This is a genomic window from Caulobacter sp. CCNWLW153 (assembly GCF_036889365.1).
Taxonomy (GTDB): Bacteria; Pseudomonadota; Alphaproteobacteria; order Caulobacterales; family Caulobacteraceae; genus Caulobacter; species Caulobacter radicis.
Genome location: NZ_JBAKFV010000017.1, coordinates 1 through 57,671, shown reverse-complemented (window position 1 = coordinate 57,671; position 57,671 = coordinate 1). Strand labels below are relative to the sequence as shown.

Here is a 57,671-nt window from a genome sequence, read left to right as displayed (position 1 = left end):
AATCTCCCGAAATCTCCCCCCATCCCCCGTGACGACTCAAGGTTGATCGGTCACCATCCTCACCGGCCGCCGCAATCGCCTTCCCGGCGGTCTCCAGGATCCTCATGACCGCCCTCCTCGGACCCTCGCGCCCGGCCGTCCACGGGCGCGCCTACGGCCCCGACCTGCTGCGCGCCGCCGCCATCCTGCTGGTCATGGCCTGGCACATGCCGGGGCCCGCCCGGCCCGAGACCCTGGCGGCGATCCGGCCGTTCGGCTGGCTGGGAGTCGACGTCTTCTTCGTGCTCAGCGGCTACCTGATCGGCGCCCAGCTCCTGAAGGGGATCGCCGCGGGAAACGGCGTCGCGTTCAAGCGCTTCTGGATCAGCCGCGCCTTTCGCATCCTGCCCGCCTTCCTGGTGGTGCTGGCGCTCTATTTCGCCCTGCCCGGCTTCTCGGACGGCAAGGCGATCCAGCCGCTGTGGCGGTTCCTGACCTTCACCATGAACTTCGGCCTCGACTACCGGGTCACCGGGGCCTTCACCTCGGCCTGGTCGCTGTGCGTGGAGGAGCATTTCTACTGGCTTCTCCCCCCGCTGGTCCTCGTCCTGGCGCGGGCGCGCGGAGCGGGACCGGCGATGGCGCTGGGCGCGGCCGTGATCCTGGGCGGCATGGCCCTGCGCTGGGGGATCTGGCACGGCCCCGCCGCCGACCCGGCCACGCGGCTCGCCGACTTCCTGCGGCTCATCTACTATCCCACCTGGACCCGCCTGGACGGCCTGGCCATGGGGGTGCTGCTGGCCGCCGCCCGGGTGTTCCGCCCCGCCGCCGTCGCCCGTTTCGCCCCGCCCTGGCTGACCGGACCGCTGGGCCTTCTGGCCGCCGCCGGCACGGTCGCCTTGTGCATCCGCCACGCCGACGGGGTCAGCCTGGACCTGGCCGGCGCGGTCGTCGTCTATCCGCTGGCCTGCCTGGCCACGACCCTGCTGCTGTGCGCCCTGCTCGACCTTGAGCCCGCCCTCCAGCGCCTGCCGCTGGCCCCGGTGACGCTGGTCGCCACGCTGGCCTACAGCCTCTACCTCGTCCACAAGCCGGTGCAGCACATGCTGCGCGAGCGGCTGGGCGACGGGGTGCTGCACGGCTGGACCGGCCTTGGCCTCTATCTCGCCGCCGACTTCGCGGCCGCGCTCCTGCTGTGGCTGCTGGTCGAACGCCCGTTCCTGCGCCTGCGCGAGCGGGTCCTGCGGCGGCCGGCCCCGGCGGTCGTGGAGGAGGAGATGAGGCGGGCGGCGTGAGACAAAGATCCTCCCCCTGAAGGGGGAGGTGTCGCGAAGCGACGGAGGGGGAAGTGGCTCGATAGCCTGCCACCCCCTCGAAAGCTGAAAACGTCCCCCCTCCGGCCCTCCGGGCCACCTCCCCCAGCGGGGGAGGATCTAGAACGCCAAGATGCTCCCCCTCTGGGGGAGCTGTCGGCAAAGCCGGCTGAGGGGGCTCTCCCCACAAACTTTCCGCCTTCCCCCTCCCCGCGCCCTGCTATAGGCCCCATCTCCTCGCCTCGCCCCCTACCAGACGTAAAGACCGCTTCATGGCCGCCCCCGCCCGCGCCCCCGTTCTCGCCCTCAAGGACGTCCGTCTCGCCGACGGCGCCAAGCCGCTGTTCGACGGCGTGGACCTGGCCCTGGAGCCGCGCGTGCGCGCCTGCCTCGTCGGCCGCAACGGCGCGGGCAAGTCGACCCTGCTCAAGGTGCTGGCCGCCCAGGGCGCCGAGCCCGACAGCGGCGAGCGCGCCGTGCAGCCGGGCGCCAAGGTGGTGTTCGTCAGCCAGGAGCCGGAGATCACCGGCGAGACCCTGCTCGACTACTGCACGGCCGGCGGCGCCCAGGACTACGAGGCCCACGCCACCCTGGCCGACTTCGGCCTGGACTTCGCCCAGAGCACGCAAGGCCTGTCGGGCGGCGAGCGTCGCCGCGCCGCTCTGGCCCGGGCCTTCGCCGAGCAGCCCGACGTGCTGCTGCTGGACGAGCCGACCAACCACCTCGACATCTTCGCCATCCAGACGCTGGAAGAGGAGCTGGCCAACTCCAAGTGCGCGGCGCTGATCGTCAGCCACGACCGCGCCTTCCTCAACCGCGTCACCCAGCGCACCTTCTGGCTGGAGCACCGCAAGGTGCGCCGCCTCGACAAGGGCTTCGCCGAGTTCGAGCCCTGGAGCGAGCAGGTGCTGGCCGCCGAGGCCGAGGAAGAGCGCCGCCTCAACAAGAAGCTGGAAGTCGAGAACGCCTGGCTGGCCCGCGGCGTCCAGGGCCGCCGGGCCCGCAACGAGGGCCGCCGCCGCGCTCTCCTGGACCTGCGCGCCCAGAAGAAGGACATCCAGTCCGACAAGCGCGGCTCGATGTCGATGGCCGTCGAAAGCTCGGGCACGTCGGGCAAGCGGGTGGTCGAGGCCAAGGGCCTGACCAAGAAGTTCGGCGAGCGGGTCATCGTCGAGAACTTCTCGACCCGCATCCTGCGCGGCGACCGCGTGGCCCTGGTCGGTCCCAACGGCGCGGGCAAGACCACCCTGGTGCGCATGCTGCTGGGCGAGATCGCGGCCGACGCCGGGACCGTGCAGATGGGCACCAATCTCGAGATCGCCTATGTCGACCAGAACCGCCTGGCGCTGTCGGAAAAGATCACCGTCTGGGACTTCCTGACCCCGTCGGGCGGCGACTCCATCCTGGTGCGGGGCGTGTCCAAGCACGTGGCCGGCTACGCCAAGGAGTTCCTGTTCACCGAGGCCCAGCTGCGCCAGCCGGTCACCAGCCTGTCGGGCGGCGAACGCAACCGCCTGCTGCTGGCCCGGGCGCTGGCCTCGCCGATGAACCTGATGGTGCTCGACGAACCGACCAACGACCTCGACATGGACACGCTGGACCTGCTGGAAGAGCTGCTGGCTGATTTCGAGGGAACCCTCATTCTGGTCAGCCACGACCGCGACTTCATCGACCGCCTGGCCACCTCGACCATCGCCATGAACGGCCATGGCGACGTGCTGGAGACCCCCGGCGGCTGGACCGACCTGATCGACCAGTCCCCTAACTTCTTCAAGGGCGCGCGCGGCGCGGCCGGCGACTTCGCCACCGGCACCGGCTCGCACAAGGCCGTCGTCACGCCCGCCGCCGCCCCGCCCAAGAAGGCCACCAAGCTGTCCTACAAGGACCAGCGACGCCTGGAGGAGTGCGAGGCCCTGATCGCGGGTTCGCCCAAGATCCTGGCCGACCTGGAGAAGAAGCTGGACGACCCCAACCTCTACGCCCGCGACCCGGCCGGCTTCGACAAGATCATGAAGGCCCTCGACAAGGCCCGCGCCGATCTCGCCCAGGCCGAGGAAGACTGGCTGATGCTCGAGGAAAAGCGCGAGGCCATGGCCGGCTGAGAGGGCAGGGAGCGGCCGGCTCGAATTCACGCGGCGCGCCAGGCCGACTGTATTGGCGTTGGCGCATGCTGATCGCATAGCCGCCCCAATATTATATTCGGCTGACGGAGAAACATCGTGAAAACGATCATGTTCTCCACAATCATGCCGGCTTGAAAACTGCATTTTTGCGGAGACTATATTTGAGCTGACGAGCCGGGCCGAGGGGAACGCCCTTGCGTAAACCAATCTTCGGGCTGCTTGTCGGCCTGACCGCGCTGGCGATCGTCGCTGCCGGCAAGGCGCAATCAAGCCGGCGCGCCGACACCCGAAACGGCGTTTCAGGTCACCCAGGAACGATCGGCGGCCCTTCGGGCCTCGAGACCGGCGCCGAGCCGCAAACACCACGATCAGGACAGGCGACGGTCCCGTCGCGCCTGAAGTCCTGGTCTCTCTTCGGCCTCGCCGTCCTGGCCGCGGCGCTGGGCGCGGCCCTGATCGTCATGCTGACGGAGATTCCCTTCACGCAGGGGGCGGCGATCATCGACGAGGCGCCCGCGGCGACTTCCGTCAAGGAACTCATCCAGCCGGCCGTCGACATGCGCCTGGCCTTGTCGCAGCACTATTTCGAGTGGGCCGTACTCACGATCGGCATTTGCGGCGGCTGCGCCCTATCCAGGCCCGTCATCGACGCCAGATTCATGATCAGGCCGACGATCGTTATCGCATTTATCCTTTCGTCGACAAGCATCGTCATGGGATCCACCCATCTCGAGCTTACAGCCCAATCCATATCCCACGGAATACCGGCTCTCAACATGGAGTCATTCCTGGATTTGTATCCAGTAGCTCAATTCTACCTCGTAACACTCTCATTCATACTCGCGATATACGCCGCCTCGGTCTCCATTATCTTTCCGAGAAGCACAGAAGCTGGTGACGAACGCCCATGATCCGAGCCTCCCTCCTGATCTGGTGCCTGATGCTGTCGCCCGCCCTCGCGACCGAGCCGGGGGAAGCGCGCTATCTTGGCCCCGCGGAAGCCAACCTCAATCGCCTCCGAGAACTGGAGCCGGACGGTTCGAACCTCTTCGCGTCGCCTCGTACGGCCTATGTGATCGTCACGCGGCGTTCAGCCGAAACCACGGCGAAGGTCATCTATGCCGGGGGATCTCGAACACTGAAGTTCTCATCGACCAAGGCTCAATTCAGAATATTGGTTCAGAGAGGCCGAGATTTCAAAATAGAAGCCGTCAATTCCACGAGGATTTGCTTTCAAAAATCATACACTCTGCACGAAAGCGGAGTATGGGAGGTGCCCCTGCCATGCTGAGCATGAAGTCGACGAAGCGCCGCGCCGCCAGCCTGGCGGCGCTGCTCACGCTCTGCCTTGCTCCGCACGGCCAGAGCATGGCGCAGGACCTGCTGACGCCTTCGAACTCCACCTTCACCCGGGATCGGCAGCGAGGCGTTCAGGCCTACATGCGCTCGCCGCTCAGCCAGACAACGGCGTCGGAAGCGCTCAACCTGGTTCTCGGACACGAGCTCGGCCATGAATTCTGGCGGCAGCATGGACCGATGCCGGGCGTCCCCGCCGAAGAATTCGCCGATCGCTTCGCCGTAAATCTTCTGATGTCGATGCGCCAGTTCAGGCCGGAGGGCGTCGCCTCCATGTCCGAGCAGGTGGCTGCGACGCAGACGTTCTTCGGACACGCCCCCGCCCAGACCCACGCCCAGACGGCCACGAGCGTTGCGCGACGCCAACGGGAGCTGGAATGCGCACTGGTCGGCCAGGCCGGAACGTTCTCCGGCAACGGGGTCTACGCCGAGGCCGCCGACAGCGGTGGCTGGGGAAACGACGTGGCGACCTGGCTTTCGAGGCAGAGCGCGGTTGGATACACGCCCCAGTCCGTGTGGAAGGCCACGGCCAGCCGTGAACGGGCGGCCTCGGCAAGGCTCGTCGCGCGATACACGGCCCGCTGGTCGGCCAACGAGGTCACGAGTTGCCGCAACAAACACGCCGCGCTGCGCAGCTACGTCCGAAAATCCCTTGCGCGACCCGGGCGCTTTGAAAGCGTCCGCGGAAACTACTCGCGATTTGCCAGCTATTCCGCGCTGAACGCCAGAATGGGACAGACCCAGTTCGAATATGCGAGGCCGGAAACGGAAGGCGGCTGGCTGCTGCTGGGATTGATCGCTCCGTCGCAGGACCAGTCGGCGTCCGGCGTCGCCTACCTTCTGACCTACGCCCAACTGGAGGCCTGGCTTTCCGGCGATCCGAACAAAACGGTCGTCAGGCTCAACTACTGCGGCATAGGACTGGCCAACGCCAAGATATTCACCCAGGGCGGCCGAACCTATATTCATATATGCTACGAAATCGGCGAGGAGATGCTCGCGAACTACAGACGATACGCCAAGCTGGATCCCGTGGTTCAGGACGCCGCCCGACGCAACGCCTACGCCGTCGATCCGAAGACGGCGAAGGCCACCGAGGATTACGTGAACTCGGTCAGATAGACCGCTCTTGCGCGACCTGGCGCCCGCCCCCTACCCCATCCGCGCGGTCATCAGGAAGCGCTGGCGGCTCTCGGCGGCCTTGCGTTCCAGCTCCAGGCGCTCCTGCTGCTCGGTGGCGTCGAGCATCGACTCCAGCAGGCGCGAGAAGTGCAGGCGCATGGCCTGGCGGGCGGCCTTGGGGTCGCGGCGGCGCAGGGCCTCGACCACGGCCACGTGCTCGGCCTGGCGGGCGTCGCCGTCGTGGTGGCAGATGGCCTGGTGGGTGCGGCGCACCTCCGGATCCTCCATGCGGAACTTCCAGAGGGTCTTGATGGTGTGGATGATCACCCGGTTGCCCGAGGCGGCCGCGATGGTCATGTGGAACTCGCGGTCGACGGCCGTGGAGCGGGCGTCGTCGTCGCCGGCCTCGACCATCTGGGCCAGCAGGTCGTCGAGCTTGGCGAGGTCGGCGTCGGAGATGGTCGGGGCGGCCAGGGCGGCGGCCTCGCTCTCGAACAGCGAGCGGGCCTCGGTCAGTTCGAAGGCGCTGACCGTGGGCAGGGCGCCCTCGCCGCCGGCGGCGTCGGCCCCGGCCGGGGCGCAGACATAGACGCCCGAGCCGGCGCGGATGCGCAACGTGCCCCGGGCCTGCAGGGCGATCTCGGCCTCGCGGACGGTGACGCGGCTGACCCCCAGCCGCTCGGACATCTCGCGCTCGCCCGGCAGCCGCGAGCCCGGCGGAAACTCGCCCGCGCGAACCATGTCCGCGATCTTGTCGGCGATTTCCTCGAACAGGCGGCGATCGGCCATGGCGCCCCTCTATGGTGGTGTTGCACCCCAAGCCTTGCCCGAACCGGACTGGAATTGGAATAGCAAACTGGTAGGCGCCGGGGCGGCGTCCACGCCCGCAACTACAGACACCCGGATTTCGAGCCTCTTCAACCACTTAAATCCATCGCCTTACCGGGCGAAGGGGCGCGCAGCGGACCGCAGACCCGGGACCCAGGGGCGACCGCACTGCTCCGGCCCCTGGGTCCTGGCTCTCCGCTTCGCTACGACCGGGATGACGAATGAAGGCAAGCCTGCAACTACAGCCGCGCCCGGATCGAGATGAAGAACTGCTGGCCGAAGTACTGGTAGTTGCGGGTGCTGCCCGGCACCGGCATCGAGTCGATCTTGACCTCGTTGAACAGGTTCAGGCCCTGCAGGCGGATGTCGACCTTCTTGTTCAGCTTGTACTGGACGTTGAAGTCGAAGGCGTCGCCGCCCGAGATGTAGCGCAGCTGGGCGTTGCCGCCGACGAAGTCCTGGTAGTAGCGCGAGCGGTAGCGGTAGATGCCCTGGACGCTCAGCGGGCCGTGCTCGTAATAGAGCTGGGCCGACAGCACGTGCTTGGAATAGCCGTTCAGGCCCGCGGCCGGGATCATGCCGTCGGTGATCGTCCCGGTGTCCGGGTCGATGACGTCGCCCAGACGGATGTCGTGGTTCTTGAAGTTGGTGACGGCGTAGTTGTAGCTCAGCTTGCCGCCGAACCCGTCCAGCGGCTTGGGCAGCCAGCTGAACTTGTTGGAGAGCGTGAACTCCGCGCCGTAGACGTGGCTCTTGTCGTCGCTGTTCTGGGTCTGGGTGACCGGGACGCTGACGGTCTGGCCGTCGATGACGAAGTCCTCGTCGATGGTCACCGGGATGAAGCCGCCGGTGAACTGCTTGTAGTAGAGGGTGGTGGCCAGGATGGTGTCGCGGTTGGCGTAGTATTCCAGCGCCACGTCGGCGTTCCACGACATGATCGGCTTCAGGCGCGGGCTGCCGCTGGCGACGATCTCGCCGATGGCGTCCTGGATCGAGGTGAAGTCGGTCCCGTCCTGAAGGGTGATGGTGCGGCCCGCCGCCAGGCTGCTGGGGGCCGGGCGCGACATGGCGCGATAGAGGGCGATGCGGCCCACCGTCTTGGACGTCAGGTCGAAATTGGCGTTGACGCTGGGCAGCACGCGGAAGCTCGAGGCCTTGATCCGGGTCTCGTCGAAGGCGCCGGTCTCGACCAGACGGATCGAGCCGTCGCTGTTGTTGACCACGTCCAGCTCGGCCCGCAGGCCCTTGGAGACTACGCTGGTGTCGACGACGCGGACGCCGAAGTTGCCGCGCACCGGCATGCCGGCCGCCTCGCCCTTGTAGGAGGCCATGACGTAGCCCGACCAGACGGTCTCGGCGACGTCGGCATTGGCCACCGAGCGGGTGTCGCCGCTGCCGCCCGGATCCTCGGCGCCCAGATAGTTGCGGAACTGGCAGAGGGTGTCGAAGGTCGCCCAGCTGCGCACCGAGTGGGTGGGCGCGTCGCCCAGATAGTCCGACTGCGGGAAGTTGGTGCGGCAGGCCAGGTTGACGGCCCGGTCGACCGCCAGGCTGGCCTGGTCGATGGTCACCAGGTCGTCATAGGTGGTGTAGCGGCGGCGCGAATAGCGGGCGCCGGCGTCGATCCGGCTGATGAAGCCGTCCAGATCGTAATGGGCGTCGAAGCGGGTCGCGAAGATGCGGTCCTTCTTCTGCTCCTCCTCGCGGGTCAGGCGGGCGTCGTCGCTGTAGAGCGACCAGTCGTTCAGGTTGAAGCGGCTGTCGACGGTGAGGATCGGCGCGAAGCCGCTCCGGGCGTCATAGGTGAACGGGATGCGCTGGTTGTTGATCGCCGTGCGGGCGCCGTAGATGTCCAGCGGGTCGGTGCGCAGGCGGGTCGAGCGCGTCAGGTCGGTGCGCGTCGTCTGGCTGTAGGAGATGTCGGCGTTCAGGGTCAGGCGATCGGTGGCCCGGAACTCGAAGTCGCCGCCGCCGCCGATGTATTCCTCCTGCCGCTGGAACAGGGTCGAGACCGACTGCAGGGTGCTGTTCCCCGTTGCGTAGAGCAGCCGGTGCTGGTCGTCGTACTGCACGTTGCGCAGGGCGTAGCGGGTCTCGGCGAAGCCCAGGTCGTGGCGGTCTTCCTCGTAGTTCCGCTTGGAGTATTCGACGTCGAGATTGACGTCCCAGCGGTCGTTCGGCTGCCACTGGAGGGCGCCGAAGATCGCGTCGCGCTTTTCCTTGGCGGTCAGCTGGCGGAAGGTGATCGAGTTGGGCGCCAGGTAGAACGGCGTGCCGGCCGCGGCCTGGGCGCGGGTCACCTCGGTGCAGTTGCCGGTGGCGTTGACGTTGGCGTTGCAGGCTAGCCAGGTGTTGGAAGCGACGTAGCTTTCGGCCGGGTCGTCGACCTGGTTGCGCTGGACGCCCAGCGACACCCCGACCTCGCCCAGCTTGCCCAGCTCGTACTGGTCGACATAGCTGGCCGTGCCGCGCCAGCCCCAGGGATCAGAGCCGGTGATCCGCTTCTGGTAGGGATTGTAGTTGCCCTTCAGCTCCACCTGGGCCAGCCGCTTGCCGTAGTCGAGCGGCTTCTTGGTCTCCATCTCGATGGTGCCGGCGACGCCGCCCTCGATCAGGTCGGCCTGCTGGGACTTGTAGATCTTGATGCCGTTGAACAGCTCGGACGGGAACTGGCCGAAGTTGACGGCGCGGTCGCCGCTGCCGTTCGAGGCCTCGCGGCCGTTGAAGGTGGTGGCCGACAGGAACGAGCCCAGGCCCCGCAGCGACACTTCCGTCGGGCCATAGTTGCCGCGGTCGGCGGTGGCGCCGGTGATGGTCATGATCGCTTCGCCGATCGACTGGCCCGGCAGGTCGCCGATCTCGTTGGCCGAGAGGGCGTCGACGATGGCCGTGGTGTCGCGCTTGACGGCGATCGAGTTCTGCATGGTCTGGCGGATGGCGCTGACCACCACCTCGTCGACCGCGTTGTCGGTGATCGGCTGGTCGGCCGGGGCTTGAGCAGCCTCCTGGGCCGAAGCTGCGGCGGCCATGGCGACGATCGAGGCGGCCGCGCCGCAGCTCAGGATCGTCCGCAACCGGACGCGAATGGTGTTCGTCGGGCGCATAACGGCTCCCTCCCCCTGGTTCTTTTCTTATGCCGGGACCCTGGGACCTGGCCCGCGCCACGTCAAGGCGGATTCTTATACCAATTGCGAGATTTATCAGGCCAATTATCTTGCGGAATTGCCGGACCAGTTAATAGACCAATTTAGACCGGTTGCGCAGAGGCGGCCACGGCCAGGGCCGTGACGTGCGGCCGCCTCCGCGCGCTTCCCCCTTTGGGCGTGGGGAAGAAGGGAGATCCCGACACTCGTCATCCCTCAAAAAATTCCCGTCATTCCCGCCCTTGTGGCGGGAAACCCTCTGTCGGCTGCGAGGGCGAATGAGGCGGACCGCCAGCGGTCCGCTTGCACTTCACTTGCGAGTGGAGCCAGGGGTTCCCGCCACAAGGGCGGGAATGACGGGAGGGGGGAGAGGACGGGAAGGCAGAGATCGTGGACCTAAGGCACCAGCTGGCTGCGCAGCCCCGGAACCGCCGCGGCCAGGTCGTCGGCGACCAGCTTGGAGAACACCCGCGCGCCGGTGTCGCCGACGTGGGTGTAGTCGAACTTGCGCACCTGCTGGCCGCGCGGGCCGGTCTCGGTGGTGGGAACGTCGGGCTGGCGGGCCTCTTCGGCGGCGCGGGGCGGCAGGGTCGTGCCGGCCCTGGCGGCCTCGACCTCGCTCTCGATCGGCTCGGCCTGGGCCAGCTTCATGGAGTCGACGGGGCCGAGCTTCTGGACGATGCGGGCGCTGGACTTGTTGAGGTCCACCAGCGGCGTCTGCGTCTGCGTCGCCACCTTGCGCACCTCGTCGGACCAGACGTCGAGGGTGTTCTTCAGTTGGCCCTTGGCGAACTCGCGGCGGGTCAGCGGGGTCAGCAGCACCGGCTGGGCGCCGGCCGCCCGCACGTCCTCGACGAAGCGCTTGAGGTTGGCCGGGAACTCGGTGGCGAGGTCGGTCCAGCGCTCGCCCTTGGAAGACTGGTCGTTGTGGGCGAACTGGATCAGCACGTAGGTCGCCGCGTAGCCGGGGGCCTTGGCCTCGCCGAGCGCGATGTCCCACGAGCCCTCGGCGCGGTAGCTGCGGGTCGAGCGCCCGCCCCGGCCGAGGTTCAGGCAGGCCACCGACGACTTGACGTGATAGTCGCAGAAGGCCGAGCCCCAGCCGCTGCCGACGGCAGTGGTGGAGTCGCCGACCAGGATCACCTTGTAGGGCTTGATCGGCGGAGCGTCGGTTCGCGGCTCGCGTTCCTTCACCGGTCCGGGCGGCTGGGCCAGGGCGGCCGGCGCGGCAGCCAGCAGGGCCAGGGTCGCGAGCACAGCGGTCGTCTTGTTGTTCATCGGATCCTCCCAGATCTCGTTTCCCGAACGAGCCGGCCGCCCCCAATCCGATCTTCCCCGCGAAGGCGGGGACCCAAGCTGACTTCCGGGAGGTGGCGCGGTCGTGGATCGCCCGCAGCCTCGGCTTGGATCCCCGCCTTCGCGGGGACGATCGGTGGAAAAGCGGCTCGCGCGCGCGGGTGAGTTCAGCCCTACGAGAAGGCCAGCCCCCCGTTGATGTCGAGGTTCACGCCGGCCAGGAACGAGGCGTCGTCCGAGGCCAGGAAGGCCACCGCGGCGGCCACCTCCTCCGGCGCGCCCTCGCGGCGCAGCGGGGTGTTTCCGGCCGTGGCCGCGCGGCCTTCCGGCTTGGAGAAGATGTCGTGGAAGCTGGTGCCGATCAGGCCCGGGCACAGGGCGTTGACGCGAATGCCGCGCGGGCCCAGCTCCTTGGCCCAGCCGCGGGTCAGGGTCATCAGCGCGCCCTTGGAGGCGGCGTAGACGCTGGCGCCCGGACCGCCGCCGTCGCGGCCGGCCTGCGAGGCGATATTGACGATGGCCGCGCCGTCCGGGATGTGCGGCAGGGCCGCCTTGGTGACCAGGAAGGCCGACTTCAGGTTCAGCGTCATGACTTGGTCGAAGAAGGCCTCGTCCATGTCGGCCAGGGTCTTGCGGGCCACCATGCCGCCAGCGAGGTTGACGAGAATGTCGATCCTGCCGGTGATCGCCGAGGCGGCGGCCACCAGGCCGGCGACCTCGTCCGCGTCGGTGACGTCGGCGCGGTGCAGCACCGCCTTGCCGCCGGCCGCCTCGATCCGCGCGGCGGTCTCCTGCGCCGAGGCCTCGTCGCCGCGATAGTTGACGACGACCGTGGCGCCCTCGGCCGCCAGGCGCAGCGAAACCTCGCGGCCGATGTCGCGGCCGCCGCCGGTGACCAGCGCGACCTTGCCGTTGAACCTCATGCGGGTCCCCTTTTACTGACTGTCTGATGAGGGCGCCGGCACGGGCGATGCGCGCCCGCCCAGCAGCCAGAGAGAGATGACGCCCAGCGGCACGATGACCGCCGCCAGGACGAAGATCGGGGCGTAGCCGTGCTGGGTCATGGCCGGCACCAGCCAGGTGGTGACCAGGGTTCCGGCCACGGCCGCCGTACCGCCGACGCCCGCGATCGTGCCGACGGCGCCGCCGCCATAGTAGTCGCTGGGCAGGGTCTGGATGTTGTTGATGGCCACCTGGAAGCCGAACAGGATCACGGCGATCAGCAGCACGGCGGCCAGCGGCGTGGCGGCCTTGGCCGTCAGAAGCAGGGCCGGCAGCATGATCGCCCCGCCCAGGGTGACGGCGAAGCGGCGGGCCGACAGGGTCTTCCAGCCGCGCCGGATCAGCGCCCCCGAAAGCCAGCCGCCGCCCAGGCTGCCCAGCATGGCGCCGACGAACGGGACCCAGGCGAACAGGCCGATCTGGCGCACGTCGAAGCCGAAGGTCTCCGACAGGTAGATCGGCAGCCACGAGACGAACAGCCACCAGACCGGGTCGAGGAAGAAGCGCGAGACGATGATCGCCCAGCTCTGCCTCTGCTTCAGCAGTTGCGAGAGGTTCGGCGACCAGCCGGCCTTGGAACCGGCCTCGCCGCGATCGGCGATGTGGGCGCGCTCGGCCTCGCTGAGCCACGGGTGGGCGCCAGGGTCGGCGCGGTAGACGAACAGCCAGGGCAGCAGCCACAGGAAGCCCAGCACGCCCACCACCAGGAAGGTCGCCCGCCAGCCGACCAGCTCGAACAGCAGGGCCACCAGGGGCGCCGAGACGATGGCCCCGATGGCCGCGCCGGAGTTGAAGATGCCCTGCGCCAGGGCCCGCTCGCGGGGCGGAAACCACAGGGCGTTGGCCTTGACCGCGCCGGGCCAGTTGCCGGCCTCGCTGATCCCCAGGGTGACGCGCAGCAGGGCCAGCAGGCCCAGCGACCGCACCAGGCTGTGGGCGGCGATCGACACCGACCACACCAGGATCGACACGGCGAAGCCCATCCGCGTGCCGATGACGTCGAACACCTTGCCAAACAGCGACTGGCCGCAGGCGTAGGCGACCATGAAGATGGTCACCAGGAGGGCGTAGTCGGCCTTGTCGGCGCCGATGTCCTTCGACACCGCCGGCCACATGACGGCGAGAGCGTTGCGGTCGATGTAGTTGATGACCGTCGCCAGACCCACCAGGCTGACGATCAGCCAGCGCAAGCCGCCCTTCATTGGCCGATGTCCTGGCCGTCGAAGCGGGCGAAGTGCCCCTTCCAGCTGAAGGGCGCGCCGTCGACATTGGCCTTGTGGGCCAGGCCCGGCTCGGCGCTGTCGGCGATGGCCAGCACGATCGAGCGGCCGCCGGCCAGCACGATGGTGACGACGTCGGCGTCGGCGGTGCGGGTGTGGCGCAGGGCCTGGATGCGGCTGGTGCTGCCCTCGGTGGTCTCGGCCGAGGGATCATAGGCGCCGTGCGGCTCGAGCACGCCGACGAAGGTGGTGTCGCCGTCGCTCCTGACCCGCTGGATCAGGGCCGGCTCGCGGCGCAGGTTGAACTTCGGGTCGTTGGCGCCGCTCTCGGCGATGATCACCTGGGTTCCGGCCGGCGGCAGCATGCGCCAGGTGTAGAACCGCTCGCCATTGATCCAGGTCAGGCGGGCGTTGGCGGCGTCCGGCGTTCCGGTCGCGTCGACCCACAGGTGCTGGTAGCCGTCGTCCTTGCCCAGCACCGGCCGGGCGGCGAGGTTCTGCTGCAGCGGGAAGCCGGCGTCGATGATGTGGCCGGAGAAGTGCAGCGGCAGGTCGTACTGGGCCGGCTTGTCGCCCTTGACCCTCAGCAGGTCGAGCACCAGCGGCGGGCCCTTGCCGGCGTCGACCTGGACGATCGAGCGGCGGAAGGTGACGCCTGGCCAGGCTCCCGCCATTTCGGCGGTGCTGATCTTGGCGCCGCCCTCGGCCGAGAAGAAGATCTGCTTCGGCGCCATGGTGTTGGCCACCTTGACCTTGCCGTCGAACTGGCTGGTCTCGTTCACCACCAGGGTGTTGTGGGCCACGGTCTGCTTGGCCCAGGTCTCGTTTTCCTTGAGGTAGCGGCCGCCGTCCTTGGCCTCGATGTTGAGGAAGCGGGCCGCGCCGTAGTCGGTGACGATCGGCCGGCCGGCGTCGTAGAGGATCCAGTTCAGCTTGTCGTAGTGGCCGTGGCCCATGCCCTGGGCGGTGTTCTTGACCGCCACCACCTCGTCGTCGTCGCCGGGACCGGCGCGCATCACGGCGATGGCGCCCTGGTCGCCGTCGGGTCCGTCGCGGAACAGCATCGAGGCGTAGGGGAAGGGCTTTTCCTTGCCGGCCGCCAGGTCGCGCGCCACGGCCAGGCCGTCGGGCGTAAGCGTGGTGCGGTCCTGCCAGCGGGCGATCGACAGCAGCGCCGGATCCTTGGTGGCCCCATAGGCGATGGCGATCGACTGGTAGAGCTCGTCGGTCTTGAGGCTCTTTTCCAGCAGGGCGTCGTTGAACGGGAAGAAGTAGCCGTCATAGGTCAGCTGCACGGCCGCCTTGACCGCCTTGGTCAGCACGCCGTCGCGGTACTGGAAGATCTTGCGGCCCGGCTCGTTCTCCTCGATCGCATGGGCGAAGACGACGAACGGCTGCAGGGCGTAGCGCTGGTAGTAGGGCCCCTCGGCATAGTAGCCGTCGGGCGAGAACAGCTGGTCGATCTGCTTGAGGAAGCCGACCTTGCCCGAGCGGTCCGTGCCCTTCAGGGCCTTTTCCACCATCACCGGATCGCGCAGCACGTAGCCGGTCATGCCGACGGCGGCGCAGGCCCAGGTGGCGTGGTTGTGGATGATGTCGAAGACCTGCGGCTGGTCGTCGGCGATGAACTTGGCCATCGGCCGGAAGACGCCGTCGTCGATGGTCTTGCGGTCGGCCTCGCTCAGGGTGTCGCGGATCGCGTCATAGCCCTGGATCGAATAGACCACCCAGACCGCGTCGTTCAGGCTCTGCCAGAACAGCTTGCCGGCCGAATTGTTCTTGGCGGCCGGGTGCAGGCCGAGCGTCGGATAGAGCCTGGCGTATTCCAGCAGCATCCGCCGGGCGTAGTCGGCATAGGCCTTGTCGCCCGTGGCGCGGTACAGCATGCCCGCGCCGTAGATGGCCATGTAGTTGCGCTTGTGCTGCTCGTGGGTGCGGCCGCCGCCGGGATCCTTGGGAACCGGCACGTCGACGCCCGCCTTCATGGCCGCGTCGACCTCCTTGCGCACCCGCTTCAACTCGGCGGCGAACATCGGATAGCGCGCGCCTTCGGTGCGCATGGCGGCCAGATCCGCCCCGCCGACCAGCACGGGCGCGAGGCCGGGCTGGACCTGGACCTGGACCTGGACCTGAGTGGGTCCGGCCTGCGCGAAGGCGGCCCCGGCCGGCAGCGCCGCCGAGACCAGCAGCACCAGGGCCAGACGCCCAACCTGTCGCCGAATGTTTCCCACGCTTCACTCCCTCGCGGCTCTCTGGCCGCTGCTCCGACTGACGCCCAGACGGCATACATCGATGCAGACCATTTGTCCTAGCAAAATTTAGGGCGGATCGGAAAAATTGGTTCTCTCTTTTTGCTATACCAATTTTCCAACTGGTCTACCTACATCCGACCTCCCCCGCGAAGGCGGGGGCCCAAGCCGACTCACAGAGTTGGGCGCGGCCGCAGGCCTCCCCCACCTCGGCTTGGATCCCCGCCTTCGCGGGGAAGATCGGCGGGAGGGGCGTTTTGCTGCCGTACTTGCCACCGCCCAGAAAACCACATAGCTATACATATAGCACGCTATGTATATGGACTGACGCCATGACCGACATCGTCTCCGATCGCGCCGCCCTGTTCCTGGGCAGCCGCCTCAAGCGCCTGGCCGAGCGGATGCAGGCGCAGGTGACGCGGCTGGTGGAAAAGGCCGACCTGCCGCTGCAGCCCAGCCACATGCCGGTGCTGGGCACGCTGGACCGCGACGGCCCCCAGACGATCGGCGCCCTGACCGAGGCCATGCAGGTGGCCCAGCCCACCGTCACCCGCGCCGTGGCCCGCCTCACCGAGCTCGGCCTCGTGGAGACCAACCGCGAGCACCGCGACCAGCGCCACAAGACCATCCGCCTGACCCCCGCCGGGCGCGAGGCCCTGGACCGCGCCAAGATGCTGGTCTGGAACCGGGCCGAGGCCGCCGTCGAGGAAGTGCTGGCGCAGCTGGATCCGTCGTTCCTCGACCAGCTGACGAGGCTGGAGGCCCTGCTCGCCGAAGAGCCGCTGGACGTCCGCGCCGCCCGTCACATCGAGGCCGGCGTCGCCGTGGTCGAGTTCAGCGACGCCCTGGCCCCGGCCTTCAAGAGCATCAACATGGAGTGGCTGGAGGACATGTACGAGGTCGAGCCTGTCGACCTGAAGGTGCTGGACCATCCGCGGCAGGCGATCCTCGACCACGGCGGCGCCATCCTGTTCGCGCTGGTCGAGGGCGTCGGCCCGGTCGGGACCTGCGCGCTGAAGCCGTCGGGCGGCGGCGCGATCGAGCTGACCAAGATGGGCGTGCTGAAATCGTCGCGCGGGGCCAAGATCGGCGAGCAGCTGCTGGCCGCGACCATCGCCCGCGCCAAGGCCATGGGCGCCGCGCCCCTCTACCTGCTCAGCAACAGGAAGTCGGCGGCCGCCGTGCACCTCTACGAGAAGCTGGGCTTCGTCCACGACGAGGCGATCATGGCCAGGTACGGCGCGGCCTACCAGCGCTGCGACGTGGCGATGGTGTATCGGGGGTAGGCGCCCCTCTTTGAACCCTCTCCCAGAGGGAGAGGGAGGGGCCCAGGCGAAGCCTGGGAGGGTGAGGGGTTACGACGTCAACCGCAAAGCCCCCTCCCCGCACCCAGGCCCGACAGGGTGAAACCTCTCACCCTCCCGCCGCTTCGCGGCGGGCCCCTCCCTCTCTCGAAGAGAGAGGGATTTTCAGGTTACTCCACCTCCGTCGCCCTTGCGGGACGCGCCTTGTCCGGCGTGGTCCCCTCGCCCGTGAAGGGCGACAGGCGGAAGCTGACCCGGGTCGTCTCCAGCTTCGTGCGATACTTGCCGTGCGGCTGGCCGACGTGGTTCCAGGTGGTGTCGCCGCCGACGCCCCATTGGGCGGCGTCGATGATCAGGGTTCCGTCGCCGTGCGGGACGATGTCGGACGACTTCCAGGTTCCGGCCGGACGGCGATAGAGGTCGGTGTAGGGGAAGGCCAGGGCCTGCATCATCAGCGGCTTGTCGGCCTCGACCCGCAGGCCAGTGCTCCCCGAACCCAGCTCCATCCAGCGGACGTCCAGCTTGTTGCCGGTGTCCTGGGGCCGCATGTAGTCGTGGTTCTGGTCGGCCAGCGCCCCGCGCCACAGGCCGATCGGAGCCGAGGTGAAGCGGTCGACGTAGGTTTCGTGCGGGCCGCGGCCCAGCCACTCGACGGTCTTGGGCTGGGCCGGCAGGGTGAACCACAGGCCCACCCGCACCGGCGGCGGCAGATCGTTCTTGAGCGGAACAAGTTCGCCGCTGACCGCCACCGAGCCGTCGCCGGCCATGGCGTAGGTGGTGGTGAAGCTCGCCGCCCCCGCGCCGAGGGCGTATTCCACCACCACCTGGGCCGTGCCGCCGTCGACCTTGCGGGCGGCAAGGCCGCGCAGCTGGCGCGCGTCGGTCATCACCCGCCAGGGCTTTTGCTGGGCGACCGTGCCGTTCAAGGTGTCGTTGTCGGTCTCGGCCCGGAAGAAGTTGGGCGCTCCGCCCTTGGCCAGCACCGTCCCGTCCTTGGCGTAGGACGACACGAGGCCCGTGGCCCGGTCGATCGTCAGCTTCGCGCCGGCGGCCTCGAGCACCACAGCGTCCTTGCCGTCGGCCAGGGTCACCGGGCCGGGACGGCTCACGGCGGCCTTGGGCGTGGCGGAAACCGAAAACTGCTCCCAGCCCACCACGTAGCCGGCCGGCGTCAGCGGCACGGCGCCGGCCTTGGCCCGGGCGCGCACGGTGACGAAATACTCGACGCCGGGCCTGGTCGCGATCGCCGGCAGCGGCAGGGCCACGGTCTCGACGCCCCGGGCCCTGGTCGCCAGGGGCGGCAGGGCGCCCGAGGCGATCTCGACGCCGTCGCCCTCCAGCACCCACTCGAAGTCGAAGCCGGAGAGATCGCGGAAATCATGGCGGTTGGTGATCGTCACCTTGCCCGTCGCCGGGTCGAAGGCGCCGAACTGGATCGGCGAGAGCACCTTGCGCACCTCGTAGAAGTGCGGATTGGGCGTGCGGTCGGGCTGGATCATGCCGTCGCCGAACTCGATGTCGCCGCCCGGGTTCTTGCCGTACTCGCCGCCGTCGCCCCAGTAGCGCCTGCCGTCCTTGGCGTAGCGGTACATCGACTGGTCGACCCAGTCCCAGATGAAGCCGCCTTGCAGCTTGTCGTAGGCGTAGATGGTGTCCCAGTAGTCCTTGAAGTTGCCGCCGCCATTGCCCTGCATGTGGGCGTATTCGCACTGGATCATCGGCTGGGTGCGGGTGGGGTCCTTGGCCCAGTCGACCATCTTCTCGATGTCGTCGTACATCGGGGCGTAGATGTCGACATAGGCGTTGGGCTGGTGCTCCCAGTCCAGCGTGCCCCAGCCGAGATAGGAGATCAGGCGCGAGGGATCGCGCTTGCGGGCGGCCGCGGCGGCCTTCTCGAAATTGGGGCCGATGCCGGCCTCGTTGCCCAGCGACCAGAAGATCACCGACGGGTGGTTCTTGTCGCGCTCGACCATGTTCAGCACCCGGTCGCGGTGAGCGGCCTCCCAGGCCGGGTCGAAGCCCAGCTGCATCTGCTCGCGCAGCGCCGGGACCTTGTTGCCGTAGTCCATGTAGGCGTGGCTCTCGATATTGGCCTCGTCCATCACATAGAGGCCGTACTCGTCGGCCAGGGCGTAGAAGCGCTCGTCGTTGGGGTAGTGCGAGGTGCGCACGGCGTTGATGTTGGCCCGCTTCATCAGCTCGATGTCGCGGCGCATGCTCTCCTCGGAGATGACGTGGAAGGTCTCCGGGTCATGCTCGTGGCGATTGACGCCGCGGATGACGATGGGACGGCCGTTGACCATCACCCGGCCGTCCTTGATCTCGACGGTGCGGAAGCCGATGCGCTGGGGCGTGGCCTGGACCACCTCGCCCTTGGCGTCCATCAGCTCGACCAGCAGGGTGTAGAGGTTGGGGGTCTCGGCGGTCCATGGCTTGACGCCCGGGACGGCGGCGGTCAGCGAAACCACGCGCGCGGCCCCGGGGGCGACCTTGGCCTCGGTCTTCAACACCTCCCTGTCGCCGTCCAGCAGGGTCATCCGCGCGGTCAGCGGGGCCTTGCGGGCGGTCAGCGACAGCTCGGTCGACAGGGTCCCGTCGCGATAGGCCTTGTCGAGGCCGGCCTTGACGAAGAGATCGCTGGCGCGGGCCTGGGGAACGGCCTTGAGATAGACAGAGCGCTCGATGCCCGAGACGCGCCAGAAGTCCTGGTCCTCCAGGTAGGAGCCGTCGGCCCAGCGGTGCACCTGGATGGCGATCAGGTTCTGGCCCGGCCTTACGTGTTTGGTGACGTCGAACTCGGCCGGCAGCTTGGAGTCCTCGTAGTAGCCGACCTCCTGCCCGTTGACCCAGACGCGGTAGGCCGCCCCGGCCGCGCCGACGTGCAGGATCACGTCCTGGCCGCTCCAGCCGGCCGGAACCTCGAAGGTGCGGCGGTAGGAGCCGACTGGGTTGGTCGCGTGTGGGATCAGCGGCCGGTTGGCCGGGAACGGATAGGTGATGTTGTTGTAGCGGGCCTGGTCATAGCCCTTCGCCTGCCACATGGCCGGCACCTTGATGTCCTTCCAGGACGAGACGTCGTAGTCCGACTTTTCGAAGCCGGCCGGAACGTCGTCCGACGACGGCGAGAAGTGGAAGGCCCACTGGCCGTCGAGGGTCAGATAGCGGGCCGACCTCGCCATGTCGCCGGCCAGGGCCAGCGCGCGGCTCTCGAACGGGAAGTGGGTGGCGACGGCCGGCAGCTTGCCGCGGGCGTTGACGGCGGGGTTTTCCCAGTCGGGGCGGGAAGGATCCACCTGCACCGGATCGACCTTGGGCTGGGCGCTGACCGCCCCCGCCAGCACCATGACCGACATGGCCGCGCCGGCCGCCAGGATCTTCCGCATGCACGCCTCCCAGAACGCTCGCCCGTTGGATCGGGCGAGGCCTGTGTAGCATGGGGCGCCCATTTGTCAGACAAAAGAGACAAATCGTCAGCCCAGCTGGAACTTCGGCGGCGGCAGGCTCAGGCGGACGTCGGACATCGCCTCGCCGCCGAAGAAGCGGACCAGCAGGGCCTGCACGTCGGGATGCGCCTCGAAGACGTTGTGGCCGGCGTTCTCGACGATCACCCTGGCCTTGCGCCGGAACTGGGCCGCCACCTCCTCCTGCTCCTCCAGGGGCGTGCGGCCGTCCAGCGTCCCCGCCAGCAGCAGGGCCGGATGGTCGATGCGGATCGGCTCGCGGAAGCCATCGCCCAGGTCGACGCCCGGGATCGCGCCCAGCACGTGCGGCATGGGAAAGTTCAGCGCGTCGCCCAGCACGGCCTGCCGCGCCTCGCGCCGCACCACGGCCAGCTTGCCCGGCGAGATCCCCGAGGCCAGGTCCATGGCCGATGACATGCCGCCAACGCCGAGCAGGCCCACGAACTCGTCGAGGAACGGCGCCAGCACGTCGGTCTTTCCCGCGTCGAGCGCCAGGTACAGCGCCGGCAGCATGACCAGGGTGCGCGGATTGGCGATCAGCCCGCCGGCCATCAGCTGGATGGCGAAGCCGCCCAGCCGCAGCTCGACCGGCGCGCCGTCCAGCCTGGCGGTCAGGCTCACCGGCGCGGCCTCCAGGCGCGCGTGCACCCGCCGCATCAGCGCTGGGAAATCGGGGATCGCCGCCCGCACGGCGGGATCGGCGTCCAGGAGCGCGTCCACCCGGGCCAGATAGGCGTCGATCCGGGCCGGGCGCTTCACCGTCTGGTCCTGGCCCTCCAGACTGGCCAGGGCAACGCGCCCCACCCTGTCGCCATGACGCTTGAGCACCGACAGCGCCAGGTGGCTGCCGTAGCTGATGCCCCACAGGTCGATCTTCTCCGCGCCCAGGTGACGGCGCAGGTCGTCGAGATCGTCGGCGCTCTGCTCGGTGTTGTAGCCGCGCATGGCCACGCCCGCCCGGGTCCAGTCCACCCAGGCCCGCTGCAAGTCGTCGCGGAAATAGCGCGTCAGTCCGTCGTGGGTGAAGGTCGGCAGCGGCGCCGTCGGAGCGGGGCCGGGCGGGATGGCGCCGAACGCGCCCGTGCCGCGCTGGTCGAAGGCGATGACGTCGGCGACCTCGCGCAGCGCCATGAAGATCGGGAAGCGCGGGCCGGCCGCCGCGCCCACGCCAGAGCCGCCCGGCCCTCCGGCCAGGTAGACGATCGGCGGGCCGGGCCTGGCCGCCGTCGAGGGAAAGCGGACATAGCTCAGCTTGATCCGTCGCGAACGGGGATCGCGGCGGTCCTCGGGAACCTCGAAGATCCCGCGCTCGGCGTCGACCTCCTGGCCGCGCCAGCCCTTGAAGCGGAAAGGACCGGCCTTGGGCAGGTCGGCCGGAGGCTCGGCGTGCGGCGCGGCGTGCGGCGCTGCGTTCTGGGCGAGGGCCGAGACGGGAAGGGCCAGGGCGGGAAGGGTCAGGGCGGCCCCGGCGAGGATGGCGCGGCGATGAAGCGATGCATGGGTCATGCCGCCAGCTGAGCCGTCCGCGACGCCGCCGCCACACGACTTCGGCCAACGGCGTCGTTTCATCGGCGAATGGCGGCGCAACTCGGCGAACGGCGCCATACGGTGGGGCCATGTGGCGAATCCTGTTTCTCATCCTGCTCGTCGCGGGCCTGCCGTCCCTGGTCCGGGCCCAGCCCCAGGCGCCCGCCTGGCAAGCCTGCCATGGCGTGGCCGGGCCGGACGGACCGGTGCTGAGCGACTGCCGGCCGATCTCGGGCGTCGTCGATCCGCAAGGCCGCGAGCTGTGGATCCGGTCGACAATCGCGGCGCCGACCGATGCTCGCCCCCGCGCCCTCTACGTGGCCGGCGTCGCGTCGTCACAGGCCTGGCTCAACGGCCGACCGCTGGGCGCCAACGGCAAGCCGGGCGGGGCGGCGCAGGCCGAGATCCCCGGCCGCTACCAGGTGATCCTGCCGATCCGCGAGACCCTTTGGCGGCCCGGCGAGAACAGCCTGGTGCTGCGCCTGTCGTCGTTCCACGGCGGCCTGCGTTTCGCCGGCCCGATTAGCGCGCTGGGCGTCTGGCCCTATCCCTATCCCGATCGCGCCGTCTTCCTGGCGGTGACCTTCGCGGCGACGGGCGCGCTGCTGGCGGCGGCCTTCGGCTTCGGCGTGATCCACGCCATGCGCCGCACCGGCTCCAGCCTGATCCTGGCGGCGATGGCCACGATCGCGGCGCTGCAGGCCGTGGTCGAGAGCCTGCGGGCGCTGCTGAACTATCCCTATCCGCTGCATGCCTGGCGGATGAGCGCCATCTGGCTGCTGGCGGCGGCCTTCGCGGTCCTGCTGGTGGCCTATGCGGCCAGCCGGTTCCTGCCCAGGGGCCGCTGGCCGATGATCGGCCTGGCGCTGGTCGTCGTCGGGGTCACCGCCCTGCTGCCTGGCTTCGACAGCAAGACGGTCTGGGCGCTGGTCCTCGGCGTGGCGCTGGCGGCGGCGCCGGTCGCCGCGGGCGTGCGCGCAAGGACGCCGGGCGCGCGCCCCGCCCTGGCCTACCTGGCGCTGTTCCTCACCCTGGCCCTGGGGTTCCCCGAATGGCTGGCCGACTTCTCCTACTTCCTGCTCGCCGCGGGCCTGCTGCTGCCGCTGCTGGTGGTCGAGGTGGTGCGGCTGGGTCGCGACGACCGGGGCCGGGAAGCCGCCCTGACCCGCGCCGCCGGCCGCCCGGACCGGCTGACCGTGGCGTCGGCCAGGGGCGTCGAGCTGGTGCCGATCGCCGAGATCCTGGCCGTGGTCGGGGCCGACGACTATGTCGAGCTGCGGCTGGTCGGCGGGCGCAGCCTGCTGCACGCCGCCCGGCTCGAGGGCCTGTCGACCCAGCTTCCGGACAGCTTCCTGCGCGTCCATCGGTCGGTGATCGCCAACCTCGCCCTGGCCCAGCGGCTCGAGCGCGACGGCGACCGCTGGCGGCTGCACCTGAGCGAAGGCGCGCCCCTGCCCGTCAGCCGCTCGCGCCAGCCCGCCCTGCGCGAAGCCCTCGACGCCGCGTCGGTCTAGGGCCCGCTCCCTACCTCAAGCCCCGCAGCGCCAGCCGCGCGGCCTGCCGCAGTTCGTCCTGCCCCGCCCCGCCGCGGGCGGCGACCTTGAGGCCCGAGCGCAGGATCAGCAGCATGCGGCCGGCGGCGTCGGGATCGAGGTCCTGATCGAAGGCGCCCGCCGCGATCCCGTCCCGCACCCGCGCGGCGAAGGCGGCGACGACCAGGGCGGCGGCGGCGTCGTTGACGGCGTTGACCTCGGGATCGCCCCGGCTGAACTCGACGATCGAGCCGACGCCCAGGCAGCCCGTCTCCAGATCGTCGGCCGAGCCGAGGCCGACCAGCAGCGCCGCCTCGATGGCTTCGGCCGGCGCCGCGTCGCGCTCCAGCGCCTCGGCCATCTGGGCCAGCGAGCCGTCGGCGTAGCGGCGCAGGGCCTCCAGGAACAGCCGGCGCTTGTCGCCGAACGCGCCGTACAGGCTCTGGCGGCCGATGCCCATGCCCTCGATCAGGTCGCTGGTCGAGGCGGCCTCGTAGCCGTGGCGGGCGAACACCCTGATCGCGCTGGCGATCGCCTCGTCGCGATCGAATTCCGAAGGTCTGGCCATGATCGCATCCTAGCGATCTTGATCGATCAGTCCAGAATTATTCTTGACCGATCGATCCGGAATGCGCAGGTTATGGACCAATCAGTCCATAACGAGGTTTCCCAGATGACGAACACCAGCTTCACCCCCGACGCCCCGGCCCTGGTGCTGGGCGGCTCGCGCGGCATGGGCGCGGCGATCGTGCGCCGCCTGGCCGCCGAGGGCCGCCCCACAGCCTTCACCTACGCCGCCTCGCCCGGCCCCGCCGCCGCCCTGGCCGCCGAGATCGAGGCGACCGGCGGAACCGCCCTGCCCCTCCAGGCCGACAGCGCCGACGCAGGAGCCGTGCGCGCCGCCATCGAGGCCGCCGTGACGCGCTTTGGCAAACTGGGCGTGCTGGTGGTCAACGCCGGGGTGCTGAAGGCCGGGACCATCGACCAGTTCGCCCTGGCCGACTTCGACCACATGCTGGCGGTCAATGTGCGCGGCGTGTTCGCGGCCATCCACTACGCCGCCCCGCACCTGACGGACGGCGGCCGCGTCGTCGTCATCGGCAGCAACACCGCCGGCCACATCGGCACGCCCGGCTCCAGCGTCTACGCCATGACCAAGGCGGCCGTCGCCCAGCTGGCGCGCGGGGCGGCCCTCGACTTCGCGCCCCGCAAGATCACCGTCAACACCGTCCAGCCCGGCCCCATCGCCACCGACATGACCGCCGACCTGATGGACTACATCACCCCTCGCCTGCCCCTGGGCCGCATCGGCGAGGCGAGCGAGGTCGCGGGCCTGGTGGCGTGGCTGGCCGGACCGGACGCGGGCTACGTGACGGGCGCCAGCCTGACGATCGACGGCGGGTGGAGCGCTTAAGGGGGGCAGGGGCGGCGCTAGATGCGCCGCCGCCAACTGATCGCCGGCCCTGCCCCGGCCAGGGCGTACGGCACGTGACGGCTCAACCCGCACCCAACACCAAAAGGAGAGCCGATCGGAATTTATACACCCTTGGTTGCGCCAAGCGCCCCATTTATGCATCGTGGACGAACGCCGTTCGATCTGCTCCGGCGGGGGGAATTTTGGAGCATAGAGTGAGATACTACGCCACAGTACAGGGTGGACAGAAGCTTGCGCTGTCCGTGAATGCCGCCGAGGATATTCGCCAGAAGGTGATGTCGAATCTCAGGCTTTTCAGAATTCTGACCGGATTCGACTACGAAGGCATAATTATTGGTGGCGTCGGCTTAACCGCATCGCCAAAACTTACCATTGAAGGCGTACACAAAAGGCTTTCAGTCTCAAATGATAAGGTCGCAAAGACCCGTTTGATAATTTCACCCAATCGCATTCTGGATGATACAGCCCAATCCGGATTCGAGCTTCTACTCGCGATACACGATGGCGATGACTATGCGTGGCTGTCAGGGGAAGCAAACACAGCCGCCATAATCACTATTAATTCCCCGCAACGCAGCTCAAAGTTGACATCCACCGTCGTTGATATCTTCCAGGATATCATGATCGGCAACGACCAGAGCATCCAGTCGGTTATAAGCAAATTCAAGGATAGCGGCGGAAGTACAGATACCTTTTACAAACTTAAGGCAAAATTTGCGACCCAAAGACATTCCAGCCATACGCACAAGATTCTATACGATAAATTTAGCCCAAGCAATTACGCCTCATTTTCATCCATAGCCAGGCGCGACCTCGATCTCTTCCCCGACGACCACAGCCTGAAAAATCTCGCCTCGATCTGGATTGATTTCCTAAACCAGGAACTTGGCGATCACTTCCTGAACGCCAAGGAGGCCACCGACTTGGTTCGCAAAGGCCTCTTCCATCCCCTCAAGGCCGAACGCGTCGGCGGGGAAGGCCCCCCGGCCAACTCCAGGATACAGCACGGATACCTCGCAGAACACGACCTCATGGCCATATTCTCCGACCCCCAGATGGTCACGCAGAATGGCAGCTACGTGCTCTGCATCGTCAACCGGACAAACGGCCCGGACAAGGACAGGCTCATTGCCGAATTCGGCCAGACCAGCAGCCGGCTCAAACGCCTGAAGCTCTGTACCGAGGACGAGTACACGCGCATGGCGCCACTCGCGCGACGCGGCCTCATCACACCCATTCGCCTGTTCCTCAAAGCGCCGCCACGGAGCGCCTAGATGACCGCCTATATTGGAATCGTAGACCTCACCGTGCGCCTCTCCAGCATGAATCCATGGGGCCAGATCGACATCAGGGATGCGAACCTTCAATTTCAACGCTGCGTCATCCAGGCCTGCGTCGACACCCACAGCTCTGCTGGCGATCGCCAGGAAAAGTTGGAGGCGGAGGGAATAATCCGGGGAGGATCTTCAGCAAAATTCTTTCAGCTGGAGAACGAAGACGATCTCTATAATTTCATCGTCGTTCTTCGCCACCTTCTTCTTGAAGAGAAAATTCCGTTCAAAATATGCGTACGCAAGGGACACCTTGAAGGAAAAACCCTTTCCCAAAAATGGGGCGATGATTTTATAAAATTAAGTTCCAAAGATTCGAAAGAATCTGAAAGGTGCAGAGAAGTTCTTCAGGAAAATCTCGGCTACGACGATGAAGAAACCATAGAAACGATTTTCAAACTCGACAAGTCCCCCAACCTCACGGGAGAGGGGCTCGACCTTTCGATGGATTTCGAGAATTTCAAAGGCTTCGGGATATCCGTCAACCTGAACGACACTTCGGATCCATTGATAGCCCCCTCCGAAGCCGCCGATGATGAAGCGCGCCCCGAGGGAACACTTCGACGCCGCTCCCGCCTCTTCAGAAACCACTTTCCCGTCCAGCGCTCGGCCAAACAGCTGACCACGGTGGAATATTGGGACTGCCCATTCGACCTTGACGACGACGACCTCGTCACGCGCTTCCGGCCACAGAACAGGATCGACAGCGACCAGGAAAGAGACGCCTCGCCCGCCGACCAGGCCGTCGAACATGACGATGAAGCCGACGAGGGCCTGGATACCGAGACCAAGCCGGAGCGAGCCATCGAAACGGCCCCCTCGGCGTCAACAGTGACCATATCGACCATTCTCGACATGCTCAGCAAGTCACAGACCGCCGATCCAGATAATTCCGTATATTATACGTCTCTATTATCAACCCTTGTAAGATCATCGAATTACAAAGAGCTTCACTATCGCGCCAAGGCTCAGAATGGAAGTTCAAGCAAACTGCTTGCAGCCGGATGGCAAAAATACCCTCCCATATTCGGAACGCTACTTATCTCCGCCAAACCGTCTGGATTACTTAAACGCACCATCGGCATAGAGCTCACCCTCGCCGCGCTCATCGATGAAATATACAGCTCGGTCACCTCCGAACCCCACAGCGCAGCCCTCCGCACCGATGCGGGAAGATCCGCCTCGCCAGCTGACGAGCGCAAGGCGCGGATGCAGCTCGAGGAGAAGGCTAGATCAAGCTCCACACTTATAAGATCCCTCAGGAGAATAAATCTTCGCTATGGCCCCGCCATATGGCGAAAAATATTACAGTGCCCTCCGTCCACGCTCTCCGAGGATAGAAAGAAAATCATGATCGCGATCGTGTCCCAGCTATGAGAGCGATAATTGCCATATCTGTTGGCATAGTCGCTATATTTGGGCTCTTTACCTCCGGTCAGCTAATATCCATCGCGCCAGAATGGTTAAAGTTCTGGATATTCTCCAACGAATACATTACCAGCCTCGGCCCCGAGATCGGCGGTTCGGGACTGGACGCGTTTCTCGTCGGCGGCGTGGCCGGGCTTGTCGCGTCTCAGATCGGCCGCGAACGGGAATTCTCCGCCTTCCGCCGCGACCTCTCTCGGCGCAAGGCCAACAGGCGGCCCTTCAAGCTTGAGAAGACGACCGAACGCTGGAGCACCGACCTCGATCTTTCCGGCATAGAGTTCAATCAAGAAACTATAGAAGATCGCATATTCGCGAATATTTACTTTTCCAAGCAGGGCGCCTCAGCAAAATTCACCAGCATGACACTCCATGGTTGCGACCTATCCCGGATCCGCTTTGGGAATAGACACAGCCGAGGCACAATGAAGGACACCAAGTTTCAAGACTGCACGGTCAGAAACAGCAGCTTCGAGAATCTCGACTTCAAGAACGGCGGAAACGCTTTCCTGTCGTCCCGTATCGAGGCCTGCCGCTTCGACGGGGCCAATCTGGAGAATGTCGCCCTGGACGGCGCCGTCTTCGTCGATTGCACATTCTGGGGGACCCGCTTCAAGGACCTTAAATTGCCGGACGAAACTTGGAATGCGCTGACCGCTGCGGGCCTGCTTGTGACTGACGGCCCGAAACAGCACACGGTCCAGACGCTTGACGAGGCCCTTCGCAGCCTCACGCCGCGCAAAGCCGCCTATGTCGCTAGAGCGCTATTCGTCGATTTCGTTCGCAAGTGGCTCCCCGCGCCGGAGCGCTGGCCCAAACAACCGGCGGCAACGGGGGACGCCAAACCGCCCGCCGACGCCTAGCCCCTACCCCTCCCCCACGGGCGGCCAGACGCTGGCGGTGACGCCGCCGCCGTCGCGGTTGGCGATCTGGAGGCGGCCGCCAAAGCGCTTGAGGAGGCGGTCGGCGGTGGGGATGCCGAGGCCAAAGCCGCCGGTGTCGCGGGCGCGGGCGGCGTCGCCGCGGAAGAAGGGCTCGTAGATGCGGGCCAGCACCTCGTCGGTCAGGCCGGGGCCCTGGTCGAGCACCTCGATGCGGGGGCCGCCCTCGCCTCCCTCGGGATCGTCGACGACGAGGCGCACCTTGGCCTTGCCGCCGAAGCGCACGGCGTTGTCGACGAGGCGGATCAGGGCCTGTTCCAGCGGGTCGCGGTGGGTGCTGACGGTCAGGGTCTTGGGGCCCTCGTAGCGGGCCAGCTTGGGCCAGCGGGCGATCACCGCGCGCACCAGGGCCGGAAGGTCGACGCTCTCGGCGGTGCTGGCGGCGTGCTGGGCGCGCAGCCAGGCCGACAGCGAGCGCAGCATCTCCTCCAGCTCGTCGACATTGCCGCCGACCATGGCGCGGATGTCCTCGGGCTCCACATAGTCCGACGCCAGCTTAAGGCGGGCGAGCGGCGTGCGCAGGTCGTGGCTGAGCGCCTCCATCGCCCGGGCCTGGTCCTCGATCAGGCCGGTGATGCGCTGCTGCATGTCGTTGAAGGCGCGGCCGAGTTCGGCCAGGTCCGTCGGCCCCTCGACGACGACCGGCTGGGGCGGGCCCTCGCCCACCCGGCCGGCCGCCTCGGCGAGGCGCCGCAGCGGCTCGCCCAGCTGGCGCAGGGCGTAGGCGCCCAGCGCCACGCAGGCCAGGGAGAAGGCCAGGGTCGTGGCCACCGCACGCAGGGCGATCGGCCAGGGGCGCGGGAAATGGCGCGAGCGGAACGACAGCCAGCGGCCGTCGGAAAGCCCCATGGCGCCGACGAGGTCGCGGCCGCCGTCCGACTGGTCTTCGGACCACAGACGCAAGGGTCGCTTGGCCAGGGCCGGCTCCCAAAGGCGCACGTAGCGGACGATGGCGTCGGCCTCGCCGGTCTGGGCGCGGGCCTGGGACGGCGCCTGCGGCGGGGCGGAGACGACCTCGGCCTCGAGGTAGCGGGAGGTCATCACCTGGTCGAGGTCGGCCTGGGCCAGGCGGCTGACGCGGTCGCCCACCACCAGCAGTTCGGCGATGCGGCGGGCGTGGTCCTCGCGCAGGGTCTGGCGGTCGATCGCCTGGTAGAAGGCGACGCTAGCCGCCAGCTGAACGAACACGATCGCCGCCACCACCAGGATGGAGCGACCGATCAGGCCCCGGGGCCGCCGCAGAATGTCTCGCACCTTCGAAGCCATGGCCAAGGCTTACACAGGCCCGCGCCCCGGGGCCACTCCCGGTTGACGTGGTCCGCCGCCGGACGTTCTCCGGACAGGCGCGCACGACCGGAAAACCGGTCCGGCATGTCGTCGCTATCTCATTTTGAGAATATTTTCGCACGCCATACGTATTGGTACGTAGTAACTGCCGGCGTTATTTCGACAGTTTTGTCACGACCGATTAACGCTCATCCAGCATCCTCGCCGCGAAATACCGGAGGCGGGCGTGCGTTTGATCCAGTTCGACAGTATTGAGGCCCAGCGTCGGGTCGGCGGCCAGCTGGTGATCGGCTGCGTGGCGGCCAGCGCCGTGGTGGTTCCGATCGCCTGCCTGCTGGCCGGCGCGCCGTTGCTGGTTCCGGCGGCGGGCTCGGCGGTCCTGGCGGCGCTGGTGCTGGTCGCCTACGGCCTGTGGCGCGACCGCCTGGCCCAGCAGCTGTGCACGGCCCTGGCCCTGGTGGGCCAGGTGGCGCTGTTCGTGCTGGCCTTCCGGGGCCATGGCCTGCAGGACGAAGCCCGCATGGCCTTCCTGGCGGCGCTGGCCCTGCTGGTGGCCTATGGCGACTGGCGGGTGGTGGCGGCCGGGGCGGCCGCCGTCATCGGCGTCGACCTGGCGGCCGCCGGCCTCCTCCCCCACCGGCTGGCCGCCGACGAGAGCCTGCTGGCGCTGGCCTTGCGCGCCGCCATGACCGTGACCACCGCCTGGTCGCTGGTCTGGCTGACGGCCGGGGTCTCGCGCCTGTTCGTCACCGTCAGCGCCCGGACCCAGGCCTCCGAGCGCGCCGCCCGCGCCGCCGACGAGGCCAACGCCGCGGCCCTGGCCGAGCGCGCCGCCGCCGACCGCGCCGACGCCGAGCGCGCCCGCCTGAAGGCGGCCATGGAGGCCGAGCAGACGGAAGTGGTCGAGCACCTGGCCCACGCCCTGCGCCAGTTGGCCGGCGGCGACCTCACCTCGCGCCTGGAGACCCGCTTCGCCGCCCAGTACGAGCCGCTGCGCCAGGACTTCAACGACGCCGTGGCCAAGCTGCGCGCGGCCCTGGGCGAGATCAGCGGCAACGCCGCCAGCATGAGCGCGGGCGTGGCCGAGATGAGCCGCGCCTCCGACGAACTGGCCAACCGCACCGAGGACCAGGCCGCCAGCCTGGTTGAGACCTCGACGGCGCTGGGCCAGATCACCGCCACCGTCAACGAGACGGCCGACAACGCCCGCAAGGCCAACGCCGCGGCCGCCCGCGCCCGCGAGGAGGCGCAGCGCTCCGACCCCGTGGTCACCGAGGCGGTCGAGGCCATGACCCTGATCGAGACCTCGTCGGGCCAGATCGGCCAGATCATCGGCGTGATCGACGAGATCGCCTTCCAGACCAACCTCCTGGCCCTCAACGCCGGCGTAGAAGCCGCCCGGGCCGGCGACGCCGGCAAGGGCTTCGCCGTGGTGGCGCAGGAAGTGCGGGCCCTGGCCCAGCGCAGCGCCGACGCCGCCCGCGAGATCAAGGCCCTGGTGGCCGTCTCGGGCGACCAGGTGGCCGCCGGGGTGGAGCGCGTGGGCAAGACCCGCGAGGCCTTGCAGCGCATCGTCGCCCGCGTGGCCGAGATCGACACCCAGATCGACGCCATCGCCCGCTCGGCCGCCGACCAGGCCTCGAACCTGGGCGAGGTCAACACCACCATGGGCGCGATGGACCGGGTGGTGCAGCAGAACGCGGCCATGGTCGAGGAGACCACGGCGGCCGCCCACGCCCTGAAGTCGGAAGCCGCCGAACTGGCCGACCGCATCGGCCTGTTCCGCACGCGCGAGGACGGCGGCCCCACTGCTACGACCCGCCAGTGGGCCGCCTGAGGTGGCGCCCGCGACGCCGGTGGCCGAGTTCACGCCCACCGACCTGATCAAGCTGTTCGCGGCGACGTACCTGCCGCTGTGCGAACGGCTGGAGACCGCCGGCGTGCTCGACCGCGCGGCCCTGGCCGACGCCATGTCGCTGTACGTGGCGCCGGGCGAGGCCACCGCCAGCGCGGCCATGGTCGAGGCGTTGCAGATCGTGCTGCGCCGGCCAAGGCCGGAACGCGGACCCCAGCCCTCGGGGCCCAGGCGCGAGCCGGCGCTGCGGGTGATCGCGGGGGGATTGGGGTAGGCGTATGAACCCTCTCCCTATGGGAGAGGGAGGGGCCCAGGCGATAGCCTGGGAGGGTGAGGGGTTACGAGGCCGGACGATGCGCCGGCGCTCCGTCTGACGCCGTAACCCCTCACCCCGGCCCTCTCCCTATGGGAGAGGGAGCAAGGCCTCCTCACCCCTTCGGCGGGGCCTCCACCTCGGAATAGGCCAGCACGGCCGGGGGCAGGCGCAGGCCCTGGACCTCGATGGCGGCGACGGCGGCGTTCAGTTCGCTCAGTTCGGCGGGGGTGAACGCCACCCCGGCGGCGGCGACGTTCTGCAGCATGTGCGCCATCTGGGTGGTTCCGGGGATCGGCACGACCCACGGCCGCTGGGCCCGCAGCCAGGCCAGGGCGACCTGGCCGGGCGCGCAGCCCTTGCGCTGGGCCCAGGCCTTGACCAGCGCGACCAGCGCCAGGTTGGCCGGCAGGTTCTCGGGCGCGAACCGGCCTTCCAGCTTGCGGATGTCGCCGTCGGCGTAGCGGGTGCGCTCGTCGATCGCGCCGTTCAGGAAACCGACGCCCAGCGGGCTCCAGCACACCAGGCCGATCCCCAGCTCCTCGCAGGCCTTCAGCACCCAGGCCTCGGGTCCCCGCCACAGCATCGAATACTCGTTCTGGACGGCGGCCAGCGGCAGTTCGGCATGGGCCCGGCGCAGGGTCTGTGGCCCCATCTCGCACAGGCCCCAGTGCAGCACCTTGCCCTGTGCCATCAGGTCCTTGACCGCGCCGGCCACGTCCTCGATCGGCACGGCCGGGTCGACGCGGTGCTGGTAGAGCAGGTCGATGCGGTCGGTGCGCAGCCGCCTCAGCATGCCCTCGACCGCCAGCTTGATATGCTCGGGCCGGCTGTTGAGGCCGGGGCCGCGGACGCCGGTCTCCAGGTCGATGTTCCAGCCGAACTTGCTGGCGATCACCACCTCGTCGCGGAACGGGGCCACGCCCTCGCCCAGGATGCGCTCGACCTCATGCGGGCCATAGGCCTCGGCGGCGTCGAAGAAGGTGACGCCCTGGTCGCGGGCCTTGCGGATGATGTCGATCATCTCGGGCCGGTAGGGGATGGTGGTCTGGTAGGTGCGGCTCATGTTCTGGACGCCCAGGCCCAGGCCCGAGACCTCCAGCTTGCCCAGCCGGCGGCGATCGAGGCCCGGGGCGGGCTGGGCGGCCTGGACGGGGGGTCCAGCCGCCGCCAGGGCCGCTGGCGCGGCCAGGCCAAGGGCCAGCAGGCCGCGACGGTCGACGCCGCCGCGCGTTTGGTGCTCGCTCATGTGCTTGCTCCGCTCAGCGATTGGTCTTGGAGAGGACATCTTCGGGCAGGCGCGCGCCGTGGATGATGATGCGGGCGGCGGCCGCGGCGATGCGGGTGAGATCCGCGCCGCTCAGTTCCACGTCAGCCGCGCCCAGGTTCTCGGCCAGGCGGGGGAGCTTGGTGGTGCCCGGGATCGGCACGATCCACGGCTTCTGGGCCAGCAGCCAGGCCAGGGCGATCTGGGCCGGGGTCGCGCCCTTCTCGGTGGCGATGGCCTTCAGGAGGTCGACCAGCGCCATGTTGGCGGCGCGGGCCTCTTGGGTGAAGCGCGGCGAGATCGAGCGGAAATCGCCAGCCGCCAGCGGGGTCGTCACATCGATCTTGCCGGTCAGGAAGCCGGCGCCCAGGGGGCTGAACGGCACGAAGCCGACGCCCAGCGCCTCGCACGCGGCCAGGACGCCGTTGTCCTCCACGTCGCGGGTCCACAGCGAATACTCGTTCTGAAGCGCGGTGACCGGCTGTACCGCGTGGGCCCGCTTCAGCGACTCCAGGCTGGGTTCGGACAGGCCGAAATGGGCGACCTTGCCTTCCGCGATCAGGTCCTTCACCGCGCCGGCGACGTCCTCCATCGGCACGTCGGGATCGACGCGGTGCTGGTAGAGCAGGTCGATGCGGTCGGTGCGCAGGCGCTTGAGCTGGGCCTCGACCACCGCCTTGATGTGGTCGGGACGGCTGTTGAGCCCGCCGCTGCGCACGCCGGTCTCCATGTCGACGTCGAAGCCGAACTTGGTGGCGATCACCACCTCGTGGCGGAAGGGCGCGACGGCGACGCCCAGCAGGGCCTCGTTGGCGAACGGTCCATAGACCTCGGCGGTGTCGAACAGGGTGACGCCGGCGTCGAAGGCGGCGCGGATCACCGCCACGGCCTCGTCGCGCGGCGCAGCCGGGCCGTAGCCCGCGCTCAGCCCCATGCAGCCGTAGCCGAGGGCCGAGACCTCCAGGCCCTGGCCGAGTTTGCGCTTCTGCATCTTGGATCTCCTCAAGGATTGGTCGCGCGGGGCCGGGCCTTGGCCAGCCACTCACGGACCTGGTTCATGGTGCGGCGCTCCTGGTCGGCCTCCATCGAGACGGCCGCCTCGAAGCGGGCCCGGGGCGCGTCGGCGCGCAGCACCGAAAGGCTGTCGCCCAGGCCGTAGCCGCCGTGGGTGACGAAGGGCCGGACGGTCTTGCCGGAAAGGTCGTGGGCCGCCAGGAAGGCGCGGACTGGCGGCGGGACGCTCTGGCCCCAGATCGGAAAGCCCAGCCACACGACGTCGTAGGCCGACAGGTTCTGAACCCGGGCCGAAAGGTCGGGCCGGAAGCCGGCCTCGCGCTCGCGGCTGGCCTGGGCGACCGTCTGCTCGTAGTCCTCGGGATAGGGCCGGGCCGGCAGGATCTCGAACAGGTCGGCGGGCAGCTCGCGGTGCAGCTGGCCGGCGATCACCCGAGTGTTTCCCGAGCGGCTGAAATAGGCGACCAGGGCGCGGGTCCCGCCGGCCAGCCGGATCGGTTGGGCCCCGCAGGCGCCGGCCGACAGCATCAATGCGGCGGGCGCGCCGATCGCCGCGCGGCGCGAGACGGCGGTCATGCGCCCCGCTCCTGGAGGTCGGACGAAATGCGGATCATCGGCGGGCTCCTGGCTGCGGCGAACGCGGAGCCCCCGACGCCTTCGCCCGCCAAGCAAGATAGGCCTGGCCGGTTCACATCATTAGGCGCAATAATCGCGATGTTGTTTTTAGTCAGACTTACAAATGACCCAGCGTCTCGATGACCTCGCCGCCTTCGCCCTGGTCGCCAAGGAGCGCAGCTTCACCCGCGCCGGGGCCAAGCTGGGCGTCTCGGCCTCGGCGCTGAGCCAGACCATCAAGGGCCTGGAAGCGCGACTGGGCCTGCGCCTTCTGGCCCGCACCACCCGCAGCGTGGCCCCCACCGAGGCCGGCGAGCGGCTGCTGGCGACCCTGGCGCCGCGGCTGGAGGAGATCGAACAGGCGCTGGCCGCGCTCAGCGACCTGCGCGAGCGGCCGGCGGGCACGATCCGCATCACCGCCGGCGAGCACGCCGCCCAGTCGGCCCTGCAACCGGGCCTCTCACGCCTGCTGCCCGACTATCCCGACATCCGGGTCGAGATCACCGTCGACTACGGCCTGGTGGACATCGTCGCCGAGGGCTTCGACGCCGGGGTGCGGCTGGGCGAGCAGGTGGCCAAGGACATGATCGCCCTGCGCATCGGCCCCGACCTGCGCATGGCCGTGGTCGGCTCGCCGGCCTATTTCGCCGCCCGCCCAAAGCCGCTGACGCCGCAGGACCTGACCGAGCACAACTGCATCAACATGCGCCTGCCCACCTATGGCGGGCTGTTTGCCTGGGAGTTCGAGAAGGACGGCCGCGAGGTCAAGGTGCGGGTCGACGGCCAGCTGGTGGTCAACACCATCCGCCAGCGGCTGGACGGCGCGTTGCAGGGTCTGGGCCTGGCCTACATGCCCCAGGACGTCGCCGCGCCTCACCTGGCGAGCGGCGATCTGGTGCGGGTGCTGGAGGACTGGTGCGAGCCGTTTTCCGGCTACCACCTCTATTATCCGAGCCGCCGGCACGCCTCGCCGGCCTTCTCGAAACTGGCCGAGGCCCTGCGCTGGCGGGGCGGCTGATCCAGATCTAGGCTCGAAAAACTCGCGTTCAAGCATTGGCGGGCGGCGAAATATGCGCAGTCTGCGGGGTCTTCTCGAGCGGAGGCGACCATGACCACCCCCTACTATCACGGCACCAAGGCGGACCTGGCGATCGGCGAACTGATCGAGGCCGGCCGGGTCTCGAACTACGGATCGCGCAAGGCCGCCGCCTTCGTCTATTTCGCCGCCACCCTCGACGCCGCGACCTGGGGCGCGGAGCTGGCGCAGGGCGAGGGGCGCGAGCGGATCTACATCGTCGAGCCGACCGGCCCGTTCGAGGACGATCCCAACGTCACCGACAAGAGGTTCCCGGGCAACCCGACCCGGTCGTACCGCACCCGCGACCCGCTGCGGATCGTCGGCGAGGTCGAGGGCTGGACCGGCCATGCCCCCGAGCAGCTGGCGGCCATGCGCGAGCACCTGGAGGCGCTGAAGCGGCAGGGTATCGAGGCGATCGAGGACTAGCCTTCCAAGGCGTATCGGCATCCGAGATTCGAGACGAAACCTTGTCCTTCGACAGGCCCAGGATGAGGTTTTCCACCGCTCGGCCTTTGAATGATCCTCATCCTGAGCTTGTCGAAGGACGAGGATCGCGCACCGAGCATGAGCCCCCTATTCCCGCCCCGCCTCGCCCAGCACCTTGCACAGGGCGGCGGCCAGGATCTCCCAGGGCTCGCCGGGCTCGGGGTCGAGGCGGGCGCGGATGTCGCGGGCCAGGGCGGCGGGGTCGAGGGCGCCGGCCGCCTCGAGCGAGCGGCACAGCGGCAGGTAGGTGGCGGCGAACAGGCGCACGATGTCCTCGCCGGTGAAGGCCGGCACGTCGGGCCCCGCGGGACCTTGAGGATCGGAGGGGCCGGCGGGCGACATCGCGGAGGACTCCTGGAACTGGGCGCCGCTCCTGCCCGAAGATCGCCGGTCGCGCCTTGATCCGGATCAAGGCCGCCGGCCGCGCGGCGTGGGACCTCGCCCGCAGGAGGAGCCCCATGCCCAATGACGTCCGATCGACGCTCGCCCGCCATCACCTCGACGTCGGCGCCGACTACGTGCTGCGCAGCGCGGGGCTGCTGTCTTCGGTGTTCGACGGCGACATCATGCGCGGCCTGGTGTTCCTGACCGCGCTGCGACTGTCGGCCCACGCGCCGCAGGACGCCTCCGGAGAGCGCCCCGTGCGGCTGACGGCGATCGCCCGCTCGATGGGCCTGCCGATCGAGACCACCCGCCGCCACCTGCTGAAGCTCCAGCGCGACGGCTTCACCCTGCGCGCCGCCGGCGGCGGGGTGGTGGCGGTGATCCCCGAGCGTCCCGACATCGCCGAGGCCATGGCCGCCAACAGCGCCAACCTGGCCAGCCTGGCCGCGACGCTGGAGACCTTCGCCGGCTGAGCCGCCGGCAACCTCGCCCGTGCTCGACCGTTTCCGCCGGACCGAAGGTGCGCGAGGCGTGGATGAAAGCCAGGAGAGAACCCGGACGCGGCGTGGCGCGGGCCCTGCTGCTGGCGCTGCTGCTGGCGGCCTGCGCGCCCAGCCCCGAGGAGCAGGCCCGCCGCTCGATCGACAGCGGCCAGGCCGTGGCCGAGATCCAGACCTTCTTCGACGCCCGGGCCCAGGGGCTGCCGCTGGGCCAGTGCGCCGCGGTGCTGACCGGCGTCTCGCCGATCGAGATCAGCGACCGCACGGCCAGGCTCGACACCGTCCGCGCCCTGGTCGAGGCCGGCCTGCTGGAAGAGGTCGCCGGCGCCCCGGCCGGCGAGGTGCGGCTGGCGCCGGCCCGCAAGGCCGCCCACTGGTTCCGCGTACGCACGCCCAACCCCGCGCTGCCCTCCAGCATCGAGCTCTGCTACGCGCGGCGGAAGATCACTCGCGCCTGGCTGGTCGGCGAGAACGGCAAGACCCTGAACTTCGCCTACCGCCTGGTGGACGCCCCGGCCTGGACCAACGATCCGCGCATGCGGGCCGCCTTCCCGTTCCTCGAACCGGCCCTGACGAAGGAACTGGTCGCCACCGGCATCGCCCCGTTCCGCGACGGCCGCTGGTTCCTCGACCTGGCCGACGAGGGGATCACCCTGCCCGGCCAGGACGAAGGCTTCTACGCCTGCCCGGACGGGCGGGAACGGCCGGATCCGGGGTGTGGGGGATAGGGACTAGTCGGACAGCGCCCCGGTATAGTCGTACACCCGGGCCGTTCCCCGGCGGCCCGTAATACGCATCGGAACGCTCCAGTCGCGGCTGAGCAGGCCGGGCGCCCGCGCGCTCAGCACCGCGACGTTCACGACGCCGAACATGGCGTGCGCTGTCAGCCGCCTCCACGGATAGACCCGAACGACCAGGTGCTCTGGCCGATGGACCACTTCCCCCGGCGCGAAGGGCGTGGCGCTGACCTGGACGAGATCCTGCAGCTCCAGGTCGTCCAGCACGAGGTCGCAAAGGGAGACGACGTCCTCAGGCGGTACGTGCTCGTCACAGAGGATCACCGACTTGCCCAGGGTGGCGCCGTCATGGACGATGCTCAGGAAGAAGCGCTTCAGGCACGTGGCGAGCATGTCCGGCCAATCCGCGCTAGGCACGGCGAGCAGTTCGCGCCCGCGCTCGATCGGGGCCAGATAGCCATCCTCGATGGCCGTGGGCAGTTCGTAGACGAAGACCACGCTGTTGACGAACTCGGGCGTCATCCCCCAGTTCACCGCCGTCCAGGTATAGACCACGATCCGCTTGGACATGACCCCGGCGGGCTCGTGCTTGCCCGGCTCGACGTCCATGTAGATCACATGGGTGAACGCACCCAGCTCGTCGCTGTCGAACGCCCGAAGCTTGGAGACCGTGCAGAACCTGACCTTGTGGCCGGACGCGCGAAAATGGCCGAGCTCCTCGAACCGCATGGTCAACTGATCGACGAGCAACCGATTGGGAGCCACGACGAGCACACCGTGCTCCGGCTCGCTGGCCAGCAGCCGCGCCAGTTCGAGCACGACCGCGCTCTTTCCAGTCCCCATCGGCATCGACACGGCCGCCCGGTCGGTGCCCTCGCGCAGTCGGGCCATGACGGCTTCGACGGCTTGGCGCTGATAGAGGCGCAGGCTGGTGAACGGATCCTCCGCCACGTCTTCGTCGACTGGCGCATCGCCGAACACCGCCCCCGCCTTGCTGGCCCGGCTCATGTCGGCGCCCGTCAGGTCGGCGCCGGTGAAGTCGAAGCCGGCCAGGTCGGCGGCGCCGAAATCCACGCCCCGCAGGTTGGCGTGGCGGAAGTCGCGGCTGGGGTCGAGGCCGGCCAGCGCCACGAGGGTCGCGAAGTCCGAAGCCGAAGCCTCCCGCAGCGCCCGCACGACGCCCTTCTGTTCGTCGGTCAGGATCATTGCGCCGCTCCGATCGCCAGGACCACCCGGCTGAGGCTGACGTCGCCGGTGGCGTGGTTCGCCCGGCCAAGGCACTTGTCGAGGAAGATTCCCAGGATCCGCTCGCTGGTCACCGACAGGGCCTCGGCCTTCGCCGCCTCGAAGGTATAGACGACGTCGGCCTTGGCGCAGGTCAGGTTCAGCTCGACATGGGCGACCTCGCCGTCGCAGCGGATCGCGCACAACGCCTCGTTGCCCAGGGCCTTGCGCAGCAGGATGTCGTTCTCGGTCGGGCCCATGATGATCCAGCGATTGTCGCCGGTGGCCGCGACGGAGGACGAACTGGCCGCGCTGTCGCCGAGGCGCGCGCCGGCGATGGCGCAGCCCGCCAGCGAGAGCGTCAGGCTGGCTTCGCGCAGGCCGTAGGTGACGCGCAGGTCGTCGACGTCGAAGCCCCACCGTCCAAAGCGCAGCTCGGGCACCAGGTCGAACGCCTCGGCGCTGCTACCCTGGGTCGTGTCGACGGTCAGTTCGGCGCAGCGGGGCACGCTGTTGGTCGGTTCGTTGCGCGTGAAGACCCGCCGCGGAATACCGCCCTGGGTTTCCCCCTCGCCACCGCCGGGCGGCGGGACGTCGACGCCCAGCCCCGCCAGGAAGGTCGTGGCTGTGCCCTCCCAACGGCAGCCGAACTTCTCGATCAGGATCCGCTTGAGGTCTCGCGCATGGTCCTTGGCCGCGCGCAGGTTGCTCCAGACCTTGACGACGGCCGAGGCGACGGCGTCGACGTCGTCCGACCGGTAGGCGGTCGCGCCGTTGTCGCCGCGGATCAGGACGTCATGGACGCAGCCCTTGGCCGGCCCGACGCTCTGGATCAGGTCGTAGAGGCCGCTTTCGCGGCTGAGGATCAGCGGCGCCTCGGCGGCGATCGCCTCCCACCCCACCAGGCCGAAGCCTTCGTGCAGCGACAGCATCATGGCCAGGTTGCATTCCGACAGGCGCCTGAACAGCTTGTCGGCGTCCTCCTCGTAGCTGAGGGTGTAGACAGCCAGGCGCTCGTTCGCCGCCTCCTCGGCGATCTCCGCGGGGTCCTCGGCCTTGGGGAGCCCCGGCGTCGCGGCGCCCACGGCGTACAGGACCGCCTTCTTGGCGTCCTCGCGCCCGCCGAGCCGCACCCGCCTGACCGCCTCGCCGAAGGCGGCCGCCGCCAACCGCCCCTGCTTGATCCGATCACTGGAGGGATCGAGGCGACCGAAGGTGATCGCCTTCAGCAGGCTGTCCGACGACCGTTCCGACGGCAGGCCTTCGGGAAAACCGGGGATCAGCTGAACCACGTCCCGGCCGGAAAGCTCGCGGCAGCTCTCCCACAGCCGCGGGCCGACCGCGAACAGGGCATCCGCGTTCTTGCCGAACAGGGCCTTCTGCCGATCGTACTTGGCTATGGCCGCGTTGGCGTCGTCGGTCTTGAAGACCTGGTAGGCGTGGTAGTTCATGTGGTGGATCAGGGCGGCGCGCCCCTGGACGCCGGCGCCGTACAGGGCGGCCTCGCCCGAGACCACGTCGTGGCCGACCCACCAGTCGATCTCCTGGCCCGGACGCTCCGCCTTCATCCAGCTGAGGACGTAGTGCGCCCAGGTCTCGTCGAACTCGCCCGCCTTGCTCTTGCTGATCGGGATCAGCGTGACCCCGCGGCTGGCGGCGTCGGCGATCTCCTGTCCCGTGGGCCCGACCACCGCGCAGTAGACGTTTCCGCCGCGGCCCAGGCGCGCGGCCAGGGCGACGCAGAGGTCCTCGTTGAAGGCGTTGACGCCGCCGTGCTTGCGCCCCCAGGCCGTCGTCAACAGAACGATGTTGGTCATCACCCGCGCCCCTTCCCCTGCCTGGTCGCCGGCGTCGGCGACGCGAGGCTCCCCGGGAACGGATATCGCGCGACGACGGCCAAACCTTGCTATGCGGGTCGGCCGGGCTTTGCAACCGAAGGGCGCGCCGATCAGGCCGCGCTCGCGCCCCGCCCCTCCATCACCCGCAACTCGTAGATCACCACCGGCTTGTCGCCCGCCTCGATGCGCAAGCGGGCCGGCGTCGCGCCCGCCGGCAGGGGCAGGTCGACGGCGAAGAAGCCGTCGCGCTTGTCGGCCGGGGTGGCGAAGGTTCCGATCTCGGCGCCGTCGGCCAGCACCCTGGCCGATTGTCCGGCGTCGGCGCCCCAGTGGACCAGTTGCAGGGTCAGCGGGCCGGCGCGGCGGGCCAGGGTGGCCTCCAGCCAGCCGCCGCCGGGGTTCAGCTTGCGGCCGCTGCGGCCGTTCAGCTGGATGATCTCGCCGCTTCCGGCCGCGACCCTGTGGTCGACCTCGGGCTGCTGCTCGCCCAGATAGACGGTGTCGACGGTGCGGGCGACGGTGTCGATCCGCGCCCGCTCGGCCGCCAGGAAGGCCTGCCCCTCCGCCGCCCAGCGGGCCTTGGTGAAGGCCGGCAGGTAGACGGCCGTGCGCCGGTCGTAGGCGTTGTAGAACGGCGACAGCCTGACCCGTCCGCCCTGGGCCGTCGGGGCTTCGAAGACATGCGGATGGACGCCGGCCCGGCGCAGCGCCGCCGCCGGATCGCCCTCGCCCAGCAGGGCCGGCACGGGCTGGTCGAACGGCCGCTCGGCCGGCCCCATGTCGGCGGCCAGCACCAGCGGCCCGGAGACGAAGGCCGCCAGGTTGGGATCGTCGGGCGTCGGCTCGGCCCGGACGGTCATCGGCAGCCACAGCCGAATGCGGTCGCCGGCCTTCCAGCGCCGCGACAGCCGCGCATAGCCGTCGCCCCGGGTCTTGATGGCCGTCGCCTGGCCGTTGAGCTTCAAGACCGGCGCGGCGCACCAGGCCGGCAGGCGCAGGGCGATCTCGCGCTCGCCCTTGGGCGCCCGCGTGACGGTCAGCTCGACATCGCCGTGGTCGGGATAGGTGGTGGCCAGGTCGACGGCGAAGTCGCCGTCCGGCAGGTCGAGCTTCGAGGGTATGAACAGGTTGAGATAAAGCGCGCCGTCGCCGCCCTTCCACCAGATGCTGTCGGCGTGCTTGGCGTGGCTCTCCATGCCTGAGCCCACGCAGCACCAGAAGCTGTCCTCGTAGGTGGAATAGCTGCGCCTTCCGCCCGCGGCCATCGGCATGAAATAGACGAAGCGGCCGTCGCTGGGCCGCTGGTGGGCCATGATGTGGTTCAGCTGGGCGCGCTCGTAATAGTCGAACAAGGCGCCGTCGGGCTTCCAGCTCCACAGGTGGCGGGTCAGCTTCAGCATGTTGTAGCTGTTGCAGGCCTCGCAGGTGGTCTCGGCCATGTGGCGGGCGATCTGGCGCGGCTTGCCGAAGTGCTCGCGGTCGGAATTGCCGCCGATGACGTAGCTGTGGTCGCGGGTCACGGCCTGGTGGAAGAACCGCGCGGCGACCGCCTCGCCGGGATCGTCGCCGGCGACCTCATGCAGCCGCGCCAGGCCGATGACCTTGGGGATCTGGGTGTTGGCGTGCAGGCCGGCCAGCTCGTCGCGCTCGCCCGCGATCGGATCGAGCACGGCCTTGTGGCGCAGGCGGCGGGCGACCTTCAGCCAGCGCGCGTCGCCGGTCAGGGCGTAGGTCTGGGCGTAGGCCTCGTTGATGCCGCCATGCTCGGCAGCCAGGATCTTCTGCACCTGCTCGTCGGAGAGGCCGTCGATCACCCCGGCGAAATAGCCGGCCAGGCCGACGGCGACGTCCAGCGCGCCCGGCGTCGCCGCCAGGTCGTGGGCGTCCAGCAGGCCGGCATGCACCTTGTGCCAGGTGTAGACCGGCACCCAGCCGTCGTTGAGGCTGAAGCGCGAGGACCGGATGTCGCCCCGGCGCAGTTCCTCGAACACCTGCTTGCCGCCGGCCGGATCGTCCTGGCCCCAGCGGGTGGTCCCGCCGACATAGCCGTCGCCGTGGGCCGCCTGCACGCGGGCCAGCTCGCCCACCGCATAGGCCAGGCGCGCGCGCAGCTCCGGATCGCCCGTGTGGGCCACCTGCAGCGAGCACGCCGTCAGCCAGTGGCCCAGGGTGTGGCCGGCGATGCTCTGGGCCTCCCAGCCGCCATAGACCGGCGCCTTGACCGGCAGGCCCGCGCCCTTGTGGAAGTTGTGCAGCAGCCGGTCGGGCGACAGCGAGACGAGATAGGCGCGGTTGGCGTCCTGAGCCCGGCTGAAGATCGACGGCGTCAGCGCCACGTGGCGCGCGGCCACCGGCCGGGCGACGACGCGGGCGGGATCCACGGCGATCGGCGCGGCGACGGCGGCCCCGCCGGCGAAGGCCAGCGCGGTGGAGGCGAGCAGGAAGCCCCGGCGGGTGCTCATCCCGCTGCTCATGCCGTTCCCCGCCATGCTCCACCCCAAGGCTATTTGTCAGACAATTAGCCGGAAGAGAGCATGGCAGGCGGCGGGGCTCAAGGGGCGGGCGAAGCCGTAACCGCGCCTTCGCGCCGATCGCCGCCGGAACCGGTCGCCCCGCGCCTGGCCTCGAGTTCGCGCTTCATGGCGATCAGGCCGGGCGTCAAAAGACTCTCGGAGGGAACCTCGTAAACCTCGATCTTGCCGCCGATCTCGTCGGCGACCTGGCGGATGGCCCCTCCGAACGCCGAGGAAACGGCGAGGACATGCGCCCAGCCCTGATGGGTCCAGCCATAGGGATTGGCCTGCCCGTCGAAGAAATCGCTGAAGAGGATCGAGTTCTCCAGTTCCTGCGCGGCCTCGACCAGTTCGGGCGGGGCGAGGGCGGAATACCGATCGATGAAGCGGCCGAGTTTCACCGAGGTCGGGCGCAGATTTCGGTCGACCACGTCACGCCAGGGCAGGTTCGCGCCACCGGGGCGTCCCTCTCCGGCCCGCTTCTCGTCCGCCATCCTGAAGCGGGAGCAAACCACGCCCAACTCGCCCACCGACGCGCCCTCCAGGACGCGCGCGACGATGGGAAGCTCATCTTCCCGCACATAGGTCTCGATGACGTCGTTGAGAAACGTCGCCACGTCCAGGCGGATCCAGTCCGCTTCCCTCAGCATGGCCTTGCGCGCGGGTAGCAGGCGCTCTTCCTCGACCGTCGCCAGCACCCGGTCGATCACGAAGGTGAGGAACCAGGCCTCCAGGCAGCCCGCGAAGAGGTTGCCGCCCAGGCTTCCGAACGGCTCAGGGATCGCCAGCCACATGAACAGGGTGAAGACGGTCGCCCCGCCGAGATACGGCGCGAGCTTCTTCAGGAGCGAGGATGGCTGACTTGTCAATCTGCGGCGCTCTCGTGGCCGGGCGACGCCCGCCGACGCCCGCGCCCCACACCTAGGGCGCGACGACTTAACACTTCTCGACCAGAAGACACCCCCGACGCCCGACAGCCCACTTAACCAAAAACCGACGTTTCGTGGTCATGGTGGAACCCGACAGCTGCCGGCCGCCTTGGGTCGGGAGCCTGGGGGTTTGTGGACTTGGGTCTCGGCGGTTCCGACATCGCGAGCGATCGCGCGGCGCTGTGGCGTCGCTGGCGGCGGCCGGCGGGGCTGACGGTCGCCTATGTGGCGTCGATGGCCTACAGCCTGTTCCTGACCGGGGCGGCGCAGGAAATCGCCACCATCTGGACGGCCAACGCCGTCATCATCGCCGGCCTGATGACCCTTGACCGCCAGCGCGGCGCGATGCTGCTGGCGGTGACCAGCGTGCTGCACCTGCTGCTGAGCCTGGCCACCAGCAACAGCAGCGCCTTCGCCCTGGCCGTGACCATCCTCGACGGCGTGCAGATCGCCTCCACGGCCTTCGCCCTGCGCCTGCTGCGGCTGCCCGGCAAGGTGCGCAACATGCGCGGCCTGCTGGTGCTGACGGCGGTGTCGGCGGTGTTCACGGCGGCGACCTCGATCGCCGTCAACGGCGTGGCCTCGCTGGCCGAGGGCGGCGACTTCTGGACCGGCTGGAGCGGCTGGACCACCAGCAACGTGCTGGGCGTGGCCATCGCCCTGCCGACCATCCTGATCCTGCTGGACCGCCGCCACGCCGAGGCCTTCCCGGTGCGCGGCTGGCTGGAGCCGGCCGCCGGCCTGGTGGTGATCGCCGCGGTGTCGTGGACCGTGTTCACCGGCCCGCCGCAGATGAGGGTGCTGGTGTTCGCGCCGGTGCTGCTGGCGGCGTTCCGCGGCGGCCCGCGGGCGGCGGCGCTGTCGGTGATGGCGGCCCTGGCCTTCGCCATTCCCGCCGTGCTGTCGATCGTGGGCCTTGACCCCAAGGCCGCCGCCGAGCCGATGCGCCACCTGCTGCTGTTCCACATCGTGCTCTATGCGGTGAGCATGGCCGCGGCCCTGGCGCTGAGCCGCCAGGCGCGGCTGTCGGCCCTCCTGGTGCGCCGCCAGGCGGCCGCCCGCGCCGCGCAAGGCCGGGCCCAGGCCGCCAACGCCGCCAAGTCCGACTTCCTGGCGACGATCAGCCACGAGATCCGCACCCCGCTCAACAGCATCCTCGGCTTCGCCGCCCTGGTGGCCGAGGACGCCGAGCTTTCCCCCGAAAACCGCCGCCGCCTCGATCTGGTGGGCCGCGCCGGCCGCTCGCTGGCCGAGATCGTCAGCGACCTGCTCGACTTCGCCAAGGTCGAGGCCGGCCGCCTGGAGCTTGTCCTGACCCCGTCCTCTCCCGCCGCCCTGCTGCGCGACGCCGCCGCCATCATCGCCCCCGAGGCGCAGGCCAAGGGCCTGACCGTGACCGTCGAGGTCGAGGGGCGTGGCGACCAGGACCCCGAGGCGCTGTTTTCCCTGGACGAGACGCGCCTGCGCCAGGTGCTGCTGAACCTGCTCAACAACGCCGTGAAGTTCACGACGGCCGGCGGCGTCACCGCGCGCCTGTCGGTCGGCCCCGATCCCGGCCTGCTGCGCTTCTGCGTGGCCGACACCGGCATCGGCATCGCGCCCGAGGTGCAGGCGCGGCTCTTTCAACGGTTCAGCCAGGCCGACAGCTCGATCAGCCGCGCCTATGGCGGCACGGGCCTGGGCCTGGCGATCAGCAAGGCGCTGGTCGGCCAGATGGGCGGGACCATCTGGGTCGAGAGCGCCCTGGGCCTGGGCGCGATGTTCCACATCGCCCTGGAGGCCGAGCCGGCGGCCGCCCCCGCCCCCGTCGAGGCGGCGGGCCCCGAGCGCGCCGCCGCCCGGGTGCTGCTGGTCGACGACCACCCGATGAACCGCGAGCTGGGCGACGCCTTGCTGACCCTGGCCGGCTGCCAGGTGTTCACCGCCGAGGACGGCTTCCAGGCCGTGGAGGCCGCCCGCACCGGCGGCTTCGACCTGATCCTGATGGACGTGCACATGCCGGGCATGGACGGCCTGGCCGCCGCCCGCGCCATCCGCGCCCTCGACGGGCCGATGGCCGACACGCCGATCCTGGCGCTCAGCGCCGACGTGCTGCCCGAGCAGGTGGCCCGCTGCCGGGCGGCGGGGATGGACGGCCACGTGGCCAAGCCGATCCGCCGCGACGAACTGCTGGCGGCGGTGTCGCGGGCGTTGAGCGACCCGCCGCAGCGCGACCGAACGTCGCATGGCGGCGCCGCACACGGAAAAAGCGTCTCGCCTTAACCCTTTTTCGGTCCGGGCGTGATGGGTGAGGTTTCCGGTCGCGCGAGCCGCCGGATGGGGGAAGAGGGGCCTTGAACGCACGAGTCGACAGACGGGACGGCCCCTCGGGCGCCCCCGACGCCAGCCCCGATTGGGCCGGCGTCCGCTGGGGACTGCTGGCGGCGCTGATCTGCGCCTATGTCGGCTCGTTCCTGTTCAGCGATCTCCTGACCCGCGATTCCAACGGCATGCCGTCGCTGTGGCCGATGAACGCCATCCTGGCGGCCGGCCTGCTGCGCATGGACGGGCTGGGCCGGCGACTGCTGCTGGGCGTCGCCCTTCTCACCAACCTGGCGGTCCACGCCCTGGCCGGCGATCCGTGGTTCGTCATCGTCGTCTACACCGCCTGCGACATGGCCGAGAGCCTGGCCGCCGCGGCCCTGACCCGGCGCTTACGCGGCCCGCGCCCGTCGATCCGCAGCGTGCGCCACGCCCTGGTGCTGGTGGCGGCCATGCTGCCGATCACCGTGACCATCGCCGCCCTGGGCTCCAGCGTCGCGGCCCCGGCGGCCGGCGCGGACCTGTGGCCGTTCTTCACCGCCTGGGCGGCCTGCAACAGCATGGGCATGGTGATCGCCCTGCCCGCGACCCTGGTGATCCTCGACCCGACCAACGAGGAGGCCTTCCGCCGCCCGGCGGCGGCGCAGGTCGGTCTCTACGCCATGGTGGCGGCGGCCACGGCCTTCGCCTTCCTCAAGCCGTCCACGCCGATGCCGTTCCTGATCTTTCCGGCGGCCATGCTGGCGGCCTTCCAGCTGGGTCCGCGCGGCGCGGCCTGGAGCGCGGTGATCGTCATCGCCATCACCGCCCCGATGACCGTGGCCGGCGAGGGCGTGGCGCGGCTGGCCCCGCGCTGGGCCGAGATCGAGCGCATCCGCATGGTCCAGGCCTTCGTGACCACCATCTTCTTCACCTGCCTGGCCGCGGCCCTGTCGCTCTACAAGGAGCAGCGGCTGAAAGGGCTGATGGCCCGCCGCAGCGCCGCCGCCCGCGCCGCCCGCGCCCGCGCCCAGGCCGCGGGACGGGCCCGCACCGACTTCCTGGCGACGATGAGCCACGAGATCCGCACGCCGCTCAACAGCGTGCTGGGCTTTGCGAACCTGCTGGCCGAGACCGAGGACGGCCTGACCCCGGCCGGCCGCCGCAAGCTGGAGCTGATCGCCCAGGCCGGCGGCTCGCTGGCCACCATCGTCGACGACATTCTGGATTTCTCGCGGCTGGAGGCCGGGCGCGTGGAGCTGCGGCCCGAGGCCGTCGATCCGGCCGCCCTGCTGGCCGACGCCGCCTCGATCATCGCGCTGGACGCCCAGGCCAAGGGCCTGTCGCTGGCGGTCGAGGCCGACCTGCCGGACGGCTTCGACTACGCCCTGGACCCGGCCCGCCTGCGCCAGGTGCTGCTGAACCTGCTCAACAACGCCGTGAAGTTCACGTCGAGCGGTTCGGTGCGGGCCAGCGTGAGCCTGGAGACCACCTATCCCGGCGGGCCCGAGCGCCTGCGCTTCACGGTGGCCGACACCGGCATCGGCATCGCGCCCGAGGTGCAGGGACGGCTGTTCCAGCGCTTTTCCCAGGCCGACAACTCGATCAGCCGGGCGTTCGGGGGTGCCGGGCTGGGCCTGGCGATCAGCAGGACCCTGGTCACCCGCATGGGCGGCGAGATCGGCGTGGTCAGCGCGCCGGGCCAGGGCGCGACCTTCTGGTTCACCACCCCGGCCGAGCCGGTCTGCGCCGCCGACGGCCCCGCCCCCGAGCAGGAGGCCGCCGCCCGCGTGCTGCTGGTCGACGACCACCCGATGAACCGCGAGCTGGGCGCGGCCATGCTGACCCTGGCCGGCTGCGCGGTCGAAACCGCCGAGGACGGCGACGAGGCCGTGCGCGCCGCCGCCGCCGGCGACTTCGACATCATCCTGATGGACATCCACATGCCGCGCATGGACGGCTTGGCCGCCGCCCGCGCCATCAAGGCCCTGCCCGGCCCCGCCTCGCGCGCGCCGATCATCGCCCTGTCGGCCGACGTCATGCCCCAGCAGATCGAGCGCTGCCGCCAGGCCGGCATGGTCGACCACGTGGCCAAGCCCATCCAGCGCGACGTGCTGATCGCCGCGCTGAACCGGTGGATCGGGGTGGAGACGGAAGCGGCGTGAGAGAAAAACTCTCGCCTTAAGCGTACATATGCACGCAAGCTCTATCTCAGCTTGATATGAAAAACCTCGCCCCCTAGTCTGCCGGACGGGGGGTGCCGAATGGCGCTAAGGGGGCGATTGCAGGATCGCGTGCGCACGTTCGCGCGGGTGCTGCTCAAGGGTTTGAAACGCGCGGCGATCGCCACGCTGGCCGGCTCCGGGCGGGGCCTGGCCGCGCTGTGGCGACTGGCGACGCACGCGTGGCGGCTGGCCTGGGTGCATGCCCCGACCACGGGCGCGGTGCTGACCGCGCTGCTGGCCCTGTCGATCAACGCCTTCGACAGCTTCAAGATCAACGACCGCTCCGACGCGGTGTCCGAGCAGGCCGCCGGCATCATCACGGGCCCGTTCTACGGCGGGCTCAACCGGACCGGCCAAAGCCAGATCACCGTCGTCCTGATCAACGCCGAGACCATGCGGCTGCTGGAAAGCCCGCACTGGCCGCCGCCCTATTCCGACACCGCCGACCTGCTGCAGGAGATCGCCACGGCCAAGCCCAAGGCGATCTTCCTCGACTATCATTTCGACCACCCGCAGCTGGCGCCCTTCTGCGCCGACATCGAAGACTGCAAGGCGGCCCGCAAGCGCGAGATCGAGGACTTCGCCCGCCGGCTGAAGCGGATACCGCGCGACGGGGTCCCGCTGTTCATCGGCGCGGTCGGGCCCGACCCCGGCCTGGCGCCGCTGCGCGACCTTCCCCAGCTGCCGGTCGCCTTCGAGGAAGAGCGCATCTTCGGCTACCCGCTGTCGGCCCCGCTCGCCAAGGGGCAGCCGCCCCGGCCCGCGGTCGCGCCGACGCTCTACGCCGTGCTGAAAGGCCAGACGCCGCCGACCAAGCCCGACGACCGCGTCATGGCCATCGACTGGGGGTTCGGCATGTCCGAGGCCATGGCCCCCTACGCGCCGAACGCCGGGCGGGGCCGGGCCTGCCAGGGCGGCGACATGGCCCAGCGCCTGGTCAGCTTCCTGGAAGTCACCAAGCGCTCGGCTTTCGCCGCGCGGTATCCGGACGACGACGACCCGTTCGACCGGCGCTGCAGCTACGCCGACACCATACCGGCGCACTGGCTGATCAACGGCCTCAACCCGCAGGCCAAGGACTTCCTGAGGGACCGCATCGTGCTGGTCGGCGTCGACCTGCGCTATCTGGCAGACTTCCGGCCCACGCCCCTGTTCGGCCAAACGCCCGGCGTCACGGTCCACGCCATGGCGCTGGACAATCTGATCCAGACCAAGGACCGGCCGACCCTCTATCCGCGGCCGCTGGCGATGGGCCTGACCTGGGCCGACGCCATGCAGGGGGTGCTGCTGGCCTTCGGGGTGTGCCTGGTCTTCGCCTGGCGGCGCTGGCGACGCACCCCGCCCGAACGCGGGCTGCGCTGGCGCGACCGGCTGGTGATCCTGGCCATCGTCGGCCTGACCGGGGTGGCGACCTCGGTGGCGCTGAACTGGCCGATGTTCATTCTTCTTGGCGCAATGGTCACGGGAGCGGGGGCCATGTTGATTTCCGACCAGATCCGAACCTTCAGGCGCACGCGGTCGCTTCGACTGCGGCTGACGGCGCGGAGGGCGGCGCGATGAGGCCGGCCCTGAAGATCGCCGGCGCGGCGGCGCTGGCCCTGGCCCTGACCTTGGGCTTGCCCCTGGCGGGCGGCGGCGGCGCGGGTCTGGCCCGGCCCCAGGACGATCCGGCCCTGGCCGACTGCTTCAAGGTGCGCCTGCAGACGACCGCGCTGCCGGCGCGGCCTATCGAGCTATACGACAGCAAGAAGGTCTACGCCGAAGACCTGCCGCGGGCGCAGCTTCCCGCGACCCTGGTCGCCTACGAGTGCCTCGATCCCAAGTTCCTGACCCTGCGCACGGGGGCGGGCCTGCGCCTGGTGCGGCGCACGACGATCAACCCGCCGGAGCTGCCCAGCATAGGCTGCATATGCCCCTCGGCGGGCGGAACCCAGCACCTCAGCGTTCCCGGCGTGGCCCCCTGGCCTGTATGCCCGAAGGAGGAGCCGAAATGCCGGTGACCTCGGCGCGACGGACGGCGCTGCTTGTCCTGGCCGGCCTCAGCCTGGCCGCCCCCGGCGCCGCCCTGGCCCAGGGCAAGCCGCCCGCGTCCGCGACCAAGCCCGCCCCCGGCGCGGCCAAGCCGCCCGCCAAGCCGGCCATCCAGCTGCTGGACCAGGAACCCGAGGCGCCCGAGCCGGAGACGACCGGCAAGGGCAAGCCGAAGACCGGCAAGAAGGACGGCAAGGGCAAGGGCCCGGGCATTTCGATACCCAATCCCTTCGCCAAGCTGAAGACGCCCGACGTGCAGGTGGTCAGGCGCTTCGACGACCCGACCTATCCGCCCATCGACCAGAACGCCCCGGCCGAGTCGGCCGCGGGCCTGCTGTCGGCCATGGCCAGCGACGGACCCGTCCGGGTCATCTGGCCCATGACCCGCCAGGTCCAGGCCACGCTGGTGGACCAGCTGATCGCCGCCGGCCCGCGTCGCACCCAGCCCGCCCAGCTCATCATCCTGTCGGATCCGGTGCCCAACGCCGTCGCCATCGACAACAAGATCTACATGACCAGCGGCCTGTGGGACTTCCTGTTCGCGCTGAACGCCCAGGACGATACCGAAGCCCAGCAGATGCTGCTGTTCATCCTGGCCCACGAATATGGCCACCTGCTGATGCGCCACCCCCAGGCGATGACCGCCGAGGAACAGAGCTACAAGGACCTGAAGCAGGCCATCAGCACGGCCGGAACGGTCTACCTGCTGGCCAAGGGGATGGCCCAGGACAAGAAGGCGAGCTACGCCGAAAAGCAGGCCGAGATGCGCAAGGCGCAGGGCGTGATGGTCGGCGCCCATCTGGCCGGCATGGTCATCGAGACCGAGACCCGGCGCGCGCTGTACCCGCCGTTCCGCAAGGAGACCGAGCGCGACGCCGACATGCTGGCGGTGGACCTGGCGATGGGCTTCCAGGCCCGCACCGGCAAGGCCGTCGACATCGCCCAGGGCGCGCGCTCGCTGGAGTTCATCCGCGAGGTCACCAAGAGACAGATCCAGCGCCAGGCCGAGCTGTCCAAGGCCTCCGAAAAGCAGATCGCCGACGCCGCCAAGGCGATCGGCCTGCTCGCGCCGTTCGCCCTGGCCTCAGAGGATTCCGACAAGGCGATGAAGGAGCTGGGCTGGCTGGCCGCGCTGAACATCAGCGCCTTCCTGATGCGCAAGTACGACGAACGACGCCGCCTCGAGGGCGTGGCCCTCTACGACAATGTCGACCAGCGCCAGCAGCTGATGAAGGACTATTTCGCGCGCTATCACAGGGCGCCCGCCGCCGAAGCCGCTCCGCCCCCGCCCGTCGTAGCGCCCCCGCCCCCGGAGAAGACGCCGCCCAAGCCGGCCGCCCCAGCCAAGGGGAAGGGCAAGGGAAAGGGCAAGGGCGGGGCGGCGGCCCAACCCGCCGCGCCCAAGCCCGGGCCCTTCAGGGGCGACCCCAAGAAGATCTTCGATTTCGCGGCCTATCGCGACGTGTGGGAGGCCTCGAAGGCGCGCGAGGAGGCGCTGGCCAAGCTGGCCAAGGGCGACGTCGCCGGCGCCCGGGCCGAGATCGACAAGGCCCTGGCCTCGCCGATCAAGGACTCCCCCGAGGTGCAGGACCTGGCCGGCCGCGTGGCCAGCGCCGAGAACCGGCCCGACGTGGCCATCGGCCACTTCCGCAAGGTGCTGCTCTCGCGTCCCAAGGACGTCGATCTCTACCTGGTGATCGCCGAGCGCTACATGAGCAAGCCCGACAAGGCCGGCGCCATCAAGGTGCTGGACGAAGGCGCCAAGGAGACAGGCCTGCTCGGGCGCTTCCTGCCGTCCAAGATCACGATCTACCAGCGCGACGGCGACAAGGTTCAGCTGGAGAAGGCGGTGGCCGATTGCCTGGCCCTGAACGACGCGGACCTGACCAAGATCTGCAAGGAAAGGGCCTATCCGCCCAAGATCGAGGACGCGGTGGCCGAGGGGGCCGAGGCTTCCGAAGGCGGGGCGTCGGCGGCGGTCGGCGTGGTGACCGACACCATCCGCAAGGTCACTGGCCGCCCCCCGGCGGCCAAGCCGACGCCGGCGCCCGCCAAGAAGGGATCCTGAGGCCCTTTGGTGAAATCACCTTTTCACCCCGCGACGGCCCGCAAGCCCAGGCCAGATAAGGAAACCGTCCCCTTCGTCGGATAGTCGACACTATCAAAAGCCATTGCGGCAAAGCGTCACAGAAGGCATTGGTCCCGAAACTGAAACCGTTGTTCGGCGTAGAAACCGGGGGAAACGGGGTCAAGAATGACGCGAAGCGCCGCCCTACAGGAGACCGGCCGCCAGACGGCGCTGCTGCTCGTTCTTGCGGCTGCGTTCGCCGTCACCCAGCTGTTCAGCGACGGCCTGACGCGCGGCCCGACCGGGGTGGCCGCCCTGTGGCCCGGCACCGCCCTGCTGGCCGTGGGCCTGATGGCGCTGGGCCCGCCGCGCCGCCTGGTCCTGACGATCGTCGTCGGCGTCATCCATTTCACCCTGTGCCTGGCCTTCGGCGACAGCCTTGAGCGGGCCCTGGTGTTCACCGCCGTCGGCCTGGTCGAGGCCTGGGGCGCGCGCGAGGCCGTGCGGCGGGCCTTCGGCGGGCCGCCGCGCGTGCGGACCATGCGCCACCTGGCCCTGCTGGTGACGGTGCTCGCGCCGGTGGTGGCCGTGACCGCCGCGATCGCCGCCGCCCTGCTGGCCCTGCTGGACGGCGCGCCGTTCATGGCCCTGTGGCGCGACTGGTTCGTCAGCGGCGCGCTGGGCATGGCGCTGATCGTGCCAGCCGTGCTGGTGCTGATCGACGCCGAGCACAAGCGCACCTTCCACCGCTCCCTGGGCGAGCGGCTGGGCCTGTTCGTGCTGATGGCGGTGCTGACGGCGGCGGTGTTTCACGACACCCGCGCGCCCCTGCCCTTCGTGCTGTTCCCCGCCGCCATCCTCTGCGCCTTCCGCCTGGGCCCGCGCGGGGCGGCGGAAGCCGCCCTGACCATCGCCGCGGTGTCGCTGCCGCTGGGGGTGTGGAACATCTTCCTCGGCCAGCTCCTGGCGCCGTGGAACCCGGCCCAGATGACCCGGCTGATCCAGTGCTTCGTCACCGTGGTGTTCGTCACCGCCCTGGCCGCGGGCCTGGCGCTGGCCCAGCAGGAGCGGCTGCGGCGCCTGCTGGTGCGGCGCGAGCAGCTGACCCGCGCGGCGCGCGCCCGGGCGCTGGCCGCGGCCGAGGCCAAGACCGAATTCCTGGCCACCATGAGCCACGAGATCCGCACGCCGCTGAACAGCATCCTCGGCTTCGCCCAGCTCCTGGCCAGCCGAGGCGACCTGCCCGCCGACGCCCATCGGCAGGTGGGCATGATCGACACCGCCGGCGCGGCCCTGCTGACCGTGGTCAGCGACATCCTCGACGTCTCGCGGGTGGATTCCGGCCAGGTCGAACTGCTGATGCAGCCGGCCTCGGCCGAGGCGGTGCTGCACGACGCGATCGGCATCGTCCGCCCGGAAGCCGAAGCCAAGCACCTGTCGATCGAGATCGACGTCATCGACCCGGTCGGCGGCCTGCACGACCTGGACGCCCTGCGCCTGCGCCAGGTGCTGCTGAACCTGCTCAACAACGCCGTGAAGTTCACCGAGCGCGGCAAGATCGTCGCCCGCCTGATCGTCGAGCCCGGCGATGTCGAGGACCGCCTGCGCTTCGAGGTCGCCGACACCGGGGTGGGCGTGCCGATCGAAGACCAGGCGCGCCTCTTCCAGCGCTTCGTGCAGCTCGACAGCGGCGCCACCCGGGCCTATGGCGGCGCGGGCCTTGGCCTGGCGATCAGCAAGTCGCTGGTCGAGCTGATGGGCGGGCGGATCGGGGCCGACAGCGCGCCCGGACACGGCTCGTGCTTCTGGTTCGAGCTGCCGGCCGCCGAGGCCGAGCCGCTGGCCGCGCCGGTGCGAGAGGTCGCCCGCGACCCCAAGGCCGCCCGCATCCTGCTGGTCGACGACCACCCGATGAACCGCGAGATCGGGGTTGGTTTGCTGCGCCTGGCCGGCTGCCACGTCGAGACCGCCGAGAACGGCCGCCAGGCCCTGGCGGCGGCCGCGCGCGGCCACTTCGACATCATCCTGATGGACATCCACATGCCCGAGATGGACGGCCTGGCCGCCACCCGGGCCATCCGAAGCCTGGAAGGCGCGGCCGGCCGCGTGCCGATCATCGCCATGAGCGCCGACGCCCTGCCCCAGCAGGTGGAACGCTGCTTCGCCGCCGGCATGGTCGACCACATCGCCAAGCCCGTGCAGCGCGAGGTGCTGTACGCCAAGGTCGGGCGGTGGCTGGAGGCGGGGGGGTAGGACCCCTCCTCCCGTCATTCCCGCCACAAGGGCGGGAATGACGGGAGATTGGGGGGACGGCCGTCACACCTGTCGCGGAACAGGCGTCCACTCGAAGACCGCCGCGTACAGATCGTCCCATCGCGGATTGTCGCGCTCGATCAGGTTGATCTTCCACTGGCGCGGCCAGCGCTTGATGGAGGTTTCGCGCTGGATGGCCTCGGTCATGATCGTATGAACCTCGTACCAGACGAGGCGGATCAGTCCGTACTTGCGGGTGAAGGCCGAACCGACGCCTTCGCGATGCTGGACGATCCGGGTTTGGAACTGCGCGGTGACACCGACGTAGAGCGTACGGCGGTAGCCGTCGCTCATGATGTAGACGGCGATCCAGGCGGTGTTCAGGTCCATGGCGTCGGCTCCGCGAACGAGCGCCACAACCTTAGATTCTTATTTTGTTCTCATCATTGCCTTTTGTTCCCGTCATTCCCGCCCTTGTGGCGGGAACCCCTGGTTCCGCTCGCACGTGAGACGCCAGCGACGTGCCGAGCACGTCGCCCCACTCGCCCTTGCGGCTGACAGAGGGGTTCCCGCCACAAGGGCGGGAATGACGGGAGATTATGGGCAAAGGCTTTGCCTATGGGATCGCCCCCGCTAACCTCCGCGCCGCATCATCCGGGGGATCCGCCATGACTTTCTCGCGCCGCGCCGTGACCGCATCGGGACTGGCCCTGCTGGCGGCCGCCTGTTCGCCGGCCAAGAAGGACGCCGCCCCGGGCCTGACCAAGCTGAAGCTGGCCACTGACTGGCGCGGGCAGGCCGAGCTGGGCGGCTACTACCAGGCCGTGGCGACGGGCGAATTCACCAGGCGCGGCCTCGACGTCAGCATCGTCCAGGGCGGGCCGGGCGTGAACGTACCCCAGCTGCTGGCCACCGGCGCGGTAGACATCGGCGTCGGCTCCAACAGCTTCATCGTGCTGAATCTCGCCAAGGAAGGCGTGCCGGTCAAAGCCGTCGCCGCCTACATGGACAAGGACCCGCAGGTGCTGATCGCCCACCCCGGAGCGGGCGTCGCCAGCATCGCCGACATGAAGGGCAAGCCGATCCTGCTGTCGGACGCCTCGGTGACGGCGTTCTGGGTGTGGCTGAAGGCCAAGCACGGCTTCACCGACGCCCAGGTGCGGAAATACAACTACTCGGTCGCCCCGTTCCTGGCCGACAAGAGCCTGATCCAGCAGGGCTATGCGACGTCGGAGCCCTACCTGATCGAGAAGGCGGGCGGGGAGAAGCCGGCGGTGTTCCTGCTGGCCGACGACGGCTATCCGGCCTACGCGTCGTTCGCCCTGGTCACCGACCAGATGATCGCGCAGAAGCCCGCCCAGGTGCAGGCGATCAGCGACGCCATCGCCGCCGGCTGGAAGAGCTATCTCTACGGCGATGCGAAGCCCGGCGACGCCCTGATCCTCAAGGACAACCCCGAAATGACCCAGGACCTGCTCGACCAGGCCCGGGACAAGATGCGGTCCTATGGCATCGTGCCCAAGGACGGCGTCGGCGCCATGACCGACGCGCGCTGGGCCGAGTTCTTCGCGGTGGCCGCCGACCAGGGCGTCTATCCCAAGACCATGGACTACAAGCAGGCCTACAGCCTGGCCTTCCTGCCGAAGTGAATTTCTTCTCCTCCCCCGCGCGCGGGGGAGGGGGACCCCGAAGGGGTGGAGGGGGCGACCGCCGCACATGCGCTCACCGGTCCTGACACTGAAACGCGCCCGCCGCCTGCGCCGCGAGATGACCCTGCCCGAGACCATGCTCTGGCAAAGGCTACGCGGCCGTCGGGAAGGCGGCCCGACCTTCCGCCGACAGCATCCGGTCGGCGCCTATATCCTCGACTTCTACTGCTCGGCGGCGCGATTGGCGGTGGAGATCGACGGCGCGGGACATGACACGGCCGACCAGGCGAGGCATGACGCGCGCAGGGACGCTTGGCTGGCGTCGCAGGGGATCGAAGTCATGCGCATCGCCGCCGGCGAGTTTCTGCGGGATCCGGACGAGGTGGCGCTGGGCGTGTGGACGCTGGCGGCCGAGCGGGTGGGCGGGATGGGCCGGCCGGCTTCTGAGCGGCGGGGGGGGGGGGGCCCCCCCCCCCCCCCCCCGCCCCCCCCCCCCCCCCCCCCGCCCCGCGAGTAGGTGTAGAGCGCCCGCCGCACC

The 57,671-nt window shown here is 69.3% G+C and carries 44 protein-coding genes and 1 pseudogene; 25 read left to right on the top strand and 20 right to left on the bottom strand.

The genetic code is table 11. From position 1 onward, the window contains the following. The first annotated feature begins 104 nt into the window (after positions 1–104). The 5 genes from V6S85_RS22380 to V6S85_RS22360 all read left to right on the top strand — a co-directional run bounded on the left by V6S85_RS22380 (position 105) and on the right by V6S85_RS22360 (position 5,893). Positions 105–1,274: an acyltransferase family protein gene (locus V6S85_RS22380; protein ID WP_334350310.1), complete on the top strand. Its 1,170-nt coding sequence runs from the start codon at positions 105–107 to the stop codon at positions 1,272–1,274. A 290-nt stretch (positions 1,275–1,564) separates the two neighbouring features. Continuing rightward, positions 1,565–3,394 (top strand): ABC-F family ATP-binding cassette domain-containing protein, encoded by a 1,830-nt coding sequence (locus V6S85_RS22375; protein WP_116568940.1) that lies wholly within the window; start codon positions 1,565–1,567, stop codon positions 3,392–3,394. A 215-nt stretch (positions 3,395–3,609) separates the two neighbouring features. Continuing rightward, on the top strand, positions 3,610–4,326 hold the full coding sequence (locus V6S85_RS22370; RefSeq protein ID WP_334350309.1) for a hypothetical protein: 717 nt from the start codon (positions 3,610–3,612) through the stop codon (positions 4,324–4,326). Beyond that, a complete protein-coding gene (locus V6S85_RS22365) occupies positions 4,323–4,706 on the top strand; it encodes a hypothetical protein (RefSeq protein ID WP_334350308.1) in 384 nt (127 codons plus the stop codon). The genes V6S85_RS22370 and V6S85_RS22365 overlap by 4 nt, the downstream gene beginning before the upstream one ends. Then, the gene (locus V6S85_RS22360) at positions 4,700–5,893 is read left to right on the top strand and encodes an ImmA/IrrE family metallo-endopeptidase (RefSeq protein WP_334350307.1); all 1,194 of its coding nucleotides are present in this window, start codon (positions 4,700–4,702) and stop codon (positions 5,891–5,893) included. The genes V6S85_RS22365 and V6S85_RS22360 overlap by 7 nt, the downstream gene beginning before the upstream one ends. Before the next feature lie 30 nt (positions 5,894–5,923). On the opposite strand, the gene V6S85_RS22355 is transcribed toward V6S85_RS22360, so the two are convergent. The 6 genes from V6S85_RS22355 to V6S85_RS22325 all read right to left on the bottom strand — a co-directional run bounded on the left by V6S85_RS22355 (position 5,924) and on the right by V6S85_RS22325 (position 15,613). Then, positions 5,924–6,682, bottom strand: a complete 759-nt coding sequence (locus V6S85_RS22355) for a FadR/GntR family transcriptional regulator (RefSeq protein ID WP_116568937.1) — start codon at positions 6,680–6,682, stop codon at positions 5,924–5,926. Between the two features lie 278 nt (positions 6,683–6,960). Next, on the bottom strand, positions 6,961–9,825 hold the full coding sequence (locus V6S85_RS22345; RefSeq protein ID WP_334350306.1) for a TonB-dependent receptor: 2,865 nt from the start codon (positions 9,823–9,825) through the stop codon (positions 6,961–6,963). A gap of 435 nt (positions 9,826–10,260) precedes the next feature. Then, a complete protein-coding gene (locus tag V6S85_RS22340) occupies positions 10,261–11,142 on the bottom strand; it encodes a rhamnogalacturonan acetylesterase (protein WP_334350305.1) in 882 nt (293 codons plus the stop codon). A 191-nt stretch (positions 11,143–11,333) separates the two neighbouring features. After that, positions 11,334–12,083 carry an SDR family NAD(P)-dependent oxidoreductase gene (locus V6S85_RS22335; RefSeq protein WP_334350304.1) on the bottom strand — a complete coding sequence of 250 codons (750 nt, stop codon included), beginning with the start codon at positions 12,081–12,083 and terminating at the stop codon, positions 11,334–11,336. A 12-nt stretch (positions 12,084–12,095) separates the two neighbouring features. After that, a complete protein-coding gene (locus V6S85_RS22330; RefSeq protein ID WP_334350303.1) occupies positions 12,096–13,364 on the bottom strand; it encodes an MFS transporter in 1,269 nt (422 codons plus the stop codon). Continuing rightward, on the bottom strand, positions 13,361–15,613 hold the full coding sequence (locus V6S85_RS22325) for an alginate lyase family protein (RefSeq protein WP_334350302.1): 2,253 nt from the start codon (positions 15,611–15,613) through the stop codon (positions 13,361–13,363). The genes V6S85_RS22330 and V6S85_RS22325 overlap by 4 nt, the downstream gene beginning before the upstream one ends. 350 nt (positions 15,614–15,963) lie before the next feature. Here V6S85_RS22325 and V6S85_RS22320 point away from each other — a divergent pair, with 350 nt between their 5' ends. Next, complete coding sequence (locus tag V6S85_RS22320; RefSeq protein WP_334350301.1) at positions 15,964–16,917, top strand: bifunctional helix-turn-helix transcriptional regulator/GNAT family N-acetyltransferase; 954 nt, start codon at positions 15,964–15,966, stop codon at positions 16,915–16,917. 188 nt (positions 16,918–17,105) lie between these two features. Here V6S85_RS22320 and V6S85_RS22315 read toward each other — a convergent pair whose 3' ends face one another. Both V6S85_RS22315 and V6S85_RS22310 read right to left on the bottom strand, forming a co-directional pair. After that, entirely contained in the window at positions 17,106–20,318 is a 3,213-nt protein-coding gene (locus V6S85_RS22315; protein WP_334350300.1) for a glycoside hydrolase family 2 TIM barrel-domain containing protein, read from the bottom strand. An 87-nt stretch (positions 20,319–20,405) separates the two neighbouring features. Beyond that, complete coding sequence (locus tag V6S85_RS22310; RefSeq protein WP_334350299.1) at positions 20,406–21,902, bottom strand: alpha/beta fold hydrolase; 1,497 nt, start codon at positions 21,900–21,902, stop codon at positions 20,406–20,408. A 110-nt stretch (positions 21,903–22,012) separates the two neighbouring features. Between V6S85_RS22310 and V6S85_RS22305 the strand changes: the two genes are divergently transcribed. Next, positions 22,013–23,437 carry a LytTR family DNA-binding domain-containing protein gene (locus V6S85_RS22305; protein WP_334350297.1) on the top strand — a complete coding sequence of 475 codons (1,425 nt, stop codon included), beginning with the start codon at positions 22,013–22,015 and terminating at the stop codon, positions 23,435–23,437. Between the two features lie 10 nt (positions 23,438–23,447). Here V6S85_RS22305 and V6S85_RS22300 read toward each other — a convergent pair whose 3' ends face one another. Next, a complete protein-coding gene (locus tag V6S85_RS22300; protein WP_334350295.1) occupies positions 23,448–24,023 on the bottom strand; it encodes a TetR/AcrR family transcriptional regulator in 576 nt (191 codons plus the stop codon). Between the two features lie 105 nt (positions 24,024–24,128). Here V6S85_RS22300 and V6S85_RS22295 point away from each other — a divergent pair, with 105 nt between their 5' ends. The 4 genes from V6S85_RS22295 (at position 24,129) to V6S85_RS22280 (ending at position 28,509) form a co-directional block, all read left to right on the top strand. Further along, entirely contained in the window at positions 24,129–24,869 is a 741-nt protein-coding gene (locus V6S85_RS22295) for an SDR family oxidoreductase (RefSeq protein ID WP_334350294.1), read from the top strand. A gap of 215 nt (positions 24,870–25,084) precedes the next feature. Beyond that, positions 25,085–26,164, top strand: a complete 1,080-nt coding sequence (locus V6S85_RS22290; RefSeq protein ID WP_334350293.1) for a hypothetical protein — start codon at positions 25,085–25,087, stop codon at positions 26,162–26,164. Beyond that, entirely contained in the window at positions 26,165–27,598 is a 1,434-nt protein-coding gene (locus V6S85_RS22285; RefSeq protein WP_334350291.1) for a hypothetical protein, read from the top strand. Next, complete coding sequence (locus tag V6S85_RS22280; RefSeq protein WP_334350290.1) at positions 27,595–28,509, top strand: pentapeptide repeat-containing protein; 915 nt, start codon at positions 27,595–27,597, stop codon at positions 28,507–28,509. Before V6S85_RS22285 ends, V6S85_RS22280 begins: the two co-directional genes overlap by 4 nt. Positions 28,510–28,512: 3 nt before the next feature. Here V6S85_RS22280 and V6S85_RS22275 read toward each other — a convergent pair whose 3' ends face one another. Further along, a complete protein-coding gene (locus V6S85_RS22275) occupies positions 28,513–29,853 on the bottom strand; it encodes a HAMP domain-containing sensor histidine kinase (RefSeq protein WP_334350288.1) in 1,341 nt (446 codons plus the stop codon). Positions 29,854–30,106: 253 nt separating this feature from the next. Between V6S85_RS22275 and V6S85_RS22270 the strand changes: the two genes are divergently transcribed. Next, positions 30,107–31,711: a methyl-accepting chemotaxis protein gene (locus V6S85_RS22270; protein WP_442885727.1), complete on the top strand. Its 1,605-nt coding sequence runs from the start codon at positions 30,107–30,109 to the stop codon at positions 31,709–31,711. A gap of 1 nt (position 31,712) precedes the next feature. Further along, the gene (locus V6S85_RS22265) at positions 31,713–32,003 is read left to right on the top strand and encodes a hypothetical protein (RefSeq protein WP_116568922.1); all 291 of its coding nucleotides are present in this window, start codon (positions 31,713–31,715) and stop codon (positions 32,001–32,003) included. A 154-nt stretch (positions 32,004–32,157) separates the two neighbouring features. On the opposite strand, the gene V6S85_RS22255 is transcribed toward V6S85_RS22265, so the two are convergent. The 3 genes from V6S85_RS22255 to V6S85_RS22245 are packed head-to-tail and all read right to left on the bottom strand — an operon-like array spanning position 32,158 to position 34,899. After that, positions 32,158–33,291 carry an aldo/keto reductase gene (locus V6S85_RS22255; RefSeq protein ID WP_334350286.1) on the bottom strand — a complete coding sequence of 378 codons (1,134 nt, stop codon included), beginning with the start codon at positions 33,289–33,291 and terminating at the stop codon, positions 32,158–32,160. Between the two features lie 13 nt (positions 33,292–33,304). Beyond that, a complete protein-coding gene (locus tag V6S85_RS22250) occupies positions 33,305–34,300 on the bottom strand; it encodes an aldo/keto reductase (RefSeq protein ID WP_334350285.1) in 996 nt (331 codons plus the stop codon). Positions 34,301–34,311: 11 nt separating this feature from the next. Then, positions 34,312–34,899, bottom strand: coding sequence for a flavodoxin (locus V6S85_RS22245; RefSeq protein WP_334350284.1), 588 nt, complete (start codon positions 34,897–34,899; stop codon positions 34,312–34,314). A 163-nt stretch (positions 34,900–35,062) separates the two neighbouring features. Here V6S85_RS22245 and V6S85_RS22240 point away from each other — a divergent pair, with 163 nt between their 5' ends. Beyond that, positions 35,063–35,956 (top strand): LysR family transcriptional regulator, encoded by an 894-nt coding sequence (locus V6S85_RS22240; RefSeq protein WP_334350283.1) that lies wholly within the window; start codon positions 35,063–35,065, stop codon positions 35,954–35,956. A gap of 90 nt (positions 35,957–36,046) precedes the next feature. Further along, positions 36,047–36,442, top strand: coding sequence for an NAD(+)--rifampin ADP-ribosyltransferase (gene arr / locus V6S85_RS22235; RefSeq protein WP_334350282.1), 396 nt, complete (start codon positions 36,047–36,049; stop codon positions 36,440–36,442). A 147-nt stretch (positions 36,443–36,589) separates the two neighbouring features. On the opposite strand, the gene V6S85_RS22230 is transcribed toward arr, so the two are convergent. Next, entirely contained in the window at positions 36,590–36,844 is a 255-nt protein-coding gene (locus V6S85_RS22230) for a hypothetical protein (protein WP_116568916.1), read from the bottom strand. Positions 36,845–36,960: 116 nt separating this feature from the next. Here V6S85_RS22230 and V6S85_RS22225 point away from each other — a divergent pair, with 116 nt between their 5' ends. Next, on the top strand, positions 36,961–37,359 hold the full coding sequence (locus V6S85_RS22225) for a hypothetical protein (RefSeq protein WP_334350280.1): 399 nt from the start codon (positions 36,961–36,963) through the stop codon (positions 37,357–37,359). Between the two features lie 62 nt (positions 37,360–37,421). Continuing rightward, positions 37,422–38,114 (top strand): hypothetical protein, encoded by a 693-nt coding sequence (locus V6S85_RS22220; protein WP_334350279.1) that lies wholly within the window; start codon positions 37,422–37,424, stop codon positions 38,112–38,114. A gap of 3 nt (positions 38,115–38,117) precedes the next feature. On the opposite strand, the gene V6S85_RS22215 is transcribed toward V6S85_RS22220, so the two are convergent. The 4 genes from V6S85_RS22215 to V6S85_RS22200 form a co-directional block, all read right to left on the bottom strand. Then, positions 38,118–39,329: a DEAD/DEAH box helicase family protein gene (locus V6S85_RS22215; protein WP_334350277.1), complete on the bottom strand. Its 1,212-nt coding sequence runs from the start codon at positions 39,327–39,329 to the stop codon at positions 38,118–38,120. Continuing rightward, positions 39,326–41,164: a glycosyltransferase gene (locus tag V6S85_RS22210; protein WP_334350276.1), complete on the bottom strand. Its 1,839-nt coding sequence runs from the start codon at positions 41,162–41,164 to the stop codon at positions 39,326–39,328. Before V6S85_RS22210 ends, V6S85_RS22215 begins: the two co-directional genes overlap by 4 nt. Positions 41,165–41,295: 131 nt before the next feature. Beyond that, entirely contained in the window at positions 41,296–43,659 is a 2,364-nt protein-coding gene (locus tag V6S85_RS22205; RefSeq protein WP_334350275.1) for a beta-L-arabinofuranosidase domain-containing protein, read from the bottom strand. A 77-nt stretch (positions 43,660–43,736) separates the two neighbouring features. Further along, positions 43,737–44,492 carry a hypothetical protein gene (locus V6S85_RS22200; protein WP_334350274.1) on the bottom strand — a complete coding sequence of 252 codons (756 nt, stop codon included), beginning with the start codon at positions 44,490–44,492 and terminating at the stop codon, positions 43,737–43,739. A gap of 267 nt (positions 44,493–44,759) precedes the next feature. Between V6S85_RS22200 and V6S85_RS22195 the strand changes: the two genes are divergently transcribed. The 6 genes from V6S85_RS22195 to V6S85_RS22170 all read left to right on the top strand — a co-directional run bounded on the left by V6S85_RS22195 (position 44,760) and on the right by V6S85_RS22170 (position 55,484). After that, on the top strand, positions 44,760–46,889 hold the full coding sequence (locus tag V6S85_RS22195; RefSeq protein ID WP_334350273.1) for an ATP-binding protein: 2,130 nt from the start codon (positions 44,760–44,762) through the stop codon (positions 46,887–46,889). A gap of 71 nt (positions 46,890–46,960) precedes the next feature. Further along, positions 46,961–49,072, top strand: a complete 2,112-nt coding sequence (locus V6S85_RS22190) for an ATP-binding protein (protein WP_243410613.1) — start codon at positions 46,961–46,963, stop codon at positions 49,070–49,072. Between the two features lie 129 nt (positions 49,073–49,201). Next, positions 49,202–50,692: a CHASE2 domain-containing protein gene (locus V6S85_RS22185; RefSeq protein ID WP_334350272.1), complete on the top strand. Its 1,491-nt coding sequence runs from the start codon at positions 49,202–49,204 to the stop codon at positions 50,690–50,692. After that, on the top strand, positions 50,689–51,132 hold the full coding sequence (locus V6S85_RS22180) for a hypothetical protein (protein ID WP_334350271.1): 444 nt from the start codon (positions 50,689–50,691) through the stop codon (positions 51,130–51,132). Before V6S85_RS22185 ends, V6S85_RS22180 begins: the two co-directional genes overlap by 4 nt. Further along, complete coding sequence (locus V6S85_RS22175; RefSeq protein WP_334350270.1) at positions 51,123–53,231, top strand: M48 family metalloprotease; 2,109 nt, start codon at positions 51,123–51,125, stop codon at positions 53,229–53,231. The genes V6S85_RS22180 and V6S85_RS22175 overlap by 10 nt, the downstream gene beginning before the upstream one ends. Before the next feature lie 186 nt (positions 53,232–53,417). Beyond that, the gene (locus V6S85_RS22170; protein WP_334350269.1) at positions 53,418–55,484 is read left to right on the top strand and encodes an ATP-binding protein; all 2,067 of its coding nucleotides are present in this window, start codon (positions 53,418–53,420) and stop codon (positions 55,482–55,484) included. Positions 55,485–55,547: 63 nt separating this feature from the next. Here V6S85_RS22170 and V6S85_RS22165 read toward each other — a convergent pair whose 3' ends face one another. Together V6S85_RS22165 and V6S85_RS22160 are read right to left on the bottom strand one after the other, a co-directional pair. Further along, positions 55,548–55,874: a GIY-YIG nuclease family protein gene (locus V6S85_RS22165; protein WP_334350268.1), complete on the bottom strand. Its 327-nt coding sequence runs from the start codon at positions 55,872–55,874 to the stop codon at positions 55,548–55,550. Positions 55,875–55,941: 67 nt separating this feature from the next. Continuing rightward, positions 55,942–56,104: pseudogene (locus V6S85_RS22160) on the bottom strand (hypothetical protein); the annotation flags it as partial. Between the two features lie 48 nt (positions 56,105–56,152). Between V6S85_RS22160 and V6S85_RS22155 the strand changes: the two are divergent. Further along, positions 56,153–57,133 (top strand): ABC transporter substrate-binding protein, encoded by a 981-nt coding sequence (locus tag V6S85_RS22155; RefSeq protein WP_334350267.1) that lies wholly within the window; start codon positions 56,153–56,155, stop codon positions 57,131–57,133. Positions 57,134–57,200: 67 nt separating this feature from the next. Continuing rightward, positions 57,201–57,650 (top strand): endonuclease domain-containing protein, encoded by a 450-nt coding sequence (locus V6S85_RS22150; protein WP_334350266.1) that lies wholly within the window; start codon positions 57,201–57,203, stop codon positions 57,648–57,650. The last annotated feature ends 21 nt before the right edge of the window (positions 57,651–57,671 follow it).

What these genes read in the sequence shown, in the direction of transcription:
- V6S85_RS22380 (WP_334350310.1), top strand. Translation starts at nt 105, where the DNA reads ATGACCGCCCTCCTCGGACCCTCGCGCCCGGCCGTCCACGGGCGCGCC.
- V6S85_RS22375 (WP_116568940.1), top strand. Translation starts at nt 1,565, where the DNA reads ATGGCCGCCCCCGCCCGCGCCCCCGTTCTCGCCCTCAAGGACGTCCGT.
- V6S85_RS22365 (WP_334350308.1), top strand. Translation starts at nt 4,323, where the DNA reads ATGATCCGAGCCTCCCTCCTGATCTGGTGCCTGATGCTGTCGCCCGCC.
- V6S85_RS22360 (WP_334350307.1), top strand. Translation starts at nt 4,700, where the DNA reads ATGCTGAGCATGAAGTCGACGAAGCGCCGCGCCGCCAGCCTGGCGGCG.
- V6S85_RS22355 (WP_116568937.1), bottom strand. Translation starts at nt 6,682, where the DNA reads ATGGCCGATCGCCGCCTGTTCGAGGAAATCGCCGACAAGATCGCGGAC.
- V6S85_RS22345 (WP_334350306.1), bottom strand. Translation starts at nt 9,825, where the DNA reads ATGCGCCCGACGAACACCATTCGCGTCCGGTTGCGGACGATCCTGAGC.
- V6S85_RS22340 (WP_334350305.1), bottom strand. Translation starts at nt 11,142, where the DNA reads ATGAACAACAAGACGACCGCTGTGCTCGCGACCCTGGCCCTGCTGGCT.
- V6S85_RS22335 (WP_334350304.1), bottom strand. Translation starts at nt 12,083, where the DNA reads ATGAGGTTCAACGGCAAGGTCGCGCTGGTCACCGGCGGCGGCCGCGAC.
- V6S85_RS22330 (WP_334350303.1), bottom strand. Translation starts at nt 13,364, where the DNA reads ATGAAGGGCGGCTTGCGCTGGCTGATCGTCAGCCTGGTGGGTCTGGCG.
- V6S85_RS22320 (WP_334350301.1), top strand. Translation starts at nt 15,964, where the DNA reads ATGACCGACATCGTCTCCGATCGCGCCGCCCTGTTCCTGGGCAGCCGC.
- V6S85_RS22315 (WP_334350300.1), bottom strand. Translation starts at nt 20,318, where the DNA reads ATGCGGAAGATCCTGGCGGCCGGCGCGGCCATGTCGGTCATGGTGCTG.
- V6S85_RS22310 (WP_334350299.1), bottom strand. Translation starts at nt 21,902, where the DNA reads ATGACCCATGCATCGCTTCATCGCCGCGCCATCCTCGCCGGGGCCGCC.
- V6S85_RS22305 (WP_334350297.1), top strand. Translation starts at nt 22,013, where the DNA reads ATGTGGCGAATCCTGTTTCTCATCCTGCTCGTCGCGGGCCTGCCGTCC.
- V6S85_RS22300 (WP_334350295.1), bottom strand. Translation starts at nt 24,023, where the DNA reads ATGGCCAGACCTTCGGAATTCGATCGCGACGAGGCGATCGCCAGCGCG.
- V6S85_RS22295 (WP_334350294.1), top strand. Translation starts at nt 24,129, where the DNA reads ATGACGAACACCAGCTTCACCCCCGACGCCCCGGCCCTGGTGCTGGGC.
- V6S85_RS22285 (WP_334350291.1), top strand. Translation starts at nt 26,165, where the DNA reads ATGACCGCCTATATTGGAATCGTAGACCTCACCGTGCGCCTCTCCAGC.
- V6S85_RS22280 (WP_334350290.1), top strand. Translation starts at nt 27,595, where the DNA reads ATGAGAGCGATAATTGCCATATCTGTTGGCATAGTCGCTATATTTGGG.
- V6S85_RS22275 (WP_334350288.1), bottom strand. Translation starts at nt 29,853, where the DNA reads ATGGCTTCGAAGGTGCGAGACATTCTGCGGCGGCCCCGGGGCCTGATC.
- V6S85_RS22255 (WP_334350286.1), bottom strand. Translation starts at nt 33,291, where the DNA reads ATGAGCGAGCACCAAACGCGCGGCGGCGTCGACCGTCGCGGCCTGCTG.
- V6S85_RS22250 (WP_334350285.1), bottom strand. Translation starts at nt 34,300, where the DNA reads ATGCAGAAGCGCAAACTCGGCCAGGGCCTGGAGGTCTCGGCCCTCGGC.
- V6S85_RS22245 (WP_334350284.1), bottom strand. Translation starts at nt 34,899, where the DNA reads ATGACCGCCGTCTCGCGCCGCGCGGCGATCGGCGCGCCCGCCGCATTG.
- V6S85_RS22240 (WP_334350283.1), top strand. Translation starts at nt 35,063, where the DNA reads ATGACCCAGCGTCTCGATGACCTCGCCGCCTTCGCCCTGGTCGCCAAG.
- arr (WP_334350282.1), top strand. Translation starts at nt 36,047, where the DNA reads ATGACCACCCCCTACTATCACGGCACCAAGGCGGACCTGGCGATCGGC.
- V6S85_RS22230 (WP_116568916.1), bottom strand. Translation starts at nt 36,844, where the DNA reads ATGTCGCCCGCCGGCCCCTCCGATCCTCAAGGTCCCGCGGGGCCCGAC.
- V6S85_RS22225 (WP_334350280.1), top strand. Translation starts at nt 36,961, where the DNA reads ATGCCCAATGACGTCCGATCGACGCTCGCCCGCCATCACCTCGACGTC.
- V6S85_RS22220 (WP_334350279.1), top strand. Translation starts at nt 37,422, where the DNA reads ATGAAAGCCAGGAGAGAACCCGGACGCGGCGTGGCGCGGGCCCTGCTG.
- V6S85_RS22215 (WP_334350277.1), bottom strand. Translation starts at nt 39,329, where the DNA reads ATGATCCTGACCGACGAACAGAAGGGCGTCGTGCGGGCGCTGCGGGAG.
- V6S85_RS22210 (WP_334350276.1), bottom strand. Translation starts at nt 41,164, where the DNA reads ATGACCAACATCGTTCTGTTGACGACGGCCTGGGGGCGCAAGCACGGC.
- V6S85_RS22205 (WP_334350275.1), bottom strand. Translation starts at nt 43,659, where the DNA reads ATGAGCAGCGGGATGAGCACCCGCCGGGGCTTCCTGCTCGCCTCCACC.
- V6S85_RS22200 (WP_334350274.1), bottom strand. Translation starts at nt 44,492, where the DNA reads ATGTGGCTGGCGATCCCTGAGCCGTTCGGAAGCCTGGGCGGCAACCTC.
- V6S85_RS22180 (WP_334350271.1), top strand. Translation starts at nt 50,689, where the DNA reads ATGAGGCCGGCCCTGAAGATCGCCGGCGCGGCGGCGCTGGCCCTGGCC.
- V6S85_RS22175 (WP_334350270.1), top strand. Translation starts at nt 51,123, where the DNA reads ATGCCGGTGACCTCGGCGCGACGGACGGCGCTGCTTGTCCTGGCCGGC.
- V6S85_RS22170 (WP_334350269.1), top strand. Translation starts at nt 53,418, where the DNA reads ATGACGCGAAGCGCCGCCCTACAGGAGACCGGCCGCCAGACGGCGCTG.
- V6S85_RS22165 (WP_334350268.1), bottom strand. Translation starts at nt 55,874, where the DNA reads ATGGACCTGAACACCGCCTGGATCGCCGTCTACATCATGAGCGACGGC.
- V6S85_RS22155 (WP_334350267.1), top strand. Translation starts at nt 56,153, where the DNA reads ATGACTTTCTCGCGCCGCGCCGTGACCGCATCGGGACTGGCCCTGCTG.
- V6S85_RS22150 (WP_334350266.1), top strand. Translation starts at nt 57,201, where the DNA reads ATGCGCTCACCGGTCCTGACACTGAAACGCGCCCGCCGCCTGCGCCGC.